55 protein-coding genes and 2 pseudogenes (1 of these 57 running past the window's edge) are annotated in these 54,694 nt (G+C 68.7%); 32 read left to right on the top strand and 25 right to left on the bottom strand.

The features are described 5' to 3' along the window. Together SALMUC_RS26170 and SALMUC_RS26165 are read right to left on the bottom strand one after the other, a co-directional pair. Positions 1–1,283, bottom strand: the 5' portion of a protein-coding gene (locus tag SALMUC_RS26170) for a serine hydrolase domain-containing protein (RefSeq protein ID WP_021121027.1). Its footprint begins 64 nt before the window's first position; only the first 1,283 of its 1,347 coding nucleotides appear in the window; its start codon is at positions 1,281–1,283; the stop codon falls past the left edge of the window. Then, positions 1,264–2,577 carry an alginate export family protein gene (locus SALMUC_RS26165; RefSeq protein ID WP_245584750.1) on the bottom strand — a complete coding sequence of 438 codons (1,314 nt, stop codon included), beginning with the start codon at positions 2,575–2,577 and terminating at the stop codon, positions 1,264–1,266. The genes SALMUC_RS26170 and SALMUC_RS26165 overlap by 20 nt, the downstream gene beginning before the upstream one ends. 302 nt (positions 2,578–2,879) lie before the next feature. On the opposite strand from SALMUC_RS26165, the gene SALMUC_RS26160 reads away from it, so the two are divergent. The 4 genes from SALMUC_RS26160 to SALMUC_RS26150 all read left to right on the top strand — a co-directional run bounded on the left by SALMUC_RS26160 (position 2,880) and on the right by SALMUC_RS26150 (position 5,499). Next, positions 2,880–3,374, top strand: coding sequence for a hypothetical protein (locus tag SALMUC_RS26160; RefSeq protein WP_020041838.1), 495 nt, complete (start codon positions 2,880–2,882; stop codon positions 3,372–3,374). 364 nt (positions 3,375–3,738) lie between these two features. Next, positions 3,739–3,867, top strand: coding sequence for a hypothetical protein (locus SALMUC_RS31615; RefSeq protein ID WP_020041839.1), 129 nt, complete (start codon positions 3,739–3,741; stop codon positions 3,865–3,867). 39 nt (positions 3,868–3,906) lie between these two features. Next, the gene (locus tag SALMUC_RS26155; protein WP_020041840.1) at positions 3,907–5,037 is read left to right on the top strand and encodes a plasmid recombination protein; all 1,131 of its coding nucleotides are present in this window, start codon (positions 3,907–3,909) and stop codon (positions 5,035–5,037) included. A gap of 120 nt (positions 5,038–5,157) precedes the next feature. After that, positions 5,158–5,499 (top strand): hypothetical protein, encoded by a 342-nt coding sequence (locus SALMUC_RS26150; protein WP_020041841.1) that lies wholly within the window; start codon positions 5,158–5,160, stop codon positions 5,497–5,499. A gap of 326 nt (positions 5,500–5,825) precedes the next feature. Here the strand turns inward: SALMUC_RS26150 and SALMUC_RS26145 are convergent, their stop codons facing one another. Beyond that, entirely contained in the window at positions 5,826–7,016 is a 1,191-nt protein-coding gene (locus SALMUC_RS26145; protein WP_021121025.1) for a DUF4082 domain-containing protein, read from the bottom strand. A 63-nt stretch (positions 7,017–7,079) separates the two neighbouring features. After that, the gene (locus SALMUC_RS30760) at positions 7,080–8,117 is read right to left on the bottom strand and encodes a cadherin-like domain-containing protein (RefSeq protein ID WP_198014692.1); all 1,038 of its coding nucleotides are present in this window, start codon (positions 8,115–8,117) and stop codon (positions 7,080–7,082) included. Between SALMUC_RS30760 and SALMUC_RS26140 the strand changes: the two genes are divergently transcribed. The 10 genes from SALMUC_RS26140 (at position 8,077) to SALMUC_RS26095 (ending at position 21,176) form a co-directional block, all read left to right on the top strand. Further along, positions 8,077–9,240 (top strand): sialidase family protein, encoded by a 1,164-nt coding sequence (locus SALMUC_RS26140; protein WP_020041842.1) that lies wholly within the window; start codon positions 8,077–8,079, stop codon positions 9,238–9,240. The genes SALMUC_RS30760 and SALMUC_RS26140 overlap by 41 nt on opposite strands. Positions 9,241–9,412: 172 nt before the next feature. Further along, positions 9,413–10,228, top strand: a complete 816-nt coding sequence (locus SALMUC_RS26135) for a hypothetical protein (RefSeq protein WP_020041843.1) — start codon at positions 9,413–9,415, stop codon at positions 10,226–10,228. 165 nt (positions 10,229–10,393) lie between these two features. Then, on the top strand, positions 10,394–12,283 hold the full coding sequence (locus SALMUC_RS26130) for a bifunctional sugar phosphate isomerase/epimerase/4-hydroxyphenylpyruvate dioxygenase family protein (RefSeq protein ID WP_020041844.1): 1,890 nt from the start codon (positions 10,394–10,396) through the stop codon (positions 12,281–12,283). Positions 12,284–12,423: 140 nt separating this feature from the next. Continuing rightward, a complete protein-coding gene (glpD, locus tag SALMUC_RS26125) occupies positions 12,424–14,013 on the top strand; it encodes a glycerol-3-phosphate dehydrogenase (RefSeq protein WP_020041845.1) in 1,590 nt (529 codons plus the stop codon). Between the two features lie 81 nt (positions 14,014–14,094). Further along, entirely contained in the window at positions 14,095–15,744 is a 1,650-nt protein-coding gene (cydD, locus tag SALMUC_RS26120) for a thiol reductant ABC exporter subunit CydD (RefSeq protein ID WP_020041846.1), read from the top strand. After that, positions 15,741–17,414 (top strand): amino acid ABC transporter ATP-binding/permease protein, encoded by a 1,674-nt coding sequence (locus SALMUC_RS26115; protein ID WP_020041847.1) that lies wholly within the window; start codon positions 15,741–15,743, stop codon positions 17,412–17,414. The genes cydD and SALMUC_RS26115 overlap by 4 nt, the downstream gene beginning before the upstream one ends. 144 nt (positions 17,415–17,558) lie before the next feature. Beyond that, positions 17,559–19,172 carry a cytochrome ubiquinol oxidase subunit I gene (locus tag SALMUC_RS26110; RefSeq protein WP_020041848.1) on the top strand — a complete coding sequence of 538 codons (1,614 nt, stop codon included), beginning with the start codon at positions 17,559–17,561 and terminating at the stop codon, positions 19,170–19,172. 5 nt (positions 19,173–19,177) lie between these two features. Next, a complete protein-coding gene (cydB, locus tag SALMUC_RS26105; protein WP_020041849.1) occupies positions 19,178–20,338 on the top strand; it encodes a cytochrome d ubiquinol oxidase subunit II in 1,161 nt (386 codons plus the stop codon). A gap of 16 nt (positions 20,339–20,354) precedes the next feature. Next, positions 20,355–20,480, top strand: coding sequence for a cytochrome bd-I oxidase subunit CydX (cydX, locus tag SALMUC_RS26100; RefSeq protein WP_020041850.1), 126 nt, complete (start codon positions 20,355–20,357; stop codon positions 20,478–20,480). Between the two features lie 237 nt (positions 20,481–20,717). After that, complete coding sequence (locus tag SALMUC_RS26095; RefSeq protein WP_020041851.1) at positions 20,718–21,176, top strand: NUDIX hydrolase; 459 nt, start codon at positions 20,718–20,720, stop codon at positions 21,174–21,176. Positions 21,177–21,197: 21 nt separating this feature from the next. Here SALMUC_RS26095 and dtd read toward each other — a convergent pair whose 3' ends face one another. After that, positions 21,198–21,641 (bottom strand): D-aminoacyl-tRNA deacylase, encoded by a 444-nt coding sequence (gene dtd, locus SALMUC_RS26090; protein ID WP_020041852.1) that lies wholly within the window; start codon positions 21,639–21,641, stop codon positions 21,198–21,200. Next, complete coding sequence (locus tag SALMUC_RS26085; protein WP_020041853.1) at positions 21,638–22,537, bottom strand: carbohydrate kinase family protein; 900 nt, start codon at positions 22,535–22,537, stop codon at positions 21,638–21,640. Before SALMUC_RS26085 ends, dtd begins: the two co-directional genes overlap by 4 nt. 141 nt (positions 22,538–22,678) lie before the next feature. Here SALMUC_RS26085 and SALMUC_RS26080 point away from each other — a divergent pair, with 141 nt between their 5' ends. Continuing rightward, the gene (locus SALMUC_RS26080) at positions 22,679–23,092 is read left to right on the top strand and encodes an Hsp20/alpha crystallin family protein (protein ID WP_020041854.1); all 414 of its coding nucleotides are present in this window, start codon (positions 22,679–22,681) and stop codon (positions 23,090–23,092) included. A 121-nt stretch (positions 23,093–23,213) separates the two neighbouring features. On the opposite strand, the gene SALMUC_RS26075 is transcribed toward SALMUC_RS26080, so the two are convergent. After that, a complete protein-coding gene (locus SALMUC_RS26075; protein ID WP_020041855.1) occupies positions 23,214–24,299 on the bottom strand; it encodes a TFIIB-type zinc finger domain-containing protein in 1,086 nt (361 codons plus the stop codon). A gap of 167 nt (positions 24,300–24,466) precedes the next feature. On the opposite strand from SALMUC_RS26075, the gene SALMUC_RS26070 reads away from it, so the two are divergent. Both SALMUC_RS26070 and SALMUC_RS26065 read left to right on the top strand, forming a co-directional pair. Then, positions 24,467–25,030: a hypothetical protein gene (locus tag SALMUC_RS26070; RefSeq protein WP_021121022.1), complete on the top strand. Its 564-nt coding sequence runs from the start codon at positions 24,467–24,469 to the stop codon at positions 25,028–25,030. A 35-nt stretch (positions 25,031–25,065) separates the two neighbouring features. Further along, positions 25,066–25,356, top strand: coding sequence for a cupin domain-containing protein (locus tag SALMUC_RS26065; RefSeq protein ID WP_020041857.1), 291 nt, complete (start codon positions 25,066–25,068; stop codon positions 25,354–25,356). 6 nt (positions 25,357–25,362) lie between these two features. Here the strand turns inward: SALMUC_RS26065 and SALMUC_RS26060 are convergent. The 7 genes and pseudogenes from SALMUC_RS26060 to SALMUC_RS26030 form a co-directional block, all read right to left on the bottom strand. After that, positions 25,363–26,494, bottom strand: a pseudogene (locus SALMUC_RS26060) (SPFH domain-containing protein). A 94-nt stretch (positions 26,495–26,588) separates the two neighbouring features. Next, positions 26,589–27,569, bottom strand: a complete 981-nt coding sequence (locus tag SALMUC_RS26055; protein ID WP_020041859.1) for a DUF2927 domain-containing protein — start codon at positions 27,567–27,569, stop codon at positions 26,589–26,591. Between the two features lie 4 nt (positions 27,570–27,573). Beyond that, on the bottom strand, positions 27,574–28,776 hold the full coding sequence (locus tag SALMUC_RS26050; RefSeq protein WP_020041860.1) for a toxic anion resistance protein: 1,203 nt from the start codon (positions 28,774–28,776) through the stop codon (positions 27,574–27,576). 32 nt (positions 28,777–28,808) lie between these two features. Further along, the gene (locus SALMUC_RS26045; RefSeq protein ID WP_020041861.1) at positions 28,809–29,699 is read right to left on the bottom strand and encodes a 5-bromo-4-chloroindolyl phosphate hydrolysis family protein; all 891 of its coding nucleotides are present in this window, start codon (positions 29,697–29,699) and stop codon (positions 28,809–28,811) included. A 171-nt stretch (positions 29,700–29,870) separates the two neighbouring features. Next, positions 29,871–30,710, bottom strand: a complete 840-nt coding sequence (locus SALMUC_RS26040; RefSeq protein WP_020041863.1) for a hypothetical protein — start codon at positions 30,708–30,710, stop codon at positions 29,871–29,873. A gap of 10 nt (positions 30,711–30,720) precedes the next feature. Further along, the gene (locus SALMUC_RS26035; protein ID WP_020041864.1) at positions 30,721–30,912 is read right to left on the bottom strand and encodes a hypothetical protein; all 192 of its coding nucleotides are present in this window, start codon (positions 30,910–30,912) and stop codon (positions 30,721–30,723) included. Between the two features lie 122 nt (positions 30,913–31,034). Continuing rightward, positions 31,035–31,871: a pseudouridine synthase gene (locus SALMUC_RS26030; protein WP_021121019.1), complete on the bottom strand. Its 837-nt coding sequence runs from the start codon at positions 31,869–31,871 to the stop codon at positions 31,035–31,037. Positions 31,872–31,948: 77 nt separating this feature from the next. Here SALMUC_RS26030 and SALMUC_RS26025 point away from each other — a divergent pair, with 77 nt between their 5' ends. Together SALMUC_RS26025 and SALMUC_RS26020 are read left to right on the top strand one after the other, a co-directional pair. After that, a complete protein-coding gene (locus SALMUC_RS26025) occupies positions 31,949–32,404 on the top strand; it encodes a nucleoside deaminase (protein ID WP_037372983.1) in 456 nt (151 codons plus the stop codon). Positions 32,405–32,407: 3 nt separating this feature from the next. Continuing rightward, positions 32,408–32,947: a pseudouridine synthase gene (locus SALMUC_RS26020; protein ID WP_020041867.1), complete on the top strand. Its 540-nt coding sequence runs from the start codon at positions 32,408–32,410 to the stop codon at positions 32,945–32,947. A gap of 10 nt (positions 32,948–32,957) precedes the next feature. Here the strand turns inward: SALMUC_RS26020 and hemF are convergent, their stop codons facing one another. Genes hemF through clpS form a run of 4 tightly spaced genes read right to left on the bottom strand, consistent with a single transcriptional unit; the run spans position 32,958 to position 36,085 of the window. Next, complete coding sequence (gene hemF, locus SALMUC_RS26015; RefSeq protein WP_020041868.1) at positions 32,958–33,854, bottom strand: oxygen-dependent coproporphyrinogen oxidase; 897 nt, start codon at positions 33,852–33,854, stop codon at positions 32,958–32,960. Positions 33,855–33,912: 58 nt separating this feature from the next. Continuing rightward, positions 33,913–34,713, bottom strand: coding sequence for an SDR family NAD(P)-dependent oxidoreductase (locus SALMUC_RS26010; RefSeq protein WP_020041869.1), 801 nt, complete (start codon positions 34,711–34,713; stop codon positions 33,913–33,915). A 39-nt stretch (positions 34,714–34,752) separates the two neighbouring features. Next, positions 34,753–35,730, bottom strand: coding sequence for a class I SAM-dependent methyltransferase (locus SALMUC_RS26005; protein WP_020041870.1), 978 nt, complete (start codon positions 35,728–35,730; stop codon positions 34,753–34,755). A 25-nt stretch (positions 35,731–35,755) separates the two neighbouring features. Then, positions 35,756–36,085: an ATP-dependent Clp protease adapter ClpS gene (clpS, locus tag SALMUC_RS26000; RefSeq protein ID WP_020041871.1), complete on the bottom strand. Its 330-nt coding sequence runs from the start codon at positions 36,083–36,085 to the stop codon at positions 35,756–35,758. A gap of 129 nt (positions 36,086–36,214) precedes the next feature. On the opposite strand from clpS, the gene SALMUC_RS25995 reads away from it, so the two are divergent. Both SALMUC_RS25995 and SALMUC_RS25990 read left to right on the top strand, forming a co-directional pair. Continuing rightward, positions 36,215–36,913: an HAD family hydrolase gene (locus SALMUC_RS25995; protein WP_020041872.1), complete on the top strand. Its 699-nt coding sequence runs from the start codon at positions 36,215–36,217 to the stop codon at positions 36,911–36,913. Between the two features lie 299 nt (positions 36,914–37,212). Then, positions 37,213–38,679, top strand: coding sequence for a D-alanyl-D-alanine carboxypeptidase family protein (locus tag SALMUC_RS25990; RefSeq protein WP_084514096.1), 1,467 nt, complete (start codon positions 37,213–37,215; stop codon positions 38,677–38,679). A 204-nt stretch (positions 38,680–38,883) separates the two neighbouring features. On the opposite strand, the gene rpsU is transcribed toward SALMUC_RS25990, so the two are convergent. Next, positions 38,884–39,090, bottom strand: a complete 207-nt coding sequence (rpsU, locus tag SALMUC_RS25985) for a 30S ribosomal protein S21 (RefSeq protein WP_020041874.1) — start codon at positions 39,088–39,090, stop codon at positions 38,884–38,886. 169 nt (positions 39,091–39,259) lie between these two features. Here rpsU and SALMUC_RS25980 point away from each other — a divergent pair, with 169 nt between their 5' ends. After that, positions 39,260–39,949 (top strand): COQ9 family protein, encoded by a 690-nt coding sequence (locus SALMUC_RS25980; RefSeq protein WP_020041875.1) that lies wholly within the window; start codon positions 39,260–39,262, stop codon positions 39,947–39,949. A gap of 11 nt (positions 39,950–39,960) precedes the next feature. Then, entirely contained in the window at positions 39,961–40,947 is a 987-nt protein-coding gene (locus SALMUC_RS25975; RefSeq protein ID WP_020041876.1) for an NAD(P)H-quinone oxidoreductase, read from the top strand. 18 nt (positions 40,948–40,965) lie between these two features. Here SALMUC_RS25975 and SALMUC_RS25970 read toward each other — a convergent pair whose 3' ends face one another. Next, positions 40,966–41,694, bottom strand: a complete 729-nt coding sequence (locus tag SALMUC_RS25970; RefSeq protein ID WP_020041877.1) for a DUF2189 domain-containing protein — start codon at positions 41,692–41,694, stop codon at positions 40,966–40,968. Between the two features lie 356 nt (positions 41,695–42,050). On the opposite strand from SALMUC_RS25970, the gene SALMUC_RS25965 reads away from it, so the two are divergent. Then, entirely contained in the window at positions 42,051–43,037 is a 987-nt protein-coding gene (locus SALMUC_RS25965; protein ID WP_020041878.1) for a quinone oxidoreductase family protein, read from the top strand. Positions 43,038–43,179: 142 nt separating this feature from the next. Here the strand turns inward: SALMUC_RS25965 and hemC are convergent, their stop codons facing one another. After that, a complete protein-coding gene (gene hemC, locus SALMUC_RS25960) occupies positions 43,180–44,139 on the bottom strand; it encodes a hydroxymethylbilane synthase (protein WP_020041879.1) in 960 nt (319 codons plus the stop codon). A gap of 90 nt (positions 44,140–44,229) precedes the next feature. On the opposite strand from hemC, the gene hemE reads away from it, so the two are divergent. Then, entirely contained in the window at positions 44,230–45,258 is a 1,029-nt protein-coding gene (gene hemE, locus SALMUC_RS25955) for a uroporphyrinogen decarboxylase (RefSeq protein ID WP_021121015.1), read from the top strand. A 175-nt stretch (positions 45,259–45,433) separates the two neighbouring features. Here the strand turns inward: hemE and SALMUC_RS25950 are convergent, their stop codons facing one another. Next, positions 45,434–46,408 carry a DMT family transporter gene (locus SALMUC_RS25950; protein WP_020041881.1) on the bottom strand — a complete coding sequence of 325 codons (975 nt, stop codon included), beginning with the start codon at positions 46,406–46,408 and terminating at the stop codon, positions 45,434–45,436. A gap of 130 nt (positions 46,409–46,538) precedes the next feature. Between SALMUC_RS25950 and SALMUC_RS25945 the strand changes: the two genes are divergently transcribed. Together SALMUC_RS25945 and SALMUC_RS25940 are read left to right on the top strand one after the other, a co-directional pair. Further along, on the top strand, positions 46,539–47,474 hold the full coding sequence (locus SALMUC_RS25945) for an ABC transporter ATP-binding protein (RefSeq protein WP_021121014.1): 936 nt from the start codon (positions 46,539–46,541) through the stop codon (positions 47,472–47,474). Continuing rightward, positions 47,471–48,232: an ABC transporter permease gene (locus tag SALMUC_RS25940; protein ID WP_020041883.1), complete on the top strand. Its 762-nt coding sequence runs from the start codon at positions 47,471–47,473 to the stop codon at positions 48,230–48,232. Before SALMUC_RS25945 ends, SALMUC_RS25940 begins: the two co-directional genes overlap by 4 nt. 61 nt (positions 48,233–48,293) lie before the next feature. Here SALMUC_RS25940 and SALMUC_RS25935 read toward each other — a convergent pair whose 3' ends face one another. Continuing rightward, positions 48,294–48,965, bottom strand: coding sequence for a VPLPA-CTERM sorting domain-containing protein (locus SALMUC_RS25935; RefSeq protein WP_020041884.1), 672 nt, complete (start codon positions 48,963–48,965; stop codon positions 48,294–48,296). 190 nt (positions 48,966–49,155) lie between these two features. After that, positions 49,156–50,217, bottom strand: a complete 1,062-nt coding sequence (locus SALMUC_RS25930) for a YeeE/YedE family protein (protein ID WP_020041885.1) — start codon at positions 50,215–50,217, stop codon at positions 49,156–49,158. Positions 50,218–50,347: 130 nt separating this feature from the next. Between SALMUC_RS25930 and SALMUC_RS25925 the strand changes: the two genes are divergently transcribed. The 3 genes from SALMUC_RS25925 to SALMUC_RS25915 all read left to right on the top strand — a co-directional run bounded on the left by SALMUC_RS25925 (position 50,348) and on the right by SALMUC_RS25915 (position 52,971). Next, positions 50,348–51,580 carry an MFS transporter gene (locus tag SALMUC_RS25925; protein WP_020041886.1) on the top strand — a complete coding sequence of 411 codons (1,233 nt, stop codon included), beginning with the start codon at positions 50,348–50,350 and terminating at the stop codon, positions 51,578–51,580. A 66-nt stretch (positions 51,581–51,646) separates the two neighbouring features. Beyond that, a complete protein-coding gene (locus tag SALMUC_RS25920) occupies positions 51,647–52,528 on the top strand; it encodes a 50S ribosomal protein L11 methyltransferase (protein ID WP_020041887.1) in 882 nt (293 codons plus the stop codon). A gap of 98 nt (positions 52,529–52,626) precedes the next feature. Beyond that, a complete protein-coding gene (locus SALMUC_RS25915; protein ID WP_020041888.1) occupies positions 52,627–52,971 on the top strand; it encodes a hypothetical protein in 345 nt (114 codons plus the stop codon). A 109-nt stretch (positions 52,972–53,080) separates the two neighbouring features. Here the strand turns inward: SALMUC_RS25915 and SALMUC_RS31935 are convergent, their stop codons facing one another. Beyond that, positions 53,081–53,371: a DUF1127 domain-containing protein gene (locus tag SALMUC_RS31935; RefSeq protein ID WP_020041889.1), complete on the bottom strand. Its 291-nt coding sequence runs from the start codon at positions 53,369–53,371 to the stop codon at positions 53,081–53,083. Between the two features lie 320 nt (positions 53,372–53,691). Here SALMUC_RS31935 and ruvC point away from each other — a divergent pair, with 320 nt between their 5' ends. Next, on the top strand, positions 53,692–54,180 hold the full coding sequence (gene ruvC / locus SALMUC_RS25905) for a crossover junction endodeoxyribonuclease RuvC (protein WP_020041890.1): 489 nt from the start codon (positions 53,692–53,694) through the stop codon (positions 54,178–54,180). After that, positions 54,177–54,694 (top strand): annotated as a pseudogene (gene ruvA, locus SALMUC_RS25900) (Holliday junction branch migration protein RuvA); the annotation flags it as partial. The gene ruvC and the pseudogene ruvA, both read left to right, overlap by 4 nt.

The raw sequence follows: 54,694 nt of genomic DNA, 5'->3' as shown, positions 1-54,694 counted from the left end.
ATGAAGCCATTCTGCGCCCGGGGATATGAGGCGAGCCTTACGAGAACCATGTCAGCTGCCGGGTCGATATAGATCGTCTGCCCATGCACGCCGCGCGCGGCATATGCCCCGTGATCGTTATGCAAGACCCACCATTGGCTGGTGTAGCTGCCAGGGCCGAAGGTCGGAAACCCGGCTCCAAACTTGGAGCGGTCGCCGCCCGCGCTGATTTTTTCGACGACCTCGGCTGGGAAGAGCCTCTCGCCGTTGATTTCGCCTTCGTTCAGCATCAACTGGCCCAGACGCCCAAGGTCGCGCAGGCCGGCGGTGATCCCTCCGCCCGCGAACGGCACGCCGTTTCCATCGACCGTCTGATAGGCGCTTTGCTCGACGCCCATGGGGCGCCACAGCCGGTCTGATGCGAGCTCCGTCACTGACTGGCCCGATACGCGGCTGATAATCCAGCCGAGCATGTCGGAATTGATCGTCTTGTAGTGGAATTCGTCGCCGTGATTGCCCTCAGGCTCGACCTGTTGAAGGTATTCCCAATAGCCTTCCGGCCCCTCGTAGTCTTCAGGCTTGGGTAGCGGGCTCGCGGCGCGGGAATAGAGCCAGATATCGGCGTTGGGATCGGAGTAGTCCTCGGAGTATTTCACGCCCGTGGTCATATCCATGACCTGCCGGACGGTCGCCGTCGCGAAGGCGCTGCCCTCGATCTCGGGGATGATGTCCGCGACAAGTGCGGTGTCGTCGAGCGTGCCCTCGACCACCATGATCTCGGCCAGAAGGCCGGTGAAGGACTTCGTCATCGACATGATGGCGTGCTTGCCGCCTTCGTCGAGGCAGCCGAAATAGCGCTCGTAGACCACTTCGCCGCGATGCAGGATCAGCATGCCGTCGGTGTAGTTGGCGTAGAGGCTCTCCTCCCAGGTCATCTCCTCGTCGCTGTTCTGCGGGGTGAAGGTGACCGCGTCGATCTGCCGGCGAAGCTCCGCAAAGTCATGCGGCGCGGGGTAGTCCAGCGGAACCGGCGCATCGAGCCCGCGGCTGATCTCCTCGGTGGGAAGGAACTCGCGCAGGTGGCAGACCGACCAGCGCAGCTTGGGGAAGCTGAAATAGACGCTGTCGGGCTGGGTGATGATCTTGTCGGGTGGCGGCGGGAAGCCCTGCATCCAGCCCATGACATTCGGATCGGAATCCCGTGCCGTCAGAGGCTCCGACTGCGCGACAGCACCGGTCGGAACGGCAAGCGCCAGCCCGATCCAGGCAGCCAATGCGACGAGATTAGAAGTTGACGACGACATTCACGAAGCCTCCGGTCCAGGTGTCCGCGCTCCCGCCGACGACATCGTCGATGCCGGCGCCGGGAAAAGATACCGACAGGCCCGCGGTCAGGAACGTGTTGCGATTGATGATGCGGCTGTATTCGACGAAGAGATCGTCGGCGAGATGGGCGTCGGTGACGCCCGAGACGACGTTGCCGTCCACGTCCACGCGGGTCGCCTGGCCGAACTGCACGGGGCTGCCCAGCTCGTTCGCCCGGATATGCGCGTAACGCACCGTCCAGGTGTCGGCCGGCGACGGCTGGAAGCGAAGTGCCGCCGTCAGGGCGTTGACGTTCGAGTTGATGAAGGTCGAGGCGGACTTCGATCCCGTCGCCCACGCGCTCGGGCTGCCCTGGTAGTAGAGGGGATCGAAGCGCTCGAGCGTCGCGGTGTCCGGATCGTCCCCGGAAAAGGTCTGGTAACCGAGGGTCAGGCTCGGAGACCATGCCACGTCGGCGAAGGTGTATCCTGCCGTCACCCGCCCGGCCCAGGCCTCGAGATCGATCTGGTCGCTCCATTGGTAGGCGACCTCGCCGGTGAAGGACCAGTTCTCCAGCGCGCCGCCGAGAGGGTTCGTCTGACCGTAGAACCCGAGGGTCCGCGTGCCTTCTCGCGCGCCCGGCGTCACCGTGGGCGCCCCGCTCCCGTCGGGGGCGGCCTGCGGATAGGGCGTGTCGGAGGCAAGCACATCGACATAGGTCGCGCCAAGATATCCCCCGGCGGGATCGTCGAAGCGCAGATCGAGGCCCGCCAGTTCGTTGCCCCCGTCGGTAGACGGCAGCTCGTTCGGGTCGAGAAAGAACGCCGTTCCGGAAATGTTTCCGGACGATAGACGCCCGATCGCGGCCCGTTCCCATGCCTTTCGCGGCCCGAACTTCAACGCGCCCCGCTCGAACCCGCTTGTCGCGCCGTTCGCGATCAGCATCCCCGTCCCGAGCGTCAGTTCGCGCGCCCCGAGCGAGAGGTCATAGGACAGGCCCGCGCCGATATCCCCGCGCAGCGCCAGATACGCCTCTTCGAGCGTGGTCTCGCCGGTATCGCCGGTGTCGAAGGCTTCCGTTCCCCATGTGTAGGACGAAACGGCCGACAGCTTTCCGTAAAGCGTTGCCGCTGGACCCGCCCGATGCTCGAAGCTGACACCCGGCTTGATGTAGCCCTCCAGCCATTCGGTGTCGGGATCGAAGCCGCTGCCGGGGTTCGTTGTGGTGGCCAGGTCCCAGAACAGGTTGCGCTCGGCGACGGCGTTGAGGCCGAACTGAAGGTGTCCGCGCACGGTAAGCCGATCCTGCGCGTAAAAGAGCATAGGGTCCCGATCCTGTGTGCGTGCTGGCGCAACCCCAAGACATGAAAGCAACCCGATGCCAGCTCCGACGCCGGCGATACGTCTGGGAATAGCAGCATGAGATCGGCAACTCGCTTCCGGGCGCCCCTCGCGATCTCGACGTTGTAGAAAAGGAAGCGAAAAGACAGCCATGGTGCCCGCGCAAGAATGTTACCATGCGAGTGTCCAAAAATTTTGCTTGCTTGCCAAGCCTCTCGTCGCCCAAAATGGGTGGCGCAGCAAGAGAGGCCGCGATGCCGTCACGCAGCACGTGCCAAGGCGAACTCATAAGATCGAACTTCCGGACGGTATGGCCGGTCCATCTTTCGGGTTTCACCCGTCTGCTTGTTCAGCTGAGGAAGCGCTTCGACGGTGACCTTGATCTGGCCCTCGTCCTCGCTGTGATCGGAAGCCGGACGCAGCCTGAGAATTTGACACTCGCACTTACAAACCTTGGCGGAATGACGAGCGAAGGTGTTCCGGAAGGCCGACAGCTTCCGATAAACATCCAGTCGGTTGCCGAATATTCCGGCATCCCAAGAGAAACGGTGCGCCGGAAGGTGGCCACGTTGCAATACAAGGGCTGGGTGACACGTGCTGAGGATGGACGACTTGCCGTGGCGCGACGCGCGGCGCACGACCTGGAAGATGCAACGGGCGAGACAATTGCCTACCTTGCCGCTCTGCTGACTGTCTTCCAGGCCTGTCACCCCTTGGACGATCGATCACCGAGCCAAAATGACTTCTGAATGCGGCGAGTTCGATTGAGAATAATTGATCCATGATCAGCTGCACGCCCGGAGGTCCGCTATTGCGCCGCCGCACCGCAGCATCAAGCACGTCGACGAACGGCCGGACTGGGCCGGTCAAGTCGATCGCGAGGCGGGATCGTATGGATCTTTCAAAGTCCGTTTCCGGCGCAAAGCTGACAAGCGTGCGCTGTATCGCAGGTGGGTGGTTTAGACGCCGGCTTGCGGTCCCGTCGATCTTGGGGCGCGTTTAGCAGTGCTCCTGCCCTGAGCCCGGGCGGGCTCCAATTTTCTGCCCCCATACGTTTCCGCGCTCTGACACATCATCCGACGTCCTGCACATCGATCAATCGGCGTGCGGAAGATGACCGGTTCCACCGCCAGCTATCCCGTGGTCCTACGGTTCGAGGGCATGTCGCCTTCGGAGCTCCGCCGCTACGAGGCGCACATGCTGCGGACAGGTGGCGATCTGTCTCATGTCGATGGCGATTGAAGCAGGCTCAATCGACAGCTGATTGGAGATGATGATTGGGTGGCGCAGGCCCTGGACGAGATCGACGAGATGCGGCTGGAGAACTTCGAGGCCGAAACAGACGGGCTGCGAAAGCGCAATCGCAAGAAGGATCTCCAGGCGCGGATGCTCGAAGGGCCGCGCGATCCCTGGCGGTCGTCGCGGCATGGACCGATGCGGGAGGTCATGCTGACCGCGCACAGGGACTGGTTCGATGGCGACATCGAAAGTTTCCTCGGGGCCGAGGAGAACGAGCGGGTGGAGCAGTTCCCGTCCTGCGCGGTCTCGTGGTTGAAGTACCACTTCGGTGCCGACGTGATCCACCCGAAGGCGGATCTCGACGAGGCCGCATACCACGTCCATGCGGTCATCATGCCGCGTGCGACGGTCCGGCATATGCGCAAGGGCAAACTGCTGAGCGAGCGCAGGATGCTCCAGCCGTCGGTGCATCCGATGATCGCCAATTACGAGGCCGCTCAGACGAATGTCGGCGAGTGGTTCTCGAGCATCGGCCTCGTGCGTGGTGAGCGCCGCAAGGAGGCGTGGCGCAATGCCGTGCTCGCGGGCGAGACGCCGGAGCCCAAGGTTCAGCACAAGCGGACGCGCAAGTGGCGGGAAGAGCAGGACCAGAAGCGGGCAGGGGAGCTGGCCGGCCTGCAATCCGAACGCAAGCAGGTGGCCCGTCAGACCGCCGTGGCGGAAGAGCGGGAGCGCGAGGCCGACGAAGTGCTGTCTTCTGTCGATGCGGTCGTCGACGGGCGTATCGATCCCGAAGAGATTGAAACGTCGGCGAGCGACGCTGATGCCGCCACGCAGACCACGACACCCGGCCGGATGCAGCGCGCGCGGACGGCCTTTCGGCGCGCGTTCGGCGCCATGCGCAAAGACGCGGCTGTGCGCGAGCGTGCCCGTCTCGAGAAGGCGTTCTCCGCGGCGCTCGGCGGTGTGAGCAAAGCGCTCGGGCTGCTCGGCAAGGCGGAGCGCTTGCTGCCCCGGGATGCGGCTGAGCGTCTGTCCCAGTTGCGAACTGCCGCACAAGAAGGCCTCGACCGCTCAACGCTGGATTTCGCGCGCGAGGCCGTTGCGCAGGACCGGCCGACGCCGGCCCGTACGCCGTCGGGCGCTCCGAAGAGTGACCCCCGCGAGGACTGATTTCAGCCCGATCGCAGATTTTCGGTCGACCTCGCTTCCGCGCCAGATCGATCGATCCCCTCTTCTTTGTAGAGGCAATGAGGCCTCGCAATCGTCCACCGCCAGCAAAGGAGTCCCCCGATGGCCGACGACAACATCAACCCCGATCCCGAAGGATCGAAGCCGAGCGAGGTGGCACCGCCGCGCCGCCGGAAGCGGCGCAAGAAGGTCGCCTTCGATCCGTCGAGCGAACGCGCGCGACGCATCAAGGAAAAGCACGAGCGCGACCTCGCCATGGAAGTCACCCGTCAGGAAGAGAGCGCGCGCAAGCGCCGTGCCGTCATGGCCGAGTTGCTCGAAGCCTGGCTCGACGAGGCGGACGACGCGGCTGCCGGCGCATTTCTTCTCGAACTGGCGGAGTACGCCTCCGTCTCGGAAGAGAAGCTTCTCGCCACGCACCCGCGCTTTCCCGAGAACGCCTGACGCGCGGGCGTCAACGCCCAACAGATGAGTGAGCAAAACGGGGTGCGGGTTTTCCGCGCCCCGCTTTCGCACGTCCACTGCATGCTTCGATCATCGTCAGACAGAAGCCGGATGGCGCCGCGTGCGCCGGCGGATCTTGGGTCGTCACATGCGGCGCCATGGCCTATGGGCAGCTACCCTCTGGCTACCCCAAGTGATTGAAAGATCTCGGTGAACTCATGCTCCCGCAACCAAACGACAAAACGCCCCGCTGCAAAAAGCCGCGGGGCGTTTTGTTCTGCGGCCTCCTAATCGGACCCGAACGCTCGCTGTGCCTCGCGTCCCTGTCAGAAGACGAACGCATCCCGATCGAAGTACAGTTCCGGCGCGGTCGGGTCCGGCGGGATCCAAGGCTCGAACACGTGCGATTCCGGGACCGGGCTGTGTTGCCAGGCCGTGGGAAAGTTGCCCGGTGCGACCGGATCGGGGTCCACGGTCGACCGGAAGAGCAAGGCGTCCGGCAGGTTGGCGAAAAAGGCGAAGGCCTCGGGCGCCGGGGTGGTGGGCAGGTTCCATCCGCCGGCCGGCGTTAGCGTACCGAGAGGCGTTGCGACCCCGGCACCGGGCTCGAAGGCGAGATCGCCCCAGTAGTTCGAGGAGTTGTAGCTCTGCGTCGGGAACTGGAGCGAGGTGCCATAGGCATAGACGCCGTTCTGCCCGCTCGGCGCCGTGAGCACGCCGAAGGGATCGGTGAATCCCGACGAGAAGAAATTGCCGCCCGCGAGGTAGTTGTCCTGCGTCTGGTAGGACACGACGTATTCCGTGTTTGCGGCGATCTGCACCGGGGTGTCGAGCGTGGCGACCTGCCAGCCGGCGTTGCCCGGGGCCGAGGTAAAGGTGACGGTCGCCAGTAGGGTGCCGCCTGCGTCCCAGAGATATCCGGGCCGTGTGTCGGTGTCGTCGGCATCGGCGGCCGTGCGCCAGTATTTCAGTGCGGTGACCGCCCCGGTTTCCGTGGCTTCGAAGCGGACGCCGAGCGAGACCGGCTGGCCGTCGTTGTAGCTGGTGCCGGTCACCACCTCGTATGGATCGAAGAGGCTGAAACCGTTGGGCTGTTCGGGCGCGGTGACCTCGACCGTGTCACTGGCGAGGATTGCGGCACCGGGCAGGTTCACGCTGTCGTCGATGGCGCGGGCCAGCACCTCGTAGGTGCCGGCGACGGTCGGCGTCCAGGTGTAGGTCCAGGTGCCGCGGCCGTCGGCGACCTGCCAGGTGGCGCCGCCATCGACGGAGACCTCGACCACGCCGACCACGCCATCGTCGGTGGCGGGGTTGCCGTCGTCGTCTGTGGCGACGCCCGTCAGGACGAGCGGCGTGCCCGTGGAAACGGTCGCGGGCAGGTCGACCAGGGTCGTCGTCGCCGGGATGGCGTCCGTGGAGGCGCTGGCGCGGACCAGCCCCTGTGCCGTCCGGGCCGAAGAGCTGCCCGGTGAGCGAATTCTCGGGCTCGGCGCGATACGCGTGCCGGTCTCATCCACCGCGTCGACAAAGCGCAGGTCGCGCCAGGTCCCCGTCCATTCGTTCGAGGGGTCGATGTTGGCCTAGTCCTCGGGCCCCGCATCGAGCGAGACGTTGGCCCAGGTCTCCTTGCAGGAAATCAGCGTGCGGAAATCGGTATTCGTACCGTCGATGCTCGCCTCGTAGCGGGTCTTCCAGTAGACCTCGTTGCCGCTCCAGAACAGCAGGTGGACGCCCGCGTCGCGCGCGGCCTCGACGTTGGCCCGCTGGTCGCCGGACCAGTATTCGTCGTGGCCGACCGAGATGTAGGCCTTGTGTCCGAGCAGCGCATCGGGGCCCAGCCGGTAGATCTCAATGCGATAGGGCACGTCGGTGGTGTTCCGGGCGTTCACGTTGATCTTGAGGGAAATCGCGTCGCCGGTGTCGACGCTGATGTCGGTCGCGAAACCCTCGATCTGGTTGCTGATCGGCGCGTCCCAGATGCTCTGTGGCACACCGGGCTTCTCGTTCTCCTGCAGGATCGTGGTGTCGGCGCCATCCGGTGAGGCGCCCACCGTGACCGTGGCGGTGTCGAAGCCGCCCTGGACGTCGGAAATCGTGTAGGCAAAGCTCGCCTGCCGGGTGAAGCCGGCGTCGGGCGTGAAGGTCACCGCATCGTTCGACGGGTCGGAATCGCCAAGGTCGTCGAGCGCGACGCTCCCATCGACCGCGCCCGAGACGGCGGTGACGGTCAGCGGATCGCCCTCTGCGTCGGTCGCGCCGGCCAGCAGCGACACGGCCGGGATCGTGAGCAAGGTGTCCTCGGTGGTCGAAAGCGTCTGCGCCGCCGCGACGGGCGCGTCGTTGACCGGCGTGATCGTCACGCCGACGCTTGCCGGGGCCGAGCGCAGGCCAAGGCTGTCGGCCACGGTATAGGCGATGTCGGTGACCGCACCGTCGTAATCCGGCGCGGGCGTGAAGGTGGTCGCCCGGAGGTGGACCCCGGCGCGGGACGAGGGCGGCCGGGCGCGAGCTCGCGAAGGCGCTAGGTGGAGGCCCCGCCTCGTGGTAATCTGGCCGTCATTGGCGGAGGAGGCCGCGATGCGCGAAGATGGTCTGACGGTCCTGGTCGGAACGACCAAGGGCGCTTTCCTGGTTTCCGGCGGCTCCGAGCGCGGCGGGTGGCGCGTGCGCGGGCCATTCTGCGACGGCTGGCCGATCAATCATGTCGTGGGCGATCCGGAGACCGGCACGCTCTGGGCCGGGGGTGGCGGCGACTGGCACGGAGCGGGCGTCTGGCGCTCGCACGATGGCGGCGAGAGCTGGGAGGTCACGCGGCTGACTGGCGGCATGATGGACGAATGGGCGGCGAACGATGCGGATTTCGCCCGGATGATCGGATGGACCGACACGCCGCTGCCCTTCGACAGGACCTTCCTCCAGGTCTGGAGCCTCTGCCACGCGCACGGACGCCTCTACGCCGGCGTGAAGCCGGCCGGCCTGCTGGTGAGCGAGGACGGCGGGGAAACATGGGACCGGCTCGGCGGCCTCGACGCGCATCCCTCGGCCGAGGGGTGGACCCCCGGCGCCGCCGGGCTGGTGCTGCACACGATCGTGCCGCATCCTTCGAACCCACGATGCGCTCTGGATCGGCATTTCGGTCGGCCGGGGTCGTTCGCGACCGACGACGGCGGCCGGACCTGGGACCGGCGCAACCGTCTGGCGAACGCCGAGGCCTGCGCGGGGCATAGCCACCCGGCCGCCCCGAGCAACGGGCAGACGGGCCTCTGCGTGCACAACATGATGCGCGCGCCCGGCGAGGGCGATGTGCTCTACCAGCAGAACCACCACGGCGTCTGGCGGTCCGCCGACGGCGGGCGCAGCTGGGAAAACATCACCCAGGGGCTGCCCTCGACCTTCGGATTCCCGATCCGGGTCCATCCGCGCGATCCCGAGACCATCTGGACGCTGCCGCTGAACGGCGACGTCGAGGGACGCTTTCCGCCTGATGCCGCGGCGGCGGTCTGGCGCTCGCGCGATGGCGGGCGGACCTGGCGGGCGCTGCGCGAGGGGCTGCCGCAGGACGGGTGCTTCTTCACCGTGCTTCGGCAGGCCATGGCCGGCGACGCGCGCGACCCGGCGGGGGTCTATTTCGGGACCAACAGCGGCTCGGTCTTCGCGAGCCTCGACGAGGGTGAGAGCTGGGACGAGATCGCCCGGCACATGCCGACGATCCTCTCGGTCGAGGTCATGGACCGCCCCTGACTGACTACGCCCCGTCAAGGCGCGCTTTGAGCACGGGACGGTTCATGCTACTTTAACGAGTATTATCTTGTCCGCCCGTCGCGGGGCAGGCCGTCGGGCCGCGTGATGTCTGGCCGTCTCCTGCGTCGTATTTTTCACGCCTGGCCCGCATTTTGACATAAAGGGATTTCCCATGCTCCGTTTGTCCGCATATCTGCGCGTCGCCCTGGCGGCGCTGATATTCCCGCTATTGGTTCCCGTTGCGCCTGCCCTCGCGCAGGGCGGCCCGCCCGTCATCGAGGTCTTCCGTATCGAGCGCGCCCAGGTCTCCGGCCGGGCGGGGCTCGCCTTCACCTGGCAGGTCGAGAACGTCGGCCGGGTGCGCCTGCTGCACGACGGCCGCGAGGTCGAGGCGCGCATCCAGTTGCCCGACGGCTCCTTCGGCTGGCCGCCCGACATGCCGGGCGCTTTCCGGACCACAGGCACCACGGGCACCTATACCCTGATCGCCGAGAATGCCCGGGGCCGGGTCGAGGCGCGGGGAAGTTACCGCGACGGGGGCTGCTTTGCCTGGCTCGTGCCGCCGGGCACGCACTGGACCCGGTGCCGCCGGGGCGGGCTGGTGGCCTCGAACCTGTCGACCACCCTCGCGCCCGGGCCGGCGCGCTGCAACATCACGGGAAGCGTCACCTCGTCCCGGAACTTTCGCGTGAGGGTGCGGGACAATCCCCTGAAGCCGGCCTCCGGCAGCACGACCTACGAGCTCGACACCATCTGGTATCGCCGCGCGGGCCGGGGCGATTTCCGTCCGGTGCGCCTGTCGGGACGGGGCCCCACGCGCAGCTACCCGCTCAACAACCTGAGCGGCGGCTTCGACTACGAGATCGCGCTTGGCCGAAGCTGGCCCTCCAATCCCGCGATCCTGCGCATCCGCTGCCCGGACACGCCCGGCACGCAGCGCATCACGGCCCGGCGGCTGCACAACACCGGCTTCCATCACGAGTACTGAACATCCCCGGGGTGGTCATTGTCCGCCCCGGCATCGCTTGAGAGTGTTAACATCAGGTTATGACGGGCCCGATATGGGTATTTGACGTTACGGGGGTGGATGGTCGACTGTGGTGGTCCTGACAGCAGCGCCCCGCGCGGGGCCACGGACAGCGGAGCCAACCGGATGAAGACCTCCATCGCCACGGTTTCGATCTCGGGCAACCTGCGGGAAAAGCTCGACGCCATCGCGAAGGCCGGTTTCGACGGGATCGAGATCTTCGAACAGGATTTCATCGCCGACAGCGGCACCCCGCGCGAGATCGGGCAGATGATCCGCGACAAGGGGCTCGAGATCACGCTCTTCCAGCCGTTCCGCGATTTCGAGGGGCTGACCGGCCGCCTGCGCGAGAAGGCCTTCGACCGCGCGCGGCACAAGTTCGACGTCATGGGCGAGCTGGGCACCGACCGCATCCTGATCTGTTCCTCGACCCACCCCGAGGCGCTCGGCGGCATCGACCGCGCCGCCGACGACCTGGCCGAGCTGGGCGAGATCGCGGCGCCGCGCGGCATCAAGGTCGGCTACGAGGCGCTGGCCTGGGGGCGGCACGTCAACGACCACCGCGATGCCTGGGAGATCGTGCGCCGCGCAGACCATCCCAACATCGGGCTGATCGTCGACAGCTTTCACACGCTGGCGCGCGGCATCGACCCGGACACCATCCGGCGCATCCCCGGCGACCGCATCTTCTTTGTCCAGCTGGCCGATGCACCGCGCATCGACATGGACCTGCTCTACTGGTCGCGCCACTTCCGCAACATGCCGGGCGAGGGCGACCTCGACGTCACCGGCTTCATGCGTGCCGTGGCCGCGACAGGATACGACGGGCCGATCAGTCTCGAGATCTTCAACGACCAGTTCCGCGGCGCCCGGCCCGACAGCCTTGCGCGCGACGGGCACCGCTCGCTCGTGGCGCTCATGGACCGGGTGCGCCGGGACGAGCCCGACATCCGCATCGACGTGCCCGAGATCCCCGACCGCGTGACCGCGCAGGGCGTCGAGTTCGTCGAGTTCGCCACCCGCGGCGCCGAGGCCGAGGCGCTGGAGCGCCTGCTGGCCGCGATGGGCTTCACGCATGTCGGCAACCACGTCTCGAAGAAGGTGGCGCTCTGGCAGCAGGGCGAGGTGCGGATCGTTCTCAACGGCGAGACCGAGGGCTTTGCCGCCTCGGCCTTCAGCATGCACGGCACCACGGTCTGCGACATCGGCCTGCGCGTCGCCAGCGTCGACGAGACGGTCGAGCGCGCCGTCGCCCTCGGCGCCACGCCCTTCCGGCAGGCTGTCGGGCCGGGCGAGCTGGAGATCCCCGCGATCCGCAGCGTGGGCGGCAGCCTCATGCACTTCATCGACGACAGCAGCGGCCTGTCAGACGTCTGGTCGGTCGAGTTCCGCAAGACCGATGCCGACACGCCGCGCGACGCGGGGCTCGAGCGGGTGGACCACGTGGCCGAGACCATGAACTACGACGAGATGCTGACCTGGTCGCTGTTCTACACCTCGATCTTCGACATGGACCGCAGCGTCATGGTCGACGTGATCGACCCCGACGGAGTGGTGCGCAGCCAGGCGATCCAGGCGCCCGACCGGCGCCTGCGCCTGACGCTCAACGGGGCCGAGACGCATCGCACGCTGGCCGGCGGGTTTCTTGCCGACAGCTTCGGCGGGGCGGTGCAGCACGTGGCCTTCACCACGCGCGACATCTTCGCCACCGCGCGCCGCATGGCCGAGCTGGGCTTCGCGCCGCTGCCGATGACGCGCAACTACTACGACGATCTTGCCGCGCGCTTCACGCTCGAGCCCGAGATGCTCGAGGCGATGAAGGCGGCGAACATCCTCTACGACGAGGACGCGCGCGGCGCCTTCTTCCAGTTCTACAGTCAGCCCTTCGCCGGCGGCTTCTTCTTCGAGATCGTCCAGCGCGACGGGGACTACGACGGCTACGGCGCCCCGAACGCGCCGTTCCGCATCGCGGCGCAGAAGCGCATGATGCGGCCCAAGGACCTGCCGCGCGACTGAGGCGCGGCAGCCCCGGAGCCCGGCACAATCTGCCCGAAGCGCAGGCAGCCCCGGCCGCCGGCGGGGCAGGCCGGGCCCCTCATGTTTTCCTTTCGGGGCTCCGATGCTAGGTATCGGAGAAACCGCAAAGGAGGACTAGGATGTCTTCTTCCGAAGTTCGGGATCTATTCGTGATCGGTGGCGGCGTGAACGGTTGCGGGATCGCCCGCGATGCCGCGGGTCGGGGGCTGAGCGTCACCCTCGCCGAGATGAACGACCTCGCGCAGGCAACCTCGTCGTCGTCGACCAAGCTCTTTCACGGCGGGCTGCGCTACCTCGAGTTCTTCGAGTTCCGGCTGGTGCACGAAGCGCTGGCCGAGCGTGAAGTGCTGCTCAAGGCGATGCCGCACATCAGCTGGCCGATGCGCTTCGTGCTGCCCTTCAGCGGCGACATGCGCTTCGAGAGCGAAACGCCCACCTCACGGCTGCTGTCGCGGGTCATGCCCTGGATGAAGGGCCGGCGGCCCTGGTGGCTGATCCGGCTTGGCCTGTTCATGTACGACCACCTGGGCGGACGCCGCATCCTGCCCGGCACGAAGACGGTCGACCTCGAGCACGGCGCCGAGGGCACGCCCCTGCAGGACCGGTTCGAGCGGGCCTGGGAATACTCCGACTGCTGGGTCGAGGACTCGCGGCTCGTGGTGCTGAACGCGCGCGACGCGCAGGCGCACGGGGCCGAGATCCTCGTGCGCAACAAGGTCGTGCGCACCGCCCGCAAGGACGATCACTGGGAGATCGAGACCGAGGACGAGACCGGCAAGCGGCACGAGTACCGGGCGAAGATGCTGGTCAATGCCGCCGGTCCCTGGGTCGGGGAGGTGCTGCAGGACCGCATCGACCTGCCCTCGAAGGATTCCGTGCGGCTGGTGCGCGGCTCGCACATCGTCACGCGGCGGATTTTCGACCACGACAAGGCCTATTTCTTCCAGGGGACCGACGGACGGATCATCTTCGCGATCCCCTACGAGACGGATTTCACCCTGATCGGCACCACCGAGGCCAAACAGGTCGATCCCGACATGGAGCCCGAGTGCACCGTCGAGGAGCAGGACTACCTGCTGAACTTCGCGAACCAGTACTTCAAGCGCCAGCTCACCCGCGACGACGTGGTCTGGACCTATTCCGGGGTGCGTCCGCTCTACGACGACGGGGCGCGCAGCGCGACGGCGGCGACACGCGAATATGTCCTCAAGCTCGAGGACGAGGGCGGCGCGCCGCTGCTCAATGTCTTCGGCGGCAAGATCACCACCTACCGGCGGCTCGCCGAGGCCGCGCTGGAAAAGATCGCCTCGCAACTGCCCGGCACCGGCAAGCCCTGGACCGCGGGCGCCCCGCTGCCCGGTGGCGACTTTGCCGTCGGCGGCTTCCAGGCGCTCGTGGATCAGTTGCTCGAGGACTACGTCTTTCTCGACGACCGCTGGGCGCGGCGGCTCGTCCGGGCCTACGGCACCGAGGCGCGCGACCTTCTGGGCGACGCCACGACCGAGGCCGACCTCGGTCGCCGTTTCGGCGCGGACCTGACCGAGCGCGAGGTGACCTGGCTGATGGAGCACGAGTTCGCCCGCAGCGCCGCCGACGTGGTCTGGCGTCGCAGCAAGCTGGGCCTGCGGATGCGGCCCGAACAGGTGACCGCGCTCGACGACTGGATGGCCGCGCACCGGTCCGAGATCCTGCCCGCAGCGGCGGAGTGACGCGCCGGAGGCGCCCGGTTTGCATTGCGCCCGCGCCCTGCGCCTATACGGTCGGGGGGCGGCTGACGAACCGGAGACGCCTTGGCCCGCCGACCGACCGCAGACCGCCTCCTGTCGACGGAGGCCATTGGCCGCCTGCGCCGCGCGGCCATGCTCTCGGTGGCGGCAGGACTGTTCTGGCCGTTGCAGGCCATGGCGCTGGCATGGGGCGTGCAGGGCTGGGTCTCTGGCGCCGATGCGACGCGCAGCCTGGTCGCCGCCGCCTTCTTCGCCGGATGGGGCCTGCTGCGCGCGGTGGTCGAGCGCATGTCGGCGCGCCAGTGCTACGCCGCCGCCGACGGTGTCATCCACAAACTGCGCCAGGGTGTCGTCACGCGCGAGGCGCTGCGGCCCGAAGGGGCGACCTCGTCGGCCGCGCTGGCGGCCATGCTGACCGAGAAACTTGCCGCGCTCGGTCCCTGGATCACCCGCTACCGCCCGGCGATGCTGCGCGCCAAGGTGCTGCCGCTGGTCTTCATCGCCGTCGCGGCCTCGATGTCATGGCCGGTGGCGCTGATCCTGCTGATCGCGGGGCCGCTGATTCCGCTCTTCATGGCGCTTGTCGGCATGGCCGCGAAAGAGGCCAGTGCCAAGCAGATGGTCGAGGTCGGTGCGCTCAACAGCCTGCTGATCGACCGCATCGCCGCGATGCCGGACATCCTGCTTCTGAACGCCGGCGCGGCCTCGCGCGCGGCCTTCGAGGCGCGCGCCGACGGGCTGCGGGCACGCACCATGTCGGTGCTGCGCGTGGCCTTCCTGTCCTCGACGGTGCTCGAGCTCTTCTCGGCGCTCGGCGTCGCGCTGGTGGCGGTCTACGTGGGCTTCTCGCTGCTGGGCGTCTTCCACTTCGGCACCTGGGGTGCGCCGCTGACGGTGGGCGAGGGCGTCTTCCTGCTGTTGCTGGCGCCAGAGTTCTTCCAGCCGCTGCGCGATCTCGCGAGCGCCTGGCACGACCGCGCCGCCGCCGAGGCGGTGGCCGACGAGGTCGACGCGCTGACAGCTGACGAGACGCCTGCCGTGCTGGGGCAGGGCGGCGACGCCGCGCCGCTGCCCGGGCCGGCCTCCGTACATCTGAAAGGCGTCACCGTACGGCGCGGCGGCGCGGTGCTGGCGCTGCCCGATCTCGAGGTGGCCGCGGGCGAGAGCGTCGCGCTGCAGGGCCCGAGCGGTGTGGGCAAGTCGACCACGCTGGATCTTGTCGCGGGGCTGACCCGACCCGAGACGGGCGTCGTGGAGGTGGCGGGGCAGCCCCTGACGGACGAGAGCGCCGACGCCTGGCGCGCGCGGATCGCCCATGTGCCGCAAAGCGTGCACGTCCCGGACATGACCCTGCGCCGCTTCCTCGATCCGCACGACAGCGGTACCGACATGCGACGCGCGCTCGAAAGAGCGCGGGCGGCAGAGATCGTCGCGGCGCTGCCCGAGGGGCTCGAGACGCGGCTGGGCGAGACCGGCGCCGGCGTCTCGGGCGGCGAGGCGCGGCGCCTGCTGCTGGCGCGGGCCTTCCTGACCGGGGCCGAGGTGGTGCTCGCCGACGAACCGACCGCGGACCTCGACGCCGCCACGGGCACCGCGATCACCGCCGCGCTGACCGAGCTTGCCGCCGAGGGGCGCACGGTGATCGTCGCGACGCACGACACCTCGCTCGCGGGGGCACTGGGGCGCGTGGTGACGCTGGAGGCCGCGCCATGATCCGGCTGTGGCGCATCCTGCGGTTGCTCTGGCGGTCCGAGCCCGGCGCCATGTGGCGGGGCGCGGCGCTGTCGGTCGTGGTGCTGCTCATGGGGGTGGCGCTGCTGGGCCTCTCGGGTTGGTTCATCACCGCGACCGGGCTGGCGGGGCTGGCCGGGATCGGCATCGCTTTCGACGTCTTCCGCCCCAGCGCGGGGATCCGATTTCTCGCGCTCGGCCGTGCCGCAGCGCGCTACGGCGAGCGGCTGCTCACGCATGACGCGACGCTGCGCGCGCTCACCCGCCTGCGGGTCCGGCTGCTGGAGCGGCTCGAAACCCAGTCCTTTGCCGAGTTGCGCCGCCTGCGCGGGGCGGTGGCGCTGACGCGGATCACGGCGGATGTCGATGCCCTCGACGGGGTGGTGCTGCGGCTCGCGCTGCCCGTGGCGGCGGCGCTGCTGGCGCATGTCGCCGCCTTCGCCGCGCTCTGGGCGCTGACCTCGCACGCCGTCGCCATGTCGATCGCCCTTGGCTACGTGCTGGGCGGCGGTGTCGTGCTCTGGCGGCTGGGACGCGCGACGCTGGGCCTGTCGTCACGGGCCGAACGCGCGATGCAGGCCTTGCGGCAGGGGGCCATCGGCCTGTTCCGGGGGCGGCGCGAGGCGATCCTTCAGGGCACCCTGCCGCGCTGGCGCGCCGCGCTGGACGAGACCGAGGCCGAGGCTCGCGCCGCGATGGACCGGCTCGACGCCGTCGACACGGGCGCCGGGCTGATGCTGTCGGTGATCGTGACGCTGGTGGCGGCGGGGGTCTTTGCGCTCTCGGGCTGGCTGGTCGCGGGGCGCGAGATCGACCCGGCGCTCGCGGCCGTGGGCGTCTTCGTGGCGCTGGCGCTGCCCGAGACCCTGCTGCCGCTGCGCCGGGGCATGGCCGAGATCGGGCGCATGCGCGACGCGGCCGACCGGGTGCTTGTCGACGTGCCCGAGGCGCCGCCCGAGCAACGCGCCATGCCTTCTGCGCCCGCGAGGGCGACGGCCGCGCTCGAGGTGCGGCACCTGTCGATGACGCGCCCGGGCTGGGCGCGGCTGCTGGTGCACGACCTGGGCTTTGCCGTCGCGCCGGGCGAGACGCTGGCGATCCGGGGCGCCAGCGGGCTGGGCAAGAGCACGCTGCTCGACGTGCTGGCGGGCGTGCTGCCGGCCACCGCCGGCGAGGTGCTTCTGCAGGGCACGCCGCTGGCCGCCTGGCCCGCACCCCCGCTGCGCGACACGCTGACGCTGGTGCCGCAGCGTTCGGCCCTGATCGCGGGCAGCATCCGCGAGAACCTTGCGCTCGCCGATCCCGCGCTGACCGACGCAGATGCGCGCGCGGCGCTGGAGACCGTTGCCCTCGCCGATGCGCTGGACGCACGCGACGGGCTGGACACGCAGCTGGGCGAGGGCGGCGCCGGGCTGTCGGGCGGACAGGCGCGCCGGCTGGTGCTGGCCCGCGCCCTGCTGCGCCGGCCCGCGGTGCTGCTGCTGGACGAGCCGACCGAGGGGCTGGACCCCGGGACCGCGGCGCGCGTGCTGGCCGGAGTCCGCGCGTTTTTGCCCCGTGCGGCCATCTTGACCGCCTCTCATCGCAGCGCCGAATTGGCGAGCGCCGATCGTGTGATCTCGCTCGAAAGTTATATTCCAAATGTGGAATAAATTTGATCCAGATCAATTTGTCACGCTTGCTTCGGGGGTAGGAGGGGGGCAAAGCTGAATCTGTGACGCAGGTTTAGCGCGTTCGGGAGGATTCATCCGCGGCACGGGGCACCGCGCCGGCCGCACAGATCGAGGAGTACCATCATGGAACTCGATGTCGTCGAGTTGTCGCGCCTGCAGTTCGCGATGACCGCGATGTACCACTTTCTCTTCGTGCCGCTGACGCTGGGTCTGTCGATCCTCGTGGCGATCATGGAGACCGTCTATGTCATGACGAACCGCCCGATCTGGCGGCAGATGACGAAATTCTGGGGCACGCTGTTCGGCATCAACTTCGTGCTGGGCGTGGCCACCGGCATCACCATGGAATTCCAGTTCGGCATGAACTGGAGCTACTACAGCCACTACGTCGGCGACATCTTCGGCGCGCCGCTGGCGGTCGAGGGGCTGATGGCCTTCTTCCTCGAGGCGACCTTCGTGGGGCTGTTCTTCTTCGGCTGGGACAAGCTGAGCAAGGTCGGCCACATGATCGTGGCCTGGCTGGTCGCCATCGGGTCGAACTTCTCGGCGCTTTGGATCCTGATCGCCAACGGCTGGATGCAGAACCCGGTGGGTGCCGAATTCAACCCCGACACCATGCGGATGGAGATGACCAGCTTCTTCGAGGTGGTCTTCAACGGGGTCGCACAGGCCAAGTTCGTGCACACCGTCTCGGCCGGTTACGTCACGGCGGCGGTCTTCGTGCTGGGCGTCTCGGCCTGGTACCTGCTCAAGGGCCGGCACGTCGAACTGGCCCGCCGGTCGATCGCGGTGGCGGCCTCCTTCGGGCTGGCCTCGGCGCTGTCGGTCGTCGTGCTGGGCGACGAGTCGGGCTACAACGCGAGCCACACCCAGAAGATGAAGCTCGCTGCAATCGAGGGCATGTGGGAAACGCACGAGGCCCCCGCGCCCTTCACCGCGATCGGCTTTCCCGACCAGGAGGCGCGCGAGACGCACTATGCCGTGCAGATTCCCTGGGCCATGGGGCTGATCGGGACACGCTCGCTGACCGAGGAGATCCCCGGCATCGCGGAACTGGTCGACCAGTCCGAGGACAAGGTGCGCTCGGGGATCATCGCCTACGACGCGCTGATGACCCTGCGCGAGGCGCGCGACGCGACGCCGCCCGAGGTCCGGGCCCGCTTCGAGGCGCATTCCGACGACCTCGGCTACGCCATGCTGCTCAAGCGCTACGTCGAGGACCCGCGCGAGGCCTCCGAGGAGCAGATCGTGCAGGCGGCGAACGACACGATTCCCGGGGTGGCACCGCTGTTCTGGGCCTTCCGGATCATGGTGGGGCTCGGCTTCGCCTTCATCGCGGTGATGCTCTACTTCTTCATCACGGCCAACTTCCGTGGCATGCGCTTCCCCCGGTGGTCGCTCCGCATGGCGGTGATCATGATCCCGGCCCCCTGGATCGCAGCCGAGCTGGGCTGGTTCGTGGCCGAGTTCGGGCGCCAGCCCTGGACGGTCGACGGGGTGCTGCCAACGGCACTCTCCGCCAGCCACCTCAGCGTCGGCGACCTTCTGGTCACGCTCGCGGGGTTCATGATCTTCTACACCGCGCTCTTCGTGATCGAGATGGGGCTGATGCTGAAGTTCATTCGCCGCGGTCCGGTCGAGGACGTTGAAGAGACCGAGCGCTGGACAGAGCGCCACGAACATCGCCTGCGCACCCATGACGGCAAGGGTCCGTTCGCGCAGCAACCGGCGGAGTGACAGAGATGGTCCTGCATGAATTCATCAGTTTCGAGGTTCTGCGCGTGATCTGGTGGGCGCTGGTGGGCGTCCTGCTGATCGGTTTCGCCCTGACCGACGGCTTCGACATGGGCACGGGCGCTCTGCTGCCCTTCGTGGCCCGCACCGACACCGAGCGCCGGGTGGTCATCAACACGGTCGGCCCGGTCTGGGAGGGCAACCAGGTCTGGTTCATCCTCGGCGGCGGGGCGATCTTCGCCGCATGGCCGCCGCTCTACGCGGTCAGCTTCTCGGGCTTCTACCTCGCGATGTTCGCGGTTCTCGCGGCGCTGATCCTGCGGCCGGTGGGGTTCAAGTACCGCTCCAAACGCGAGAGCCAGTCCTGGCGCAACGGCTGGGACTGGGCGCTGTTCATCGGTGGCGCGGTGCCGGCGCTGCTTTTCGGCGTGGCGGTGGGCAACGTGCTGCTGGGCGTGCCCTTCCACCTGACCGACGACCTGATGCCGATGTACGACGGTAGCTTCTACGGCAAGTTCCTTGGCCTGCTGCGGCCCTTCGCGCTGCTGGCGGGCGTGGTGTCGCTGTCGATGCTGCTGATGCACGGCGCGGCCTGGCTGACGCTCAAGACCGAGGGCTGGGTGCAGATCCGCGCCCGCAGCATCGGCACCGTCGCCGGCGTGGTGGCCGCGGCAGGCTACGCGCTGGCGGGGCTCTGGCTGGCGGTCGGGGTCGACGGTTTCGCCATCGCGGGCGAGATCGTGACCGACGGGCCGTCGAACCCGCTGCACTCCGAGGTGACCCACGGCGGCACATGGCTCGCGGCCTACGCGGCGCGGCCCTGGATCGCGGTGGCGCCGCTCATGGGCTTTGCCGGTATCGCCATGGCGGTGCGCGGGCTGCGCGAGGGGCACGAGGTCTCGACCCTGCTCTGGTCCAAGCTGGGCATCACCGGGATCATCGCCAGCGTCGGGCTGACGATGTTTCCCTTCATCCTGCCCTCGACCGTCGATCCCGACAGCTCGCTGACGGTCTGGGATGCCTCGTCCTCGCACCTGACGCTGTTCGTCATGCTGGTGGCGACGGCGATCTTCATGCCGCTGATCCTGGCCTACACCGCCTGGGTCTACCGGGTGCTCTGGGGCAAGGTCACCGAGGACGACGTGACCGGCGCCGGTCACAGCTACTGAGGAAAGGACAAGACCGATGTGGTATTTCGCCTGGATGCTCGGCCTTCCGCTCGCGGCGCTGCTCGCGGTGCTGAACGCCATGTGGCTCGAGCTGCGCGAGGACGCCCGGCTCTCGGGAGAGGACGACCGCCCGGCAAAGTGACGTCGACGGCGGCAGCGACAGACGGGGGCGGGCCTGCGGGCTTGCCCCCTCTTCGTGTCTGACGACTGCACGGGACGGCGCAAACGGCCGGACGCGCGGCTACCGTGCATGTCTTGCTTGTCATGCCGTGCCGGGGCGGCCTCAACCGGAAGGTGGCGGCCGGATTGTCGGAAAACTGTCATGGTATGGCCGCCACGCTATGTTAGCGTGTTCACAGGCAGAACATCGGTGTCGTGTATGGCCGAATTCGGCGAACAGATCGCAGCCTTGCCCCTGCATTGGGACAAGAAGGGCAATCTCACGGTATTGATGGTCACCTCCCGCGATACCGGCCGCTGGGTCATGCCCAAGGGCTGGGAGATGGACGGCAAGAAGCCCTGGGCGGCCGCCGAGATCGAGGCGCTCGAGGAAGCCGGGGCCAAGGGGTACATCGGCAACCAGGTGCTCGGGACCTATCGCTACGACAAGGTATTGGACGACGGTTCGGTCCTGCCCTGCAAGGTGCGCGTCTACCCGATGATCGTCGACAAGCTCAAACGCCGCTGGAAGGAACGCCACCAGCGCAAGCGAAAGTGGTTCACGCCCAAGGCCGCCGCCAAGCGTGTTGACGAGCCCGAGCTGGCCGAGCTGCTGACCGCGCTGCGGGACAAGCCGCACAAGCAGCCGGTCATCCGGAACCTTCTGAAATCCGCCTGAAACCGCGTGGGGGAAGGGCCCTCAAGCCTCGGTGTCCATCCAGATGGTCACCGGACCGTCGTTGATCAGTCCGACCTTCATGTCGGCGCCGAAACGGCCCGTGGCCACCGGGACACCCTCGGCCTGCAGGCGCGCCGCGAAATGCTCGTAGAGCTTTTCCCCGGTTTCCGGCGCGGCGGCGGCGGAAAAGCCGGGGCGATTGCCGCTGCGCGTGTCGGCGGCCAGGGTGAACTGGCTCACCACCAGCGCGGCCCCGCCCGTGTCGCGCACCGCGCGGTTCATGCGGCCCTCGTCGTCGCGGAAGATGCGCAGCCGGGCGACCTTGGCGGCAAGCTTTTCCGCCTGCGCCTCGGTGTCGCCCTGCATGGCGCAGACCAGCACCAGAAGGCCCGGCCCGATCTCGCCCAGGACGGCACCTTCAACGGTGACGCTTGCCTCGGAGACGCGTTGGACAAGGGCCCTCACAGTTCGTCCTCCCAAGGCGGATTGGCGCCCGCGCGGCTCACCGTGATCGCCGCCGCAGCGGCCCCCAGCGCCACCGCCGGTTCCAGCGCCTCGAGCGTGGCCTCGCGCAGCGCCGCGCGCGACAGCAGCCCGGCGCGCCAGAGCCCCGCCAGCAGCCCGGCGTTGAAGGTGTCGCCCGCGCCCACGGTGTCGACGACCTTGGCCGCGCGCGCAGGGACCAGCGCCTCGCCCGCCTTGGTCACGGCCAGCACGCCCTCGGCGCCGCGCGTCTCGAGCACCAGCGTCACGCCGCCCGCGATCAGCTCGGCCGGGGTGGTGCCCAGCCAGGCCATGTCCTCGTCCGAGACCTTCACGATGTCGGCGCGGTCCAGCATCGCCGCGAGGCGCGCGCGGTAGGAAGCCGGGTCGGTGATGAAATCGGGCCGGATGTTCGGGTCGATCATGACCGGACGGTCGCCCGCCTGCGCGCAGAGCGCCGCGAGGCTGTCCGCCCCCGGTTCTGCGACAAGGCTGATGCCGCCGAAGAACAGCGCCTCGACCCTGTCGTCCAACGCCGGCAGGTCGGCTTCCGTCAGCATCCGCCCGGCGGTGTTCTCGTCGTAGAAGGCGTATTGCGCCTGCCCGTCGGTCAGCGTCACGAAAGCCAGCGTCGTCGGCCGGCCCGGCCGGGGGCAGAGCGTGAAATCGACGCCCGAGTCCGACAGCGCGCGGGCCAGCATCCGGCCAAAGAGATCGGTCGAGATCCCGCCGAAATAGCCCGAGGGTGCGCCCAGCCGCCCCAGCGCGATCGCGGTGTTGAAGACGGCGCCGCCCGGCACGGGGGCAAAAGCGGGCTCGCCCCCGGTGCTTTCGCGGGGCAGCATGTCGATCAGCGATTCGCCGCAGCACAGGATCATCGGCGTTCCTCTCCCTCCCGGATCTGGCCGCAGCCTGCCCGCTCGGCGAGACCTGCACAAGGGCTCCGATCATTGCGCGGGATCAAGGCGCGGCGCCGCCTGTCGGGCCATAATCGCGGTTCGAGAAAGGAGGGGACTTCAATGGTCGAGACGAACCAAGGTGGCCTCTGGCCAAATCTCTACGCCCCGCTCAAGGGGTTCGGGACACGCGTGTCGGACTGGCTGTCGCCGGCGTCCGATGCCTCGTCCGACGACAAGGCCTACCGGATCGCGGTGGAGTTGCCGGGCGTGTCCGAGGACGACATCGAGCTCAACGTCGAGGACGGGATGCTCTCGGTCTCGGGCGAGAAATCCGAGACGCGCGAGGACAAGGGCGAGACCTGGTATTTCTCCGAGCGGGAATACGGCTCGTTCCGGCGGTCGTTCCGCCTGCCCGGGGATGCCGACGCCGACAAGGCCGAGGCGCATGTCAAGGACGGGGTCCTCGAGATCACCGTCCCGCGCAAGCCGCCGGAAAGTTCGGGCGGGCGCAAGATCGCGGTAAAGAAGGGCTGACGCCGGTGCCTGCCGGGGCGGTGATCCCCGTCCCGCCCCGGGTCCGGCCGGCCGCCCCGCGACCGCGGAGGGGTGGGCAGCGATGCCCACCCTACTTCCTGTTCGGGGACCGGCGCGGCCGTCACTGGTTCTGCGAGATGACATAGCCCAGGCCCGCCGCGACGATCAGGCCCGCCAGGACGGCGAAGGCGATCTTCCACGCGCTCCAGGGGCGTTCGCCCTGCACCTTGCCCGAGGTGCCGTTGACCACGAAGCGGTAGGTCTCGCCGCGGTAGCGGTAGGCCGCCAGCCAGACCGGCAGCAGGATGTGCTTGAAGGTCACGTCGCGCACCTGCGTGTCGACGTGGTGGATGCGCTGCCGGTCGCCGCCGATGTCGAACTTCACGTCGCGCTCGATCTGGCGGTCCATGCGGACGCGCGCCTCCTGGTAGCCCTCGTCGAGCGGCACCTGGTAGCTCTCGGCGCGGAAGCCCGCGAGAAACTCGGGCCGGTAGGGCTCCAGCCGGGTCAGGTCCCAGGGCTCGAGCGCGTCGGTGAAGCGCTTGGGCAGCGAGCGGGAGGCCAGCACCAGAACGTCGTCGAAGAACCGCGCCACCCGGCCGGAGGCGGGCCGCCAACGGATCTTCTGCACGCGGACGGTCTGCATCTTGCCGTCGCGCATGACCTGCCGCGTCTCGTAGTAGATCGTGCCGCGCTGGCCGGTGTAGGCCGAGGTCGTGTCGGCGTCGTAGGTCCAGTAGGGCACGTAGATGCCCTGCATCTTGCGCCCCTTGCGGGCATAGTCCTTCAGCCCGTTCGGGGCGAACCAGAGGCTTCCCAGCCACTCGAGCATGGCGTCATGCGCCGCCGGCTCGTCGAGCGCGAAGGGCAGCACGCCGCGCGGCTTGATCTGGCGGTGGGCGCCGGTGCCTGTGACCACCGGCGTCGCGCAGAAGGGGCACTCGGTGGCGTGGGTATCCGGCGCGAACTCGACGTCGGCGCCGCAGTTGGGGCAGTGCGAGACCTGCAGCTCCTCCATCTCCTGCATCGGCAGGAGGTTGTCGAGGGCCGCCTTGAAATCCAGCTCGCGCAGCCCGCCGTCCCAGGGGCCGGGGCCGGCGATGGGTTCGACGTGGCCGCAATGGTCGCAGACCAGTTCGCCGGCGGCGGGATTGTAGCGGTAGTCGGCCCCGCATTGTTCGCAGGGAAAGCGGTGTTCCTCGGTCATGCGGCCTCCGGTCTCGCGCGGGGGCACGTTAGGGCGGGGGCGCGCCGGATGGAACCGGTTTCGCGGCACGGCATGGCCCGTTGGCGCGAAGGTGACCGCGGGGCGGTTTCCCCGGGCGGGTCCGGCGGTTAGGTTCGGCCGCAACGGTGAAAGGAGGGCCGCGATGCGTGGCATTCGGGCCGATACTGGCGGCGCTGCTGCTGGCCGGGGGAGGGACGCCGGGGCAGGCGCAGACGGTCGCCTACAGCTTCGAGTGGCAGGGCGGCGGCGGCTACGCCATGCGCGGCGCGCTGGGCTTCGATTCCACGCTGCTGGGGCGCGACGTGATCCGGGCCGAGGATGTCGAGTGCTTCTTCATCGAGGGCACGCGCCACGGCGCCCCGCTGGGCCGCTGGGCGCTGGGCGAGCTCGAGGACGAGACGACCTGGGTCCTGACCTTCCGCCCGCAGGACGCGGCCTTCACCGTGTTCGGGCCGGAGGCGCCCATGCCGCAGGCCTGGAACATGAACGGCTTCGGCCAGGACTGCGGCGCGGAGGGCTTCGGCTTCAACATCGGCAACGCGGCGCAGGACCTGTGCCACGACGGGCGGCTCCTGCGCGAGTCGCAGGTCGACCCGAGGCGGTCCTTTCCGGCGACGCGTGATGATTCCGTGGTCTTTCCCGGCGACGCCTGCCTCGCGCCCATGCTGATGGGACGTATCGACTTGCCCTCGCTTCGGCCAGGCCCATAGCTGTCGGCACCGATCGACAACACCAGGATCCAAAGATGTCAAAGACCGAAGCCCTTGCCAGCCAGCTTGTCTCCGACGACCGCACGCGCGTGACTCGGTTCGATTTCGAACCGGGCGCCGAGACCGGCTGGCATCGCCACGAGTACGATTACGTCATCGTCGCGCTGACCGACTGTCACATGCGCCTGCAGGACCCCGACGGCGGCGAGCGCGAGACGCATGTGCCGGCCGGCAGCGCCTATCGCCGCGACTGCGGGGTCGAGCACAACGTCATCAACGCGGGAACCGCGGCGATGAGCTTCATCGAGGTCGAGATCGTCGGCTGAGCCCGCTCAGGCGCCCGGCGGGGGCGGGGGCATGACGGTGAAGAGCTGCGCAAGCTCGGTCACGTCCTCGGCCTTCTGCCAGCCGTCCTGCCCCTGCGTCCAGACATAGGTCTCGCGGGTGAGCGTGCCCTCGGTCACCATCCCGGCCCATGCGCGCCTTGGAGAAGGGGCCCTGCGTCTGGCCGTTCTCGGCGATGTGCCAGACGTGTTCGACCGGCGGAGGCGGAGGCGGCGGTGCCGAGGCGGCAGGGGACGCCGGGGCCTCGGGCCGTGCGCCCCAGGGGCCGGCCTGTCCGCCGCCCATCGCCGCGCCCATGGCCATGCCCAGCCCCGCGCCCATGCCGGTGCCCATGGCGTTGCCGGCGGCCGAGCCCTCCCTGGCCAGCGCCTCGGCCGCCTGGAACTTGGTGTAGGCGTCGAGGTTGCCGATCACGCCCATCGAGGTGCGCTTGTCCATCGCCGCCTCGACCGCTTGCGGCAGCGAGATGTTCTCGATGTAGAGCTCGGGCAGCGTGAGGCCGTAGTCCGCGATTGTGGCCGAGATCGCCTCGGCCAGCATCTTGCCCAGCTCGGCGGTGTTGGCGGCCATGTCCAGCACCGGGATGCCCGAGGAGGCCACGATGCGCGAGAAGGCCTGCACGATGATGTTGCGGATCTGGAACGAGATCTCGTCCGAGGTGAAGTTGCCGTCGGTGCCCACGATCTCGGTCAGGAACTTCGCCGGATCGGTGACGCGTACGGAATAGGTGCCGTAGGCGCGCAGGCGCACCGGCCCGAACTCGGGATCGCGGCAGATGATCGGGTTCTTGGTGCCCCACTTCAGCCCGTTGAACCGCGTCGTGTTGACGAAATAGACCTCGGACTTGAAGGGCGAGCGGAAGCCGTGATCCCAGTGCTGCAGCGAGGTCATGATCGGCATGTTGTTCGTCTCGAGCATGTAGAGCCCGGGCGTGAACACGTCGGCCAGCTGCCCCTCGTGGACGAAGACGGCGGACTGACCCTCGCGCACGGTCAGCTTGGCGCCGTACTTGATCTCGTGGCCCTCGCGCTCGAAGCGCCAGACCATCGTGTCGCGCGTGTCGTCCGTCCAGTGAATGACGTCGATGAACTGGCCGGAGAGGAAATCGAGAATGCCCATGGCAAGGCCTCCGCAGATGCAGGTTCGGGCCGCAGCTTGGCGATGCCCGTCTTCGGAAAGGGACGCCGGTCACCGGGACCGGCGCCACGAGTGATCAGGCGCCGTCGGTCAACCCGGCGGCGAGCGAGCGCACGATGGGGCGCGCCTCCTCGGCGCTCATGCCGGGGCGCAGGCGCGGGTCGTAGAGGATTTCCAGCAGCCGCTCGTCGTGCGTGGTGAGCAGCGCGAACTCGTCGTCGTCGTTGAAGATCGAGGGCCGTGCCTCGGGGCTGTCGTTGCCGAGGCCAAGGCCCTGCGCGACCTCTTCGTGGATGCAGGAGCGGCGCAGCAGGTCGGGATGCTCGGCGCGGATCACGGCGATGGCGGTTCCGTAGTCGTAGCCGCCCGGCGTGTCGGAAAACGCGATCACGAGGCAGTGGATCGAGCGCGGCAGGTTCCGGAAGACCTCGAGCGAGGCGGGATTCACGTCGGGCACCAGTTCCCTGACGCGCGGGGCGATGGCGCCCTTGTCGTCCTCGGACATGAAGAGGACGTGGAAATTCGCCGTTTCCGGCCGGGTCATCGAGATCGGGTGGCCTGTCACACGGCCCAGCCGGTTCAGGAACTGGGTCAGCATGTTGCGGTCGGTCACGCGGCGGTCGGCGCCGACGGACGCGCCGAACTCGGCCGAGACGCGCACCGGCTTGACCCATTTCTTGATCCGCCCCAGCCGCCCGCTTGACGGCCGCAGCCCGGCGCCGCGCTCGTATTCCTCGGCCAGCGCGATGCGCTCGAAGTTCCGGGCGAGCATCGTGTCGGTGAAGGGCGTGTCCGGCCCGCCGCCGTCGGTGCGCAGCAGTCCCTGCGCGAGCAGGTCGGCCTGCACGCGGGCGTAGTAGCGTTCAAGCTCGAGGCTGGCCTGCGACGGCCCCGAGGGCGCCTGCGGCCGCGCCGGCGCCGGCTCGCGGCGCAGGCCGTCGGGGCGGCTGGCGGGTGCCACGCTCGTCGATCGCGGCGCAAGTTGCGAGGTCTCGCAGGCCGACAGCGCCGCAAGCAGCACCGTCGCCGTCGTCGCCCGACGCAGCACCCGCCTCATGCGATCAGTTCCCGCCCGGAACGGAGGTTCCGGCATTGTCGCCGACGCCGTCCGCGCGCGCCTTGGCCGAGGCGAGCGTGTCGCGCAGCTCGTGCTCCATCGTCTTGAGGTCCTCCTCGGCCTTGGCGCGGCGGGCCTTGCCTTCGTCCGCGATCTCGAGGCTTTCCTGGATCGTGGCGATCAGGTCGGCATTGGCCTGTTTCACCGCCTCGATGTCGAAGACGCCGCGTTCCATCTCCTCGCGGATCTGGGCGTTGCTCTCGCGCAGGTTGGCCGCGTTCGAGGTCAGCAACTCGTTCGTCAGGTCGTTGGCCTCGCGCACGGCGGCGGCGGCCTCGGTCGAGCGCTGGATGGTGACCGCCTGCGCCAGCTGCGTCTCCCAGAGCGGCACGGTGTTGACCAGCGTCGAGTTGATCTTGGTCACGAGGCTCTTGTCGTTCTCCTGCACCAGCCGGATCGAGGGCAGCGACTGCATCGTGACCTGGCGCGTGAGCTTCAGGTCGTGCACCCGGCGTTCGAGGTCGTCGCGGGCGGCGCGCAGGTCGCGCAGCTCCTGCGCCTTCATCACCTGGTCGTTCTCGGAGGCGGCCTGCACCGCGGCCTCGCGGGCGGGGATGTCCGTCTCGTCGAGGTCGCGCAGCTTGGCTTCGCCCGCCGCGATGTAGAGCGCCAGCTCGTCGTAGAACTGCAGCGTCTTCTCGTAGAGCATGTCCAGCGACTTGATGTCCTTGAGCAGCCGGTGCTCGTGCTTGAGCAGGTTGTCTGTGATCCGGTCGATCTGGCCCTGCACGTCCTCGTAGCGGGCGGTGAACTTGGCGAAGGGCGCGGCGCGGCCGATCAGCTTTTCCCACCAGCTACGCTGGCGCCGCACGTCCAGCTCGGAGATCGAGAAGCCGCGGATCGTCGTCACGATGTCGCGCAGCGAGTCGCCCGCGGGACCCACGTCCTTGTTGCGGACGTCGGCCAGCATGGCCTGGCTGATCTCCTGCAGCTCGGCCTGCGCGGCCGAGCCGAAGGAGACGATCGAGTTGGTGTCGCCCATGTCGATCTCGTCCATGCGCGCACGGATCTCTTCCTGTTCGGCCGGGGTCGCCTTGTCGAGCGGCGACACCGCGTCGGCCTGCTTGGGCTCCGGCAGGACCACCTTGTTCAGCTCGTCCACCTGCGCCAGCGCCTTCTCGGCCTCGCTTCTCACGTTTTCAGACATCGGACGCCCCCTCTGGCTGTCTTCTTCGCGGCTCAGTCAAGCCGCACCCCTTCGCGCTGCAGCCGTTCGCGCAGCACATCGATCTCGACCGTCAGGTCGGCATTGTTGTCCAACAGAAGTGTCTCGTTCTTCTGACCGAAACTCTCCTCGAGGTCGGTCAGCAGCATCATGAAATCGGATTTCGCGCCGCTGTCGCGCGTGCGCTCGTAGATATCGGCGAATTTCACGGCGGCGTCGCGGGCGCCCATCAGGTAGACGCCGAGATACCGGCGTGCCGCGCTCAGGTCGCGGGGGTCTTCCTCGACGGTGCGGATCAGTTGCGAGACCTTGTGGTGAAACCGCTCGACGCGCGCCTCGACCTGCCGGTCGCCGGCGCGGCGCACCGCCTCTTCCATCGCCTGCAGATAGGATTCCGCCTCGTCGACCACGCGCGCCACGCGGTCCTGCTGGAAGGTGTCGATGCCCTCCATGCCCTTGTCGCGCATCGGGTCGATGCCGAAGGCACCGATATGGAGCACGGTCACCGCGCCGAAGTAGATCAGCGGCGCGACCAGGCCGGGCTCGGCCTTGAAGGCGGCGATGCCGGCGCCTGCCCCCGCGAGAACGGCGGCGAAGATCTTGCGCGGGATGCGCGGCCGCCGCGCGACGCGGCGCGCGTCATAGGCCGCCTGCGCCCGCAGCCCGTCGCGCAGCAGCCAGGCGCCCAGCAGCAGCGCCGCCGCCCCGGCAAGGCCGGTCGCAAGGCCCGTGGCGCCGTCGCCGATGGAGAGCGCGGCCAGCACGATGGGCGGAGCGAAGAGCACGTTCGAACGCGCGCCCACGGGATCGACCCGCGCGCCCCGGTAGTGCCCCGGATCGGGCTCGGACGCGGCTTTGTCGTCGCCGTCGTCGGGGCTGTATTTGCCGCCATAGCGTTGGGCCACGTCAAAGGCCCCCGAGCCAGCCGGTGGTGACCCCGAACAGGAGCACGATCAATAGGATATAGGCCACTTTCTGCAGGGCCGTGCCGGACATGTCGCCCCCTGAATTTCGCGGTTCACCAAGAACCTAAGGGCAAAGACCGGCGCTTGCTAGGGGCAATGGCCCGGCGGATGTCAGGCAGCGCGGTCCTGCCGCATCCGGTGCCACAGGAGGTCGGCCTCGATCTCCATGGAATCGCGCGCGCCTCTGGTGGACTTGCGCCTCGCGCGCTCCTCGAAGGCTTCGGCCAGCGCCTGCACCCGCGTCAGGTAGCGCTTGCGCGCGGCCGCGCGGTTCTCGGTCGGCCAGGCCGCCTGCAACTGTGCGTTCTCGCGCTCGAGCAGTTCGGCGAGGCGCATCACCGGCTTGCGCAGGCGGCGCCTCTCGTCCGAATCGTCACAGAGCGCGCGCACCAGCGCGAGAATACCGCGCTTGATCGCCGCGACCTGGCGCTCGAGTTCGGCATCGCCCAGCGACGCGATCTCGTCGGCGGCGGCGATCAGCGCTGTCTCGGCCTCGGCAAAACCGGTGGCATCCTCCTTGCGGATGCGCGCGGCGCGGGCGGCGTCGCCCCGCTCGCGCAGGGGGTCCATGCCGAAGGCGACGATACCGAGCCAGGTCGCCAGTGCGCCGAAGCCCAGCGGAATGTGCAACGAGACGAAGTGGCGCCCGGCCATCACCATGACGACCGCGCCGATCACGATGCAGCCGATCATCTTGCGCGGTATGTGCGGCGCCTGCGCCAGCGCTCCGGCCTCGTATGCGCGCTGAACCTCCTGACCGCGGTGGATCAGGCGGGCGCCCAGCAGGAAAAGGCCGATCTGGATCAGGGCGACAAAGGCGGTCGTGGCCGAGCCCTGGAACAGCAGCAGGATCATCGGGAAGGCGGCGAGGCACAGAACGCCCACGCCGGAGTCGAGCGGGCTGTTGCGGGCGTGTCTCGTCTGCTCGTCGGTGTCCGTGTCCCGGCCCATGGCGCGCCCCTCAGAGAAAGCTCAGCGCGAAGATCAGGATCCAAAGCCCCGCGAAGGCGAGCTTCGCCAGCGGGTCCCCGTGCCGGGCCCGCCGCAGGGCCAGCGTCACCGCCGCCCGGGTGTCCTGCGCCACCATGCGCAGGTTGCCCAGCACAAGCAGCGTCGTGACCGCGAAAAGGACTATGGACAGAATCGTCGCCATGGGCCGAACGTGATCGCGAAACCGGGCGAAAAAGCGGCGCGGACCTGTCAAAAAAGGCAAATCCGCCTGTAGCGTTAACGCCAGGGCCCCGAATGTTAACGATCGGGGCCCGCCGGACCGGGTCAGCCCGAGCGGTTGCGGCGCGGCGGCTTGCGGCGGCGGGCGGGCGTCGGCCGGTCGGTCTTGGCGCCCTCGAGCCCGAGCTGGTCGCGCAGCACGCGGCCACGCACCTCCTCCACCTCGCCGGGTTTCAGCTGGCCTAGTTGGAAGGGGCCATAGGAGGTGCGGATCAGCCGGTTCACCGAGAGCCCGATGTCGGCCATGGCGCGGCGCACCTCACGGTTCTTGCCCTCGCGCAGTCCCACGGTCAGCCAGGCGTTGGCGCCCTGCTGGCGGTCGAGGGCAACCTGCATCGGCTGGAAGCGCTGACCGTCGATCACCAGCCCCGTGCGCAGCGGTTCAAGCGTGGCGTCGTCGGGGCGGCCCTTGACCCGCACGCGGTACTTGCGCAGCCAGCCGGTCGCGGGCAGCTCGAGCTTGCGCTTGATCCCGCCGTCGTTGGTGAGCAGCAGCAGTCCCTCGGAATTGAGGTCGAGGCGGCCGACGCTCATGACCCGGGGCAGCTCCTCCGGCAGCTCGTCGTAGATCGTCGGGCGGCCCTGCTCGTCCTTGGTGGTGGTCACGAGGCCGGGGGGCTTGTGGTAGAGCCAGAGCCGCGGCGCCTGCGGCGCCTCGAGCGGCTTGCCGTCCACGGTGACGCGGTCGCGCGATGTCACGTTCAGCGCGGCGCGCGTGATGACCTCGCCGTTCACGGCGACGCGCCCCTGCTCGATCATGCGCTCGGCCTCGCGCCGGCTGGCGACGCCCGCGCGGGCCAGCACCTTGGCGATACGGTCGCCGGGCGGGGTGTCTTGCGCGGGGCGCTGGGGTGTCGCGGGGCGGCGGGGCGGCTTGCTCATGCCGCCTGCCATACTGCAAAGCGGGGCGCGGGGAAAGGCGGCTCGCCTTGGCGGCGCTGCCGGGTTATCACGCGGCGATGACCTTTCGCAGCCACATGCAGGCCGCCCTGGCCCAGGCCCGTGCCGCCGCCGCGCGCGGCGAGGTGCCGGTGGGCGCGGTGCTGGTCGACCCGGCGGGCCGCGTGGTGGCCGAGGCGGGCAACCGCACGCGCGAGCTGTCGGATCCCACCGCCCATGCCGAGATCCTCGCCCTGCGCGCCGCCTGTGCCGACTCGGGCTCGGAGCGGCTGCCGGGACACGACCTCTACGTCACGCTCGAGCCCTGCCCGATGTGCGCGGCCGCGATCTCCTTCGCGCGGATCCGGCGGCTCTACTACGGCGCCTCGGACCCGAAGTCCGGCGGCGTGGCGCAGGGGGCGCGCGTCTTTAACCATCCGCAGTGCCACCATGCGCCCGAGGTCTACGACGGGCTCTCGGCCGAGCCCGCCGAGGCGCTGCTGCGCGACTTCTTTGCCGACCGGCGCGGGGGCTGAACCATGCTGATCCTCTTCAACAAGCCGCACGGCGTGCTGTCGCAGTTCACCGACAAGGGCAACGCCGACAGCCCGCGCGCGACGCTCTCGGACTATATCGACCTGCCGGGCGTCTACCCGGCCGGGCGGCTCGACCGCGACAGCGAGGGGCTGCTGCTGCTCACCGACGACGGGCGGCTGCAGGCGCGCATCGCCAATCCGAAATTCCGCAAGCCCAAGACCTACCTCGTGCAGGTCGAGGGCGACCCGGGCGAAGAGCAGCTTGCGCAGCTTCGGCAGGGCGTGACGCTCAAGGACGGGCCGACGCGGCCGGCGAAGGTGCGCCGGGTGGCGCCGCCCGATCTCTGGCCGCGCGTGCCGCCGGTGCGCTACCGCAAGTCGGTGCACGACGGCTGGATCGAGATGACGATCTCGGAAGGGCGGAACCGACAGGTGCGCCGCATGACGGCCCATGTCGGGCTTCCCTGCCTGCGGCTGGTGCGCTGGTCGGTGGGCGACTGGTCGGTCGACGGGCTGGCGCCCGGGGAATGGCGCGAGGCCTGAGGCGCCGCCGTCAGACCCACTTCGCCAGCGGCGGAAGGCTCATCAGCACCGCGTCGGGATCGTGGCCCGTGGCCAGCCCGAACTTCGTGCCCCGGTCGTAGACGAGGTTGTATTCCGCGTAGAGCCCGCGGTGCACGAGCTGCGTCTCGCGATCCGCCTCGGTAAATGGCTGGGCGCGGCGCTTTTCCACCAGCGGGACGTAGGCCGGCAGGAAGGCGCGGCCGATGTCCTGAGTCAGGGCGAAATCCGCCTCCCAGTCGCCGATGTTGCGGTCGTCCATGAAGATGCCGCCCACGCCGCGCGCCCGCTTGCGGTGCGGGATGTAGAAATACTCGTCCGCCCAGGCCTTGAGCGCGGGGTAGACCTCGGTCCCGTGCGGGTCGAGGAACCGCTGCTGCGTGGCGTGGAAATGCGCCGTGTCCTCGGGATACTCGATGCAGGGGTTGAGGTCGGAGCCGCCGCCGAACCACCAGGCATTCGGCGTCCAGAACATCCGCGTGTTCATGTGCACCGCCGGCACATGCGGGTTCTGCATGTGCGCCACGAGGCTGATGCCGCTGGCCCAGAAGCTGGGGTCGGCCTCGATCCCCGGCACGCCGCGCGCGGCCATGGCCTTCTGCGCGGCCTCGCCGAGGGTGCCGTAGACCGTCGAGACGTTCACGCCCACCTTCTCGAAGACGCGGCCGCCGCGCATCACGCTCATCAGACCGCCGCCGGCGTCCGATCCGTCGTCGGCCGTGCGCGTGGTCGGCGTCACCGTGAAGCTGCCCGGGGCGGCATCCGCGAACGGGCCCTCGGCATGGTTCTGCTCGAGCCCTTCGAAGGCCACCACGATCTCGTCCCGCAGCTCGCGGAACCAGGCCGAGGCGCGGGCCTTGTGGTCGGTGAAATCCTCGCTCTGCGTCATGGCGCGTCCCTCCTGCCGCACGGTCCTAACCGGGCAGGCGGGGCGAGGCAACGCCGCTTCAGTGCACCGGCGCCGCGACCGGGTCGAGCAGAGTGCGTCCGCCGTCCACGGTCATGATCTGCCCGGTCATGAAGCCCGAGCCGTCGGAGGCGAGGAACTGCAGCGTCTCGGCCAGCTCGCGCGGGGCGGCGATGCGGCCCATGGGCGTGTGCTCCTCGATTTCGGAGCGGTACTCGGAGTTGTCCTTCAGGCAGTCCTTGAGGCTTGCCGACATGACCGAGCCGAAGGCGACCGCGTTCACGCGGATGCGGTAGGGCGCGAGCGCCACCGCCATCGAGCGCGTCATCTGGTCGAGCGCCGCGCAGGAGACCGAGTAGCCCATGAGCCCGGGATGCGTGCGCCGCGCCGCGATGGAGGACAGATTGATGATCGTGCCGGCCTGGCCCTCGGTCTTGCCCTCGGCCTGCTTCATCATGCGCCTGGCGACGATCTGGCTCAGCCGCAGCGCGGGCTTGAGGTTCTGGCCCAGCATGGCATCGACCGACTCGTCGTCGAGATCGAGTGGATCGGACGGCAGGATCTGCCGCGCGCCGTTGACCAGGATGTCGACGTTGTCGAAGGCATCCAGCGTCGCCGAGAGCAGGTTCGCCAGCGTCAACCGCTCGCGCAGATCGCCGGCGAAGTAGCGCATGTTCGAGTCGTCCTCGCGCTTGCCGCATTCCTTCTGAAGCTGGCCCTCGTCCATGTCCGCGAACATGACGTTGGCGCCCTTGTTGGCGAAGTGCCGTGCGATGGCCAGGCCGATGCCGTTCGCCGCGCCGGTCACGATCGCGGTCTTGCCTTCGATGGAGAGGCTCATGGGGAAATCCCGTCTCTGCTGCTGGGAGGTCGGCCGCGTCTAGCGCCCGGGCCGGGCGGCGTGAAGGATCTTGAAACGGGAATCGCCCGCAATTTCTTCGCTGTGGCGGAATCGTTCCGCCAAGGTCGTTTCATAGGGCAGATGCCGGTTTGCGACAAGCCAGAGCCGCCCGCCGGGCGGGAGCATGCGGGCCGCGGCCGTGATGAAGGCCTGTCCCAGCGTCGGATCCGGGTGCCGGCCGACGTGGAAGGGCGGGTTCATGATGACCGAGTCGATGGTCGCCGGCGGCTCCCATGCGGTGGCATCGGCCCAGTGGAACACCGCGCGCGGATCGGTGACGTTGCGCCGGGCGCACTCGAGCGCGGCGTGATCGGCCTCGACAAGGTGCAGCGTCTCCAGCTCTTCGCGCGCCAGCAGGCCGCGGGCCAGCCCGCCCCAGCCGGCGCCGAGGTCGGCCACGCGTTTGCCGATCTTGCGGGGCAGGGCGGCCAGCAGCGCCTCGGTGGCCGGGTCCGGACCGTCGGCCGAGAACACGCCCGGGGCCGTCCAGATCCCGTCATGCTCCTCGGGGCCGTGGTTCCAGTCGGCGAAGTCGTCGGCCGCAGTGAACCAGAAGGTCTTGCCGTGCGCCTTGGAGACCTGGCCCGCGAGGTCAACGCGCCCGCGCAGGGCGCGGCCCATCGCCTCGATGCCGTCGGTCTTCTGGCCGTCGACGACGATCAGCCCGCCGGCCGCGGCGGCGCAGGCCTGGGCCACGCGGGCCTCGCCCAGCTCGCGGGCGCGGGGCAGCCAGACCACGGCGGCGGAATAATCCGTGCCCTCGGGCTCGGCGGCGACGGGCAGGCCGCGCCGCGCCCAGGCGTCGTGATCGGGCTTGAAGGCCTGCACGACGTCGCAGCGGTCGGCGGGCAGCGGCCCGAGCGGTTGGTCTCCGGGCGGGCCGATCAGCAGGATGCGGCCGTCATCGGGCAGGGGCAGGCCCGCCTCGCTTGCGTGGGTCAGTCTGTCGGTGGTCATGGCCGTGCCGCCGCGGACGGGCGGATCACTCCTTTTCCATGGTGCATTGCAGCGGATGCTGGTGGCGCCGCGCGAAATCCATCACCTGGCCGACCTTGGTCTCGGCGATCTCGTGGCTGAAGACGCCGACCACGGCGACCCCCTTCTTGTGCACGGTCAGCATGATCTCGAAGGCCTGGGCATGGTTCATGCCGAAAAACCGCTCGAGGATATGCACGACGAATTCCATCGGCGTGTAGTCGTCGTTGAGCAGGAGCACCTTGTAGAGCGGCGGGCGCTTCGTCTTCGGCTTCGTCTTGACGACGACATCGGAATCGTCTTGCCCGTTCTCGTCGTCCGAGGGCGGGCCGGCCATGCCGTAGATCGGGTGCGTTACGGGGTGAGACATCTCGGGTCGCTTGCGCTTTGCGGTTCCGGGTTTGATCTGGTCATATAATTCGGAGCGGCCCCGGAGAAAAGGGTCGTCGAAAGGAGTCTCTCCGCAATGGCACGGAATTTGCAAACGATCGGTTTCGATGCCGACGACACACTCTGGCACAACGAGCGGTTTTTCAAGCTTACGCAGGATCGGTTTGCCGAATTGCTGGGCGATTATACCGAGCGGGATCACCTCGACACCCGCCTGGTCGAGGCCGAGCGGCGCAATATCGGCCACTACGGATTCGGCGTGAAGGGCTTCGTCCTGTCGATGATCGAGACCGCGATCGAGGTGACCGACGGCCGCGTGCCGGGCCGCGTGATCGGCGAGATCATGGAGGCCGGACGCGACATGCTGGCCCATCCCATCGAGCTGCTGCCGCATGCCGAGGAGGCGGTGGCGTCGCTGGCGGAAAGCCATCACCTGGTGCTCATCACCAAGGGAGACCTGCTGCACCAGGAACGCAAGCTGGCGCAGTCGGGCCTCGGCGACTGGTTCGACGCGGTCGAGATCGTCTCGGACAAGCAGCCGGACACCTATGCCCGAATCTTCGCGCGCAGCCCGGGCGGGCCGGCGGCGGCCATGATGGTCGGCAATTCGCTGAAGTCCGACGTGGCCCCGGCGATCGCCGCCGGCGGGTGGGGAGTCTACGTCCCGCATGACCTGACCTGGGCGCTGGAGGTGGCCGAGAAACCCGAGCATCCGCGCTTTCGCGAGCTGCCGGACCTGGGCGCTCTGCCGGCGCTTGTTGCCGAGGTGGAGTGAGTCGGGCGCCTCAATTTGGCCACATTCGACGGTCTGGGGTGCGGGGCCGCTTCGTCCAACAAGATGTGGTTTTCTGACCCCGCGAAAACCCGTGCTAATCAAGCCTTTCCACGCTTTCCTTGAAGTGCGCTTCGTGCTACCTTCAACGGTAATCAAAAGAACAGTTCACCGGGAAACCCGGGGACGCGAGGCAGTGAAAGGCGGACACCGTGACGGGACGGCGCAGGCAGCAGCCGGGCCGAATTGGCCTGTATATTCTTACGTTCATCTGGTTTGTGATCGTCGCGCCGCTGAGCGCGATGGCAGCGCCCTACGCGGCGATGGTCATGGACGCGCGATCCGGCAAGGTACTCCATGCCGAGAACGCGGACACGCGGCTTCATCCCGCGTCCCTGACCAAGATGATGACCCTCTACATCGCCTTCGAGGCGGTGCAGAACGGCGAGCTCAGCATGGATACCGTGGTGAGCATCTCGCGCAACGCGACGGCCGAGCCGCCCTCGAAGCTGGGGCTGCGCACCGGGCAGAAGATGAAGATGCGCTACCTCGTGCGCGCGGCGGCGGTGAAGTCGGCCAACGACGCGGCCACCGCCATCGGCGAGGCGATCTCGGGCTCGGAAGCGGCCTTTGCCCGCCGCATGACCCGGACCGCAAAGGCGCTCGGCATGACGCGCACCACCTTCAAGAACGCCCACGGCCTGACCGAAAGCGGACACCTCTCGACGGCGCGGGACATGACGATCCTCGGGCGTCACATGCTGTACGACTACCCGCAGTACTATAACCTGTTCTCGCGCCGGGCGACCGACGCGGGCATGAAAACCGTCTACTCGCACAACAAGCTGCTGGTGAACTACCGCGGCGCCGACGGCATCAAGACGGGCTACACCCGCGCGGCGGGCTTCAACCTCGTCGCCTCGGCCGTGCGCGGCCGTGAGCGCGTGATCGCCACGGTCTTCGGCGGGCGCTCGAGCTCGACCCGCGACAAGCGGGTGGCCGAGCTTCTCGACCTCGGGTTCAAGAAGGCGCAGACCAACGTCGCGCTGAACAAGCCGAATCGCCCTGCCTACATGGGCAACCAGGGCCTTGGCCCGGTCGAGGTGGCCAAGAACGCCGATGCCTCGCCCTCGGGCGCGACCGGCAAGTCGGTGCGCGTGGTCGCGGCCGCGGTGACCCGCAGCCTGCGTCCACAACTGCGTCCGGGCGCCGAGCCGCCCGCGGTTCCCGATACGGCACCGCTCGTGGCCGAGGTCGCCGACGACATCACGACCGCGCTGGAAGAGGTGCAGGTCGCCGAGGCCGAGGTCGCCCCGACCCCGCCGGCCGAGGATTCGGAAAAGGCGGTCGCGGCGGCCGCGATCGCCGAGGCCAGCGGCATCGCGCCGGGCGCCTCGGTCAAGCCGATGCGCCGGCCGCAGGGCGTGCTGCTGGCCAGCGCCGGGGGCACGACGGCCGACGAGGCCACCGCCGAAGCGGCGGCGCAGGTCGCCCAGAAGCAGGAGGTCGTCACGCGCGTCTCGACGTCGGGCGGACGGCACTGGGGCATCAACGTCGGCCGCTATCCCAGCCGCTACGCCGCCGAGAAGGTGCTGCTGAAGACCGCGCTGATGGAGACCAGCTCGCTCGACGGATCGCTGCGCAAGGTGGTGGGGCGCTCGAACGGCTTCGATGCGAACTTCATGGGCCTGAGCCGCGAGGGTGCCGACCTGGCTTGCCGCCGGCTGCAGGCACGGCAGGTCACCTGCTTCATGATCGGCCCGAGCTGACATCGACACGACCCGGACCGGCGTCACAAGCCGGCCGACCTTCAAGGACCTGGCCCCGGGGACACCATGCCCCGGGGTTTTTCATGTCCGGCGGATGGAGCGTAGCGTGATTACCTGTCCCCCAAAAACGACAAACCCCCGAAAGGCAGATGCCCCGGGGGTCGTCTCGTTCGTGTCGGAAGGTCGGCTGCTGCCGGCGTTGCCTCAGAGGAGGCCTTCGCGCTGGGCCTTCTTGCGTGCGAGTTTGCGGGCGCGGCGGATGGCCTCGGCCTTCTCGCGTGCCTTCTTCTCGGAGGGCTTTTCGAATTGCTGCCGAAGCTTCATTTCACGAAAAACACCTTCGCGCTGCAGCTTCTTCTTCAGGGCGCGGAGCGCCTGATCGACATTGTTGTCGCGAACACTGACCTGCATGTGGTTGTCACCACCTTTCTAGGTTGAAGTTGCATGGAATTGCAGGAAGCTGCCGTATAGCAAGGGCCGGGCGGTTTGTCCAGACCCGCCCCTGTCGTGCCCGCCCGGTGGTCAGCCCCGGGGCCCCGCGCTACACTCAGGGCATGCCCGAGTCACAGGAGGGTGACCGATGACCGACGACAACCTTAACGAGAGATTGCTGGATGCGGCGCTGAATCACGTCGCCTTCGATGGCTGGTCCGAAACGACCTTCCGCGCCGCCGTGGCCGAGATCGGGGCCGACCCGGTGGTCGCGCGCGGCCTCTACCCGCGCGGCGCCGTGGACCTTGCCGTGGCCTTTCACAAGCGCGGCGACGAGGCGATGGAAGCGGCGCTCGACGCCGACGCGATGCAGGAGATGCGCTACCGCGACCGCGTGGCCCACGCGGTTCGCACCCGCATCGAGGCGGTCAAGGACCGCGAGGCGGTGCGCCGTGGCACGACGCTCTTCGCGCTGCCGATGTATGCGCCTGATGGCGCGCGGCTGATCTGGGGGACCGCCGACCGCATCTGGACCGTGCTCGGCGACACCGCGCGCGACATCAACTGGTACACCAAGCGGGCGACGCTGTCGGGGGTCTATTCCTCGACCGTGCTCTACTGGCTGGGGGACGATTCGCTCGACCACCAGGCGACCTGGGAATTCCTCGATCGCCGCATCGAGGATGTCATGCGGATCGAGAAGACCAAGGCCAAGGTGCGCGAGAACCCGGTGCTGAAACGGGTTTTCGCAGGGCCCGAGCGGGTGCTAGGCAAGGTCCGGGCGCCCGGCGTGCCCAAGGACCTGAAACTGCCCGGCGGCTGGACCGCCCCCAGATAGGACGACCACGAATGCCCCAGACCATGCGCGCCGTCGAGATTTCCGAACCCGGCGGCCCCGAGGTGCTGCGCCCGACCGAACGTCCGGTCCCCGAGCCGGGGCACGGGCAGGTGGTCATCCGCGTGGCCTGGGCGGGTGTGAACCGGCCCGACGCGCTGCAGCGCGCGGGCAACTACGCGCCCCCGCCGGGGGCCAGCGACCTGCCGGGGCTCGAGGCCTCGGGCGAGGTCGCCGCCGTCGGGCCGGGCGTGGACTGGCCGCGCGTGGGCGACAATGTCTGCGCCCTGCTGCCGGGCGGAGGCTATGCCGACTACGTGGCGACGCCGGCCGCGCACTGTCTGCCGGTGCCGCAGGGCATGGGCCTGCGCGAGGCGGCCTGCCTGCCCGAGACCTTCTTCACCGTCTGGTCCAACGTTTTCATGCGCGGCGGGCTCGAGGCGGGCGAGCGGTTTCTCGTGCATGGCGGCTCGTCGGGGATCGGCACCACGGCGATCCAGCTCGCGCATCATTTCGGCGCGCGGGTCTTCGCCACCGCCGGTTCGGCCGAGAAATGCGCGGCCTGCACGCGGCTCGGTGCCGAGCGGGCGATCAACTACCGCGACGAGGATTTCGTCGAGGTGCTGCGCGACGAGGGCGGGGCGAACCTGATCCTCGACATGGTGGGCGGCGACTACATCCCGCGCAACGTCAAGGCGCTGGCGGACGAGGGCCGGCTGGTGCAGATCGCCTTCCTGCAGGGGCCGAAGGTCTCGCTGAACTTCGCGCAGGTGATGGTGCGGCGGCTCACGATCACGGGCGCGACCCTGCGCCCGCAGAGCGACCTGGCCAAGGCGCGCATCGCCGAGGCGCTGCTCGCGCGGGTCTGGCCGCTGCTGGAGAGCGGCCAGGTCGCGCCGGTCATGGATTCCGACTTCCCGCTCGAGCAGGCTTCCGAGGCCCACGCGCGCATGGAAGGCTCGACGCACGTGGGCAAGATCGTGCTGCGCGTCGGCGGCTGAGCCGCCGCGCCGCCCGGCTCAGGCCACGGCACGCCGGTAGAAATGCCAGCTCGCGTGGCCCAGCACGGGCAGTACGACGATCAGCCCCAGCAGCAGCGGCAGCGCCCCCAGCGCCAGGAGCACCGCGATCAGCACGCCCCAGCTCAGGACCACCTTCGGGTTGGCCAGCAACACCTTGATCGAGGTCGCAACCGCGACCGGCGCGCCGACGTGCCGGTCGAGCATCAGCGGGAAGGACACCACCGAGACCGCCAGCGCCGCCAGCGCGAAGAGCGCGCCCACGGCGATCCCCAGCACCATCATCAGTTGTCCGCCCGGCGTGGTGACAACCTCGGTCAGGAAGGCCATGACGCTCGATGGCACGGCGTTACCCATGGTGAACTGGTGGATCTCGGCGGCGACCAGCATCCACAGCAGGAAGAGCGCGGCGAGGTAGATCCCCATCACCACGATGGCGCCGAAGGCCGGCGATTCCAGGACGCCGATGGCATGCCCCCAGCGCGGCGCTTCGCCCGCCTCGCGCCTGCGGCTCATCTCGTAGAGGCCGACGGCCGCGAGCGGGCCGAGAATGGCAAAGCCCGAGATCAGCGGGAAGAGCAGCGGCACCAGTTCCATCTGCAGTCCCATGCCGATCAGCACCAGCCCCACGACCGGGTAGACCAGCACGATGAACATCACGTCGCTGCGGCAGGCGGCGAAATCTTCCCAGCCCTTGCGGAGCGACGTGCGGATGTCCTCCATTTCCATGTGCCGCACCTGCGGCGGCGCGGCGTCCTCGCTGCCCAGCTCGCGCGTCGTGGCGGCTAGATGGCTGCCCGTGGCGCCCAGGATTCGGGCGGTCCAGGACAGCCGGATTTCCGATGGTCTTGGCCATGATGATCCTCCCTCTGGCGTGGCGTGACACGCCGGGCGGGGTCCGGCCGGACGCGCCCGGGCCGGACCGGCCGGCGGCGCGCGCATGCGTCAAGGGTAGCACATCGCGCGGACCGCGCGAATCACGACTGCGGGACGGGCCTCGCGCCCGGCCTTGTATCCCCGGCGCCGGCGGCGCAGTCTCGCGCCCGGAGAGGGGCGCATGCCGCCCGGCAGACAAGGAAAGCGACATGACCGAGACCGCGAAGACCGTCATCATCGAGGAACACGGCGGCCCCGAGGCGCTGAAGCTCGTCGACCGCGAGGTGGGCGAGCCGGGCGAGGGCGAGATCCGCATTCGCCACGCCGCCTGCGGGCTCAACTTCATCGACTGCTACCAGCGCTCGGGGCTCTACCCGATGGAGCTGCCGCACGCTCTGGGAATGGAGGCCTCGGGCACCATCGAGGCGGTGGGCCCGGGCGTGACGCACCTCGCCGTGGGCGACCGCGCCGCCTATGCCGCCGTGCCGCCGGGCGCCTATGCCGAGGCGCGCGTGATGCCCGCGGCGCAGGTCTGCAAGCTGCCCGATGCGATCTCCTTCGAGGAGGGCGCGGCGATGATGCTCAAGGGTCTGACGGTGCAGTACCTGTTCCACCGCACGACGCCGCTCAAGGCCGGCGACACGGTGCTGTTCCACGCCGCCGCCGGGGGCGTCGGTCTGATCGCCTGCCAGTGGGCGAAGTCCGAGGGCATCCGGCTGATCGGCACCGCGGGCTCCGAGGAGAAGTGCCAGCTCGCGCTCGAGCACGGGGCGGATGCCTGCATCAACTACGCCACCGAGGACTGGGTCGCCCGGGTGCGCGAGCTGACCGACGGCAAGGGCGTGGACGTGGTGATGGATTCGGTCGGCAAGGAGACCTTCGAGGGCTCGCTCGACTGCCTGAAGCCGCTGGGGATGATGATCTCCTTCGGCAACGCCTCGGGCGCGGTCGAGGCCTTCAACCTCGGGCTGCTGGCGCAGAAGGGCTCGCTCAAGGTGACGCGGCCGACGCTGTTCGCGCATATCGCCTTGCACGAGGCCTGCCAGGACATGGCGGCGATGCTCTTCGACAAGGTGGCCTCGGGCGCGGTGAAGATCCGCATCGATCAGCGCTTCCCGCTGGCCGAGGTGGCCGCGGCCCATCGCGCGCTGGAGGCGCGGCAGACCACCGGCCAGACGATCCTGACGCTGGACTGATCCGGCGGAGCGCCTCGCGGCGCGCGGGGGGAGCGTCCCGCCGCCCGGGGCGGCCGGACGCCGGGAGAGGGGCGCTGCCCCTCTTCGCGCCTGTGGCGCGAATTCACCCCGGCGTATTTGCGGGAAAGATGAAAGTGGCGGTTCAGGTCCGCCAGTCGAAGAAGTTCGGGCCGGCGCGCGAGAGCAGGTCGCGGGCGAGGTCGCGGCCCATTTCGGCGCCGTCGGCGATGGTGCCGTGCCGCTCGTCGGCATGCGCCTCGGAGCCGTCCGGGCGCAGGATCTCGCCGCGCAGCCGCAGGGCTGGGCCCTCGAGTTCGGCGAGACCCGCGATGGGCGTCTCGCAGGAGCCGTCGAGCGCGGCGAGGAAGGCGCGTTCCGCCGAGAGGCGCTGAGCCGTCTCGGTGTCGTGGATCGCCGAGAGCATGCCGGCGACGCGGTCGTCGTCCTCGCGGCGCTCGATGCCGATGGCGCCCTGGGCGACGGCGGGCAGCATGTCCTCGGGCGTGATGGGGGTCATCGGCACGCCGGGGATCTGCATGCGGTTGAGCCCGGCCATGGCGAGGAAGGTGCAGGCGGCGACGCCCTCGTCGAGCTTGCGCAGGCGGGTCTGCATGTTGCCGCGGAACTCGACCACCGTCAGGTCGGGACGGCGGGTCTGCACCTGGGCGCGGCGGCGCAGGCTCGAGGTGCCGACGACGGTGCCGGCCGCGAGCTCGGCGATGGCGGTGTAGCCCGGGGAGATGAAGGCGTCGCGCACGTCCTCGCGCGGGAGGTAGCAGTCGAGCGCGAGACCGCCGGGCTGCTCGACCGGCATGTCCTTCATCGAGTGCACCGCGATGTCGATGCCACCCGCGAGCAGTTGCTCCTCGATCTCGCGGGTGAAGAGGCCCTTGCCGCCCAGCACCTTGAGCGGCGTGTCGGTGGCGATCATCGCGCGGTTGTCGCCGGTGGTCTTGATGACCACGATCTCGAAGGCCGCCTCGGGCAGGTCGAAGGCGGCGGCGAGACGGTCGCGGGTTTCGTGCGCCTGTGCCAGCGCCAGCGGCGAGCCGCGGGTGCCGATGCGGAGCGGGCGGTCGGGGTCGGGCAGGTCCTGCGTCATGCCTTCGAGCTTTATGTCGCGCGGCGGGTGGTGGCAATGGGGCGTGTTTTGACCTATCTGCCTCCGAGGCGACATACGGGGGAGAGACCGATGACCAAGACGATCCTGCGCGCGCTGGCCGGGGAAACCCTCGAGGTGCCGCCCATCTGGATGATGCGGCAGGCCGGGCGCTACCTGCCGGAGTACAAGGAGGTGCGGGCGCAGGCCGGCGACTTCCTCTCTCTGTGCTACACGCCCGAGCTCGCCGCCGAGGTCACGCTGCAGCCGATCCGGCGCTACGGCTTCGACGGGGCGATCCTCTTTGCCGACATCCTGCTGGTGCCCCAGGCGCTGGGGGCCGACCTGTGGTTCGTCACAGGAGAAGGGCCGCGGCTGTCGACCGTCACGACCGAGGCGGATTTCGAGAAACTCGGGCGCGGCGAGATGATCCACGACACTTTGAGCCCGGTCTACGAGACGATCCGCATCCTGCGCCGCGAGTTGCCCGCCGAGACCACGCTCATCGGCTTCGCCGGGGCGCCCTGGACGGTGGCGACCTACATGATCGGCGGGCGCGGCACCAAGGATCAGGGCCCGGCGCATGCGCTCAAGGCCGAGAACCGCGCGCTCTTCGAGCGGCTCATGGAGCGTCTGACCGAGGCGACGATCGACTACCTCTCGGCGCAGGTCGAGGCCGGGGCCGAGGTGGTGAAGCTCTTCGATTCCTGGGCGGGCTCGCTGCAGGGCGAGGACTTCGACCGCTACACGCGCGACACGGCGCGGACCATCGTGGGTGAGCTCAAGGCGCGGCACCCGGGCCTTCCGGTGATCGTCTTCCCGCGCGGCGCGGGCGAGCGCTTTGCCGGCTTCCATGCCGCGACCGGCGCGGACTGCGTGGCGCTCGATGACGCGGTGAGCCCGGAATGGGCGGCAGAGCACGTGCAGCCCTCGGGCTGCGTGCAGGGCAACCTGGCCAACACGCACATGGTGACCGGTGGCGATGCGCTGGTGCGCGAGACGCGCAGGATCGTCGAGGACTTCTCGAAAGGCCCGCATATCTTCAACCTCGGCCATGGCATCACGCCCGATGCCGACCCTGCGAACGTGCAGGTGATGATCGACGCGATCCGGGGGAGCTAGGCATCTCCTCCGGCGTCGCGTCGGGGCCATCCGTCGTGATTTGCGTATTTGGAACAAGAAGAAGCACGGAAGCGTGATGAGGCCACGTGGGCCGAAGGCTGGTATTTCGGGCCCCTTGCTTCTTCTTGTTTGAAAATACGCATTGACGCCATCTGCGGCCTAGCGTGACGATTGATCAGCGCCGCCCCCAGAGCCTGCGCCGGCCGGGCTGTGGACGCGCTCGGGCGCGTTCGCGCAGGAAGACGAAGAGTCCGGCGCCGACGATCAGCAGGCAGCCCAGCCAGACGCTTGCGCCGGGCCATTCGCCGAAGATCAGCCAGCCCCAGAGGATCGCCAGCGGCAGGCCGACGTATTCGAACGGCGCCACCACCGCGACGTCGGCCATGCGGTAGGCTGCGCTGAGCGCGTAGCCGACAAGTCCCGACAGCACGCCGAGCGTCAGGATGATCCAGAGGTCCTCCGTTCGTGGCAGGATCCAGGCGCGGAGCAGGAAGTCGAGGGCTTCGCCTTCGTCGGCGGGGGCGAAGCGGCCATTGCCGGCGATCAGCCAGAAGCCGAGGGAGACGGCCAGAAAGGTCAGCTGCAGGTAGACGGCCAGCGCCGCGGCGGGGCTGCGCATCCCCAGTCGCCGGGTCAGCACCTGCATCAGCGCGTAGAGCAGGGCCGCGATCACGGGCAGTGTCAGAACCAAGCGCGACTGCGCGAGATCGGCCTTCCAGGGCTGCTGCATGACCAGGACGCCGAGGAAGCCGACGAGGACCGCGCCCAGCCGCAGCGGCCCCACCTTTTCGCGCAGCAAGGGGATCGACAGCAGCGTGATGAAGAGCGGGGCCGCGAAGAAGAGCGCCGTGGCCTGCGCCAGCGGCAGGGCCGCCACCGCGAGATAGAAGGTCATGTTCGCGAGCACCACCAGCACCCCGCGCAGGACGTGCAGCCAGGGTGTGTCGGTCCGCAGCCCCCGCAGGCCGCCTTCGCGGCTCAGCAGTCCGAACGTGACGACCAGGGCGATCACTGCCCGCATGCCGACGATCTGGTGCAGCGGGTAGCCGCCCGAGAGCAGCTTGATCAGCATGTCGTTGACCGAGATCGCGACAACGCCGAGGCAGATGAAGAGGATGCCCAGTGCGGGCCGGTCGGGGGAGTGGCTCATGCCTCCGCGTTAGCGGGCCGCGCGCCGACGTGCCAGCCGGGAAATCGCCCGCACAACGGGCGGTGCGCCTTCGCACATTGCGTCCCGGGTCGTAAGGTCTAGTTACCGCTCACGGGAAGCGGAGGGACGCATGACGGCAATGGTCGAGGTAAGCGGGGCGCGCAAGGTCTATGACGGCGGGTTCGAAGCTCTGAAGGGCGTGGATCTGGAGATCCGCAAGGGCGAGATCCTGGCGCTGCTGGGCCCCAACGGCGCCGGCAAGACGACGCTGATCTCGGTGATCTGCGGTCTGGCGATGCCGAGCGGCGGGACGATCCGCGTGGGCGGGCACGACGTGGTGGCCGACTTTCGCGAGGCGCGCAGCCTGATCGGGCTGGTGCCGCAGGAGGTCTCGCTCGAACCCTTCGAGAAGGTCATCAACACCGTGCGCTTCTCGCGCGGGCTCTTCGGCAAGCGCCGCGACGACGCTCTGATCGAGGACCTGCTGCGCCGCCTCAGCCTCTGGGACAAGCGCGACGAGCCGATCCGCGCGCTCTCGGGCGGCATGAAGCGGCGCGTGCTCATCGCCAAGGCGTTGAGCCACGAGCCGGCGGTGCTGTTCCTCGACGAGCCCACGGCGGGCGTCGACGTCGAGCTGCGCCGCGACATGTGGGAGATCGTCGAGGATCTGCGCCGGCGCGGCACGACGATCATCCTGACGACGCATTACATCGAGGAGGCCGAGGCCATCGCCGACCGCATCGGTGTCATCAACGGGGGCGAGATCCTGCTGGTCGAGGAGACCGACAGCCTCATGGCGCGCATGGGGCACAAGACGCTGCGCGTCGAGCTGGACAGCCCGGTCGACACGCTGCCGCCCGGGCTCGAGGGGCGCGGCCTCACGCTCGAGGAGGGCGGGCGCGTGATCGTCTACGAGTACGACAGCGCCGCCGAGCGCAGCGGCATCGCGCGGCTGATGGCCGACATGACGCAGGCCGGGCTCGTGGTGCGCGACATCGAGACCCGCAAGGATTCGCTCGAGGACATCTTCGTGGGCCTCGTGAAGAAACAGGAGACGGCGGCATGAACTGGCTCGGCATCTGGGCGATCTACCGGTACGAAATGACGCGGTTCTTCCGCACGCTGCTGCAGAGCTTCATCTCGCCGGTCATCTCGACCTCGCTCTATTTCGTGGTCTTCGGCGCCGCCATCGGCTCGCGCATCGAGCAGGTCGAGGGGGTGAGCTACGGCGCCTTCATCGTCCCGGGGCTGGTGATGCTCTCGGTGGTGATGCAGGCGGTCTCGAACGCCTCCTTCGGGATCTACTTCCCGAAGTTCATCGGCACGATCTACGAGCTGCTCTCGGCCCCGGTGAACTTCCTCGAGGTGGTGACGGGCTACGTCGGGGCGGCGGCGACCAAGGCGCTCTTCATCGGGGTCGTGATCCTCGGGACGGCCTCGCTCTTCGTGGATCTCACGATCCAGCATCCGCTGGCGATGGTGGCCTTCCTGCTGCTGACCTGCACCAGCTTCGCGCTGCTGGGGTTCATTCTCGGGATCTGGGCCAAGAACTTCGAGCAGTTGCAGCTGGTGCCGATGCTCATCATCACGCCGCTGATCTTTCTCGGCGGGTCGTTCTACTCGATCTCGATGCTGCCGCCGGCCTGGCAGACGATCACGCTCTTCAACCCGGTGGTCTACCTGATCTCGGGGTTCCGCTGGGCCTTCTTCGGCATGTCGGACGTGCCCGTGGGGCTGAGCCTGCTGGCCATCGCCGGGTTCACGGCGCTTTGCATCGGGATCGTGTGGTGGATCTTCCGCACCGGCTGGCGCATCCGGCCGTGATGACTGGACCGGGCCGCCCTCCTGTCACTTGGAAGGGCGGCCCGGAAACGTAATCGCCCGATCAGGCCGCCTTGCGCCGGCGCCGCGCTCCGAAGAGGCCGAAGGCGCCCACGGCTGCGCCCAGAAGCGGCAGGGATGCCGGAAGCGGGACTGCCGCGACCGCGGAAACCGAGAGGTTGTCCAGTGCCCAGTGGTCGAAAGACGAGCCGGAGTTGAAGACCTGCATGAATGACAGCTGCGTCGAGCCGGTCTGCGCGGCCGTCGGGATCAGTGTCGAGAAGGCGCCGAACTGATTGGCGTAGGTCGCATCCTCGGTGTCGATCCGGGCGAACTCGGTGAACGACGTTCCGCCGTCGATGGAATAGGCGACGATGAAGTCTTCGCCCGCGTCGGCGTTCTCGTAGTAGCCGAAATCGTTGGTCGCGCTGGTGCCGAAGAGGAAGTCGAAGGCGAGCGTGCCGCCGGCGCTGAGATCGAGCGCTCCGGTGGTCGCGTGGCGAAGCTGACCGCCGGTCGACAGCGCGCTGACGCCGGCCGGCGTCGTTCCTTGGTTGGCTCCGCTTCCCGTGAAGGCCAGCGCCGAGTTCGATGCATCGTTCACGTCAGTGCGGAAGCTGTAGACGCTGGCCGAGTCAAACAGCGCCGGCAGCGTCGCGTCGTTGAAATCGTAGGTGATGGCGGCTGCGCCGGTCGCCAGGCTGCCAAACGCGGCAGCAAGCAAAAAGGTCTTCATGAATGACTCCTGTTGACCATTTAAACAATGCCGGACCGGACTGTCGGGGCCGGTGACGGCAGCGACATTACGGTGTGTCGCGCAATATTCTTAGGCCACCGTCCGGAATCTGGCCAGCGTCAAATGCGGCGCGATTGCGTCATTCGCGCGGCGGTGTGGCGGGAATGGCGATATCGCCTGCTTCGCGCGTTCAGGCGGCCGCGGCTTGCCGGCGGCCACCCATGAGAACGTCGGTGGTCATGCCGCCGATCCACATGCAGAACAGTGCCAGCCAGGCGGTGCCGACGAAGATCGAGCCGCCGGTGACACCCGCGCCGATGGCGCAGCCGCCCGCGAGCATGCCGCCAAAGCCCATCAGCGCCGCGCCGATCATGGCGTTGCGCATCGGCGTCGGCCCCTCGAAGCCTTGAAACTTGAGCTCGCCTGCCCAGGTCGCGGCGAGGAAGGCACCGAGGAACACGCCGGGGACCAGCCCCACGTCGAACTCGAGCACCGCGTCGCGCTCGAGGAAGAACATCAACGTGTGCGCCGAGGGACCGGTGAAGGTCGCGCTCTCGACCTGGACCGGGTCGAAGGCTGCGTTCGACAGCGCGTAGGTCAGCCCCCATCCCAGCGCCACGGCAAAGCCCACGCCCGAGGCGAAGACCAGCCGCCGCGCGCCGATGCGGTTGCGGCGCGCGAGTTCGAGCGCCAGCAGCGCGATGGCGAGACCGATCACCAGCCCCGCCTCGCGCGGCAGGTGCATCGCCGCCAGCAGGTCCATGTTGCGCCCGCCCCCGGTGATCCAGAGCCCGGCCAGCCGGTCGCGCAGCGGGGTCAGCAGGCCCGACAGCGACATCTGCGCCACCACGGCAAAGATCAGCCCCGAGACCACCGACCGCAGGTTGCCCGTGGCCGCCAGCACCAGCAGCCTCCCCGAGCAGCCGCGCGCCAGCACCATGCCCGCGCCGAACATCAGCCCGCCGATGATCGCCCCGGACCACGAGCCCGGCACCGCCATCATGCGGGCATTGGCCGGGTCGAAGAAACCCAGCAGCCGCGCGCCCTGCACCCAGACCAGCGCGGTCGAGAAGGTCAGCAGCCAGACCGCCACCTTGTCGCCCAAGCTGCCGCGGGCGAATTCCACCACCGCCGCGCGCAGGCAGAACCGCGAGCGCTGCGCCGCCACGCCGAAGACCACGCCGGTCAGCAGCCCGAAAAGCGCCGCCGTGGGGCGCTCGCCGATGCTGTCGAGGATGGTGATGATGTCCATGGCGCAGCCCTCCTGATCTGGCGGGACCTATGCCGGAGGCTGAATGTATATGCCTTGATCCATGTCATGTGCGCGCGGCGCGCCGCTTTGGCGCTCGCCAAGGCGCGGGAAACGGCCTAAAGCCTTGTCCATGACCCGCATCGTCCCCCTCGGCGACGCGCACGCCCTGCCGGTCTGGCGCAGGCCCGTGACGCTCCTGTTCCTCATGGCCATCGCCATGCCGCTGAGCTTCGCCACATGGTCGGCGCTGCTCAACAACTTCGTCATCGAGGCCGCGGACTTCGACGGCTCGGACATCGGCTGGCTGCACACCGTGCGCGAGATCCCGGGCTTCCTTGCAATCGGGGTGATCGCGATCCTGCTCTTCATGCGTGAGCAGGCGCTGGCGCTGGTGGCGCTCACCATGCTGGGCGTGGCGACGGCGGTGACCGCCTGGTTCCCGAGCATGGCCGGGCTGCTGACCGTGACGATGCTCAGTTCGATCGGCTTCCATTACTACGAGACGGTCAACCAGTCGCTGCAGCTGCAATGGCTGCCCAAGGACCGCGCGCCCAAGGTGCTTGGCCTGCTGCTGGCCGCCGCCTCGGCCGCGACGCTGGTGGCCTATGTCGCCATCGTCATGACCTGGGAGGCTTTCGACCTCTCCTACAACTTCGTCTACCTCGTCTCGGGCGGCGCGACGCTGGTGATCGTTACCTACTGCGCGTTGGTCTTCCCCCGCTTCGAGAGCCCCAATCCGCAGCGCAAGCGCTTCGTGCTGCGGCGGCGCTACTGGCTCTACTACGCGCTGCAGTTCATGTCGGGGGCCCGGCGTCAGATCTTCGTGGTCTTCGCGGGCTTCATGATGGTCGAACGCTTCGGCTTCGAGGTGCACGAGGTGACGGGGCTCTTCCTCGTGAACCTGGTGGCCAACATGATCTGCGCGCCGCTGCTGGGCCGGGCGGTGCACCGCTACGGCGAGCGGCCGGTGCTGATTTTCGAATACGTGGGGCTCACCATCGTCTTCCTCGCCTACGGCGGGATCTACTGGTTCGGCTGGGGCGTGGTGCTGGCCGCGGTGCTCTACGTGATCGACCACATCTTCTTTGCCCTCGCGCTGGCGCTGAAGACCTATTTCCAGAAGATCGCGGACCCCGGCGACATCGCGCCCACCGCGGCCGTGGCCTTTACCATCAACCATATCGCGGCGGTCTTCCTGCCGGTGCTGCTGGGCTATCTCTGGCTTGTCGCGCCCGGCGCGGTCTTCGGCCTCGCGGCGGGCATGGCGCTGACCTCGCTGGGGCTCTCGCTGCTGATCCCGCGCCATCCCGCGCCCGGGCACGAGACCATTCTGGCCGGCGGACTGCCCGCGCCGGCCGAGTGACGCGCGGCGCGGCTTTTCCCCGCGCCGGAAACGCGCTATCCGGCCCTCGAACGCAGGAGTGACCCCATGCCCAAGACCTGGACCGCCTTCACCAAGCTTTCCGCCAAGGACCCGGCCGAGTCGCTGGGCGAGGCGATGGAAGAGCTCGAACCCGAACCCTCGGGCGTGGGCGTCTTCGAGATCGAGGACGGCAGCGGCACCTGGGAGGTCGGCGGCTACTTCACCGAGCCGCCGGACGAGATCGAGCTTGCCCTGCTGGCGGCGGCCTACGGGGCGCAGGATTTCGTCGTCTCCGAGGTGCCCGACACCGACTGGGTCGACAAGGTCCGGCGCGAGCTGACCCCGGTCGAGGCCGGACGCTTCTTCGTCTATGGCAGCCACGACGCCGACAAGGTGCCCGAGGGCGCCGAGCCGCTGCTGATCGAGGCCGCCATGGCCTTCGGCACCGGGCACCACGGCACGACACTGGGCTGCCTGCGGGCGCTCGACCGGCTGGCGACCGGGGGCTTCACCGGCCGCAACGTGGCCGACATCGGCTGCGGCACGGCGGTGCTGGCGATGGGCGCGGCGCGGATCTGGAACGACGCGATCATTGCCTCGGACATCGACGAGGTGGCCGTCGAGGTGGCCGAGGCGAACCTGCGCGCCAACGACCTCCTGGGCCGGGTGCACTGCGTCGAGGCGACCGGCTTCGACCACCCCGAGATCGCGGCCCGCGCGCCCTTCGACCTCGTCTTCGCCAACATCCTAAAGCAGCCGCTCATCGACCTCGCGCCCGACATGGCCAAGCACCTGCAGCCCGGCGGCTACGCGATTCTCTCGGGCATCCTGACGCGGCAGGCCGACGAGGTGATCGAGGTTTATGCCCGCAACGGCATCAATCTGGTCAATCGCGAGGAGATTGGTGACTGGGTCACCCTCACCATCCAGCGCGCCGCCCCGGAATAGCCACAGTCTGGCGCAATGAGGGCACTTGCCTCAATTTCGCCGCTTTTCGCCATTAGCCACGATGTCGCTCGGTGGGGGCCGATGCGAACGAGGCTGCCATGGATAATGCGATCCGGAACTTTGAAAAGCGCCACCGGGCGCTGACCGCCAAGCACCGCAAGCTGGCGCAGGGCTACGTGACGCAGCTGAACCGCAACGGCACGCTCGAGCATCGTCCGATCCGCCGGACGCCCGGCTTCACGCTCAAGGGCGTCCTCTTGGCCGTCGCCGGGTTCCTGGTGTTCAAGGCTTACCTGCTCGCGAGCATGGGCCCCGAGACCTACGCGGGCCACCTGGCGCAGCTGTCCTCCGGCACCGTGGCCGAGCGCGCCGGCGCCTGGGTGATGGGCGTGGACCCGGCGACCGCCTGGGTCGCCAAGCTGATGCAGGGCTATCTCGGCTGAAGCGTCGCATCGTTCACGCCGGGATCGACCCCGGAACGAAAAAGGCCGCGTCCCGAGGGACGCGGCCTTTTCCGTGAGTGGTGTCGGCAAACCCTGACCCGTGAAAGGCTCAGTGGAAGCGGGTGATGCGGTCGATGTCGCCGCGGCGCAGGCCGATGTCGTCCAGCTCGCGGTCGGTGAGGGCCAGCAGGCTCTTGCGCGTGAGCCGCGCGTCGTTCCAGTCCTTCAGGGTCGCGAAGGCTGCGGCACAGACGGCGCCCACACGGGCGGCCGCGTCTGCGATCGAGGAGGTGTCGCCACGGCCGGCCTGGGCGCCCGATGCGACGAGAAAGACGTTGCCGATACGCCCGGCAACTCCGGTGGCGCCGTCCGTGGGACGGAAGCTGTCATAGGTAGACATGGGTCAGGGTCCTTGTCCTAGAGTTTTCATGGTGCCTAATTTGTATGCGGGCAGATAGCGACGGCATCGCGGGGCCACAACGTCGGAATCTGCATGGTCCTCATGCAGTTTTCGCATGGCTCAAAACGTCATCAACTTGATGAAAAATCGTATGAAATCTGTGCAATTCGGGCGTCGCCTGCGGGCTGCGCAATGTCGCTTCCGGGACGCTTGCGTCGCTGCCGGGCCAGCCGTGTCGCAAACGGGCAACGGGCTTTCGACTTGGCCTGTGTTCGCGTTTCGTGCTATTCGACGAAAAATAATGACAAGGGCGGGCAGTGATGCGGGTTCTCGGCATCGATCCGGGGTTGCAGCGCCTCGGCTGGGGCGTGATCGAGGCGCAGGGCAGCCGGTTGCGGCATGTTTCCAACGGCGTTTGCGAATCGGGAAAGGGCGAACTGGCGACGCGCCTGCTGTCGCTTCACGCCCAGCTGACCGAGGTCCTGCGCGCCTGGGCGCCCGACCTCGCGGCGGTGGAGAAGACCTTCGTCAACCGTGACGGCGCGGGCACGCTGAAGCTGGGGCAGGCGCGCGGGATCGCCCTGCTGGTGCCGGCGCAGTTCGGGCTCGAGATCGGGGAATATTCGCCGAACTCGGTCAAGAAGACGGTCGTCGGCGTGGGCCACGCCGACAAGCGGCAGGTGGATCACATGGTGAAGATGCAGCTTCCCGGTATCGAGATTGCCGGACCCGACGCCGCCGATGCGCTGGCGGTGGCGATCTGCCATGCGCGCCACATCGGCACCCGGCAGCTGAAGGTGCGGGCATGATCGGGCGTATCGCGGGGGTGGTGATCTCGAAGGGCGACGATCACGTGCTGATCGACGTGCGCGGCGTGGGCTACGTCGTGCATTGCTCGGACCGGGTGCTGGCCTCGTTGCCCGGGCCGGGGGAGGCGGCGGCGCTCTTCACCGACCTTCTGGTGCGCGAGGACCTGCTGCATCTCTATGGCTTTCCGACGCTGGTCGAGAAGGAGTGGCACCGCCTGCTGATGTCGGTGCAGGGCGTGGGCGCCAAGGCCTCGCTGGCGATCCTGGGCGCGCTCGGGCCCGACGGGGTGAGCCGCGCCATCGCGCTGGGGGACTGGTCCGCGATCAAGGCGGCCAAGGGCATCGGCCCCAAGACCGCGCAGCGCGTGGTGAACGAGCTCAAGGACAAGGCGCCGACGGTCATGGCCATGGGGGCGGGCGCCGCGACCTTCACCGACGCCGACCCGGTGATCGAGGAAGCGGGCGCCGCCCCGGCCGCCGCCGCGCCGACCCCCGCGCCCCGCGCGCAGCCCTC

This window comes from Salipiger mucosus DSM 16094, assembly GCF_000442255.1.
In the GTDB taxonomy this organism is placed as follows: Bacteria; Pseudomonadota; Alphaproteobacteria; order Rhodobacterales; family Rhodobacteraceae; genus Salipiger; species Salipiger mucosus.
The sequence above is the reverse complement of the archived record's forward strand: the minus strand, read 5'-3'. Positions and strand labels throughout refer to the sequence as shown.

Excerpts from the sequence above, each read along its gene's own strand:
- hemE (WP_021121015.1), top strand. The coding sequence starts at position 44,230 with ATGACCAAGACGATCCTGCGCGCGCTGGCCGGGGAAACCCTCGAGGTG.
- SALMUC_RS26115 (WP_020041847.1), top strand. The coding sequence starts at position 15,741 with ATGATCCGGCTGTGGCGCATCCTGCGGTTGCTCTGGCGGTCCGAGCCC.
- SALMUC_RS25945 (WP_021121014.1), top strand. The coding sequence starts at position 46,539 with ATGACGGCAATGGTCGAGGTAAGCGGGGCGCGCAAGGTCTATGACGGC.
- SALMUC_RS26080 (WP_020041854.1), top strand. The coding sequence starts at position 22,679 with ATGGTCGAGACGAACCAAGGTGGCCTCTGGCCAAATCTCTACGCCCCG.
- SALMUC_RS26005 (WP_020041870.1), bottom strand. The coding sequence starts at position 35,730 with ATGACCACCGACAGACTGACCCACGCAAGCGAGGCGGGCCTGCCCCTG.
- ruvC (WP_020041890.1), top strand. The coding sequence starts at position 53,692 with ATGCGGGTTCTCGGCATCGATCCGGGGTTGCAGCGCCTCGGCTGGGGC.
- hemC (WP_020041879.1), bottom strand. The coding sequence starts at position 44,139 with ATGACGCAGGACCTGCCCGACCCCGACCGCCCGCTCCGCATCGGCACC.
- SALMUC_RS31615 (WP_020041839.1), top strand. The coding sequence starts at position 3,739 with ATGACCGGTTCCACCGCCAGCTATCCCGTGGTCCTACGGTTCGAGGGC.
- SALMUC_RS25975 (WP_020041876.1), top strand. The coding sequence starts at position 39,961 with ATGCCCCAGACCATGCGCGCCGTCGAGATTTCCGAACCCGGCGGCCCC.
- SALMUC_RS31935 (WP_020041889.1), bottom strand. The coding sequence starts at position 53,371 with ATGTCTACCTATGACAGCTTCCGTCCCACGGACGGCGCCACCGGAGTT.
- SALMUC_RS25970 (WP_020041877.1), bottom strand. The coding sequence starts at position 41,694 with ATGGAAATGGAGGACATCCGCACGTCGCTCCGCAAGGGCTGGGAAGAT.
- hemF (WP_020041868.1), bottom strand. The coding sequence starts at position 33,854 with ATGACGCAGAGCGAGGATTTCACCGACCACAAGGCCCGCGCCTCGGCC.
- SALMUC_RS26065 (WP_020041857.1), top strand. The coding sequence starts at position 25,066 with ATGTCAAAGACCGAAGCCCTTGCCAGCCAGCTTGTCTCCGACGACCGC.
- SALMUC_RS26150 (WP_020041841.1), top strand. The coding sequence starts at position 5,158 with ATGGCCGACGACAACATCAACCCCGATCCCGAAGGATCGAAGCCGAGC.
- SALMUC_RS26075 (WP_020041855.1), bottom strand. The coding sequence starts at position 24,299 with ATGACCGAGGAACACCGCTTTCCCTGCGAACAATGCGGGGCCGACTAC.
- SALMUC_RS25950 (WP_020041881.1), bottom strand. The coding sequence starts at position 46,408 with ATGAGCCACTCCCCCGACCGGCCCGCACTGGGCATCCTCTTCATCTGC.
- SALMUC_RS26095 (WP_020041851.1), top strand. The coding sequence starts at position 20,718 with ATGGCCGAATTCGGCGAACAGATCGCAGCCTTGCCCCTGCATTGGGAC.
- SALMUC_RS26085 (WP_020041853.1), bottom strand. The coding sequence starts at position 22,537 with ATGATCCTGTGCTGCGGCGAATCGCTGATCGACATGCTGCCCCGCGAA.
- SALMUC_RS26010 (WP_020041869.1), bottom strand. The coding sequence starts at position 34,713 with ATGAGCCTCTCCATCGAAGGCAAGACCGCGATCGTGACCGGCGCGGCG.
- SALMUC_RS25980 (WP_020041875.1), top strand. The coding sequence starts at position 39,260 with ATGACCGACGACAACCTTAACGAGAGATTGCTGGATGCGGCGCTGAAT.
- SALMUC_RS25995 (WP_020041872.1), top strand. The coding sequence starts at position 36,215 with ATGGCACGGAATTTGCAAACGATCGGTTTCGATGCCGACGACACACTC.
- SALMUC_RS26160 (WP_020041838.1), top strand. The coding sequence starts at position 2,880 with ATGCCGTCACGCAGCACGTGCCAAGGCGAACTCATAAGATCGAACTTC.
- SALMUC_RS25990 (WP_084514096.1), top strand. The coding sequence starts at position 37,213 with ATGGCAGCGCCCTACGCGGCGATGGTCATGGACGCGCGATCCGGCAAG.
- SALMUC_RS26055 (WP_020041859.1), bottom strand. The coding sequence starts at position 27,569 with ATGAGGCGGGTGCTGCGTCGGGCGACGACGGCGACGGTGCTGCTTGCG.
- SALMUC_RS26110 (WP_020041848.1), top strand. The coding sequence starts at position 17,559 with ATGGAACTCGATGTCGTCGAGTTGTCGCGCCTGCAGTTCGCGATGACC.
- SALMUC_RS26020 (WP_020041867.1), top strand. The coding sequence starts at position 32,408 with ATGCTGATCCTCTTCAACAAGCCGCACGGCGTGCTGTCGCAGTTCACC.
- SALMUC_RS25930 (WP_020041885.1), bottom strand. The coding sequence starts at position 50,217 with ATGGACATCATCACCATCCTCGACAGCATCGGCGAGCGCCCCACGGCG.
- SALMUC_RS26040 (WP_020041863.1), bottom strand. The coding sequence starts at position 30,710 with ATGGGCCGGGACACGGACACCGACGAGCAGACGAGACACGCCCGCAAC.
- SALMUC_RS26130 (WP_020041844.1), top strand. The coding sequence starts at position 10,394 with ATGAAGACCTCCATCGCCACGGTTTCGATCTCGGGCAACCTGCGGGAA.
- SALMUC_RS25925 (WP_020041886.1), top strand. The coding sequence starts at position 50,348 with ATGACCCGCATCGTCCCCCTCGGCGACGCGCACGCCCTGCCGGTCTGG.
- SALMUC_RS26025 (WP_037372983.1), top strand. The coding sequence starts at position 31,949 with ATGACCTTTCGCAGCCACATGCAGGCCGCCCTGGCCCAGGCCCGTGCC.
- clpS (WP_020041871.1), bottom strand. The coding sequence starts at position 36,085 with ATGGCCGGCCCGCCCTCGGACGACGAGAACGGGCAAGACGATTCCGAT.
- SALMUC_RS25920 (WP_020041887.1), top strand. The coding sequence starts at position 51,647 with ATGCCCAAGACCTGGACCGCCTTCACCAAGCTTTCCGCCAAGGACCCG.
- SALMUC_RS26050 (WP_020041860.1), bottom strand. The coding sequence starts at position 28,776 with ATGTCTGAAAACGTGAGAAGCGAGGCCGAGAAGGCGCTGGCGCAGGTG.
- SALMUC_RS25935 (WP_020041884.1), bottom strand. The coding sequence starts at position 48,965 with ATGAAGACCTTTTTGCTTGCTGCCGCGTTTGGCAGCCTGGCGACCGGC.
- SALMUC_RS25965 (WP_020041878.1), top strand. The coding sequence starts at position 42,051 with ATGACCGAGACCGCGAAGACCGTCATCATCGAGGAACACGGCGGCCCC.
- rpsU (WP_020041874.1), bottom strand. The coding sequence starts at position 39,090 with ATGCAGGTCAGTGTTCGCGACAACAATGTCGATCAGGCGCTCCGCGCC.
- SALMUC_RS25940 (WP_020041883.1), top strand. The coding sequence starts at position 47,471 with ATGAACTGGCTCGGCATCTGGGCGATCTACCGGTACGAAATGACGCGG.
- SALMUC_RS26140 (WP_020041842.1), top strand. The coding sequence starts at position 8,077 with ATGCGCGAAGATGGTCTGACGGTCCTGGTCGGAACGACCAAGGGCGCT.
- cydX (WP_020041850.1), top strand. The coding sequence starts at position 20,355 with ATGTGGTATTTCGCCTGGATGCTCGGCCTTCCGCTCGCGGCGCTGCTC.
- SALMUC_RS26135 (WP_020041843.1), top strand. The coding sequence starts at position 9,413 with ATGCTCCGTTTGTCCGCATATCTGCGCGTCGCCCTGGCGGCGCTGATA.
- SALMUC_RS26035 (WP_020041864.1), bottom strand. The coding sequence starts at position 30,912 with ATGGCGACGATTCTGTCCATAGTCCTTTTCGCGGTCACGACGCTGCTT.
- SALMUC_RS26030 (WP_021121019.1), bottom strand. The coding sequence starts at position 31,871 with ATGAGCAAGCCGCCCCGCCGCCCCGCGACACCCCAGCGCCCCGCGCAA.
- glpD (WP_020041845.1), top strand. The coding sequence starts at position 12,424 with ATGTCTTCTTCCGAAGTTCGGGATCTATTCGTGATCGGTGGCGGCGTG.
- SALMUC_RS25915 (WP_020041888.1), top strand. The coding sequence starts at position 52,627 with ATGGATAATGCGATCCGGAACTTTGAAAAGCGCCACCGGGCGCTGACC.
- cydB (WP_020041849.1), top strand. The coding sequence starts at position 19,178 with ATGGTCCTGCATGAATTCATCAGTTTCGAGGTTCTGCGCGTGATCTGG.